The organism is Undibacterium sp. GrIS 1.2, from assembly GCF_040544435.1.
Lineage (GTDB): Bacteria > Pseudomonadota > Gammaproteobacteria > Burkholderiales > Burkholderiaceae_D > Undibacterium.
In genome coordinates, this window is the sequence record NZ_JBEONP010000042.1 from 1 (window position 1) to 45728 (window position 45728).

The following is a 45728-nucleotide window of genomic DNA, read 5'->3' on the forward strand; positions in this document are numbered from 1 at the left end:
CCTACCTGTAAAAATAATCGTATTGATGAATTGCTTCCGCTGCGGGCAAAATCGGTTATTTGCTGATCGTCTAGGTGGGTCTGTCGGACGCATACCAAAGAGTATAGCGTTGAGATGCTCAAGGCTGTGTTCGATGCATGCGACCGAGATCGTCTGCTTGAACTCAAGCCAGTAGGCAATTTGGGCGCTGTGGCGGCAGGTGGTCGGGTGACCCTGTTTCGCGGCTGCGCCGGTTCTGTCCATAGCATGGGAATGTCGTGGACCACATCGCTCGACAAGGCGATCTGGTATGCGGCCCATCACGCGGAGTTCTACGATCTGACGGATCTTGCGGTCTACGTGACAACGCTGCCAGTGGCGGAGATATATTGCCGGCTCGACCACTACGATCATGATTTCATCGCCTATCCGCGTCAGGCGTGGCGCGTCGATGTTCCGGTCGAGGAATACCGATTGGACCGTCCTCGCTGAATGGATAACCGTTAGTTTGGCCGAGAAATCGCTGGTCATCAGCGTGTGTTCGTCGAATTTCGTATCCGATGCTCGATGGATATCAATTGAATTTCATTGTGGTGGTTGTTTTGTATTGGCCCTTTGCTGGATCGCTTGGCATCGCTCCATCAGAGATTCAAATGGCTCCGCGTCATCGAGGAATAAGCCGTCATCGACCATGTGTTGATAGTCGGTTGCCAATTTGGCCAACGCGCCGTCATCCGGTACAAGCTGGAGCCCACCTGCGACCGCTGCGTGATAGTTGATGGCGTCGCCGTGCTCGTTCTTTTCTGCAAAGAACACGCTCTTGTGATCGGCAACCGCGCGGGCGAGAGCTTTGTCCGCGATAGCTGCGGCGGCGAAGCCGGCAGCGTCCAGCCTCGTCACGTCGTGCCAGTGACGCGCGAAGCGGTCACCACCGCTAAACTCGCCCTGCGCGCAAAAAACGTGTATCGCCGTGGCCTTCTCCCAAAAGGTGCGCTCGGCGCGCATAACCTGTGGTGTCGCGCTGGGAAACTCCACCCCTTGCAAATATGCGGCCGCATCGCATCGGATAGCGCGTGCTTCGCTGGGCTCACCGGTTGAGCGGGCACCGAACTCCAACATGACGGCGGGCGCGACATAGCCGGTGCCGGTGGCCAGCGGCGCGTAGTCAATGAACACTTTGTCGTCCTCGGCCCGCACGGTTGCCGGTAGGTCATCTTGTTCAAGATCGCGCTTGAGACGTGGCACGATCTCGGCGCCGATCCAGTCCGACAGACGCGCACGAATCTCCTTGCTCCATTTCTTCTCCTGGCTCTTGCTGGTTGGCAGTGGCGCATCCGCGTCACCCACCAGATCGGCGGCGATGGCGCGGATGTCGTAAGTCAGATCCACGTCTTCGGAGAAGCGCCGGATGACGCCATAGGCCTTCGACAAGGACGTGCCACCCTTGAATACCAAGTGGTCAGCGTAAGGGCCGGCAAAGAGGTGCCGCAGCGACCAGACTACCCAGATGTCTTTTTCCAGCAGATGGGGCAGCAGGCCCGATGTGTTCGCTGCGAGGTCGAGCGCCTCCAGGCGTTCGGCGGTGGATAGCTGGAAGAATTCAGCCATTGGCCACCAGGGCGCTGATTTCTTGGGCCATCCATGTCGGCAGGCGCGACCGCGCCGAAGCGACTTCTTTTAGTTCGGACGGTGGCAGTTTGGCGCGCAGCTTCTGGATCGCTTCCCCAGCTTTTTCCGGGCCTAGCCAAGCCAGTGCCCGCACCACCTCGCCCGCAGCTCGCCCAGGAAAAATCAGTTGCCAAATTGGCGCGTGTCGGAACTCAATCATCTGAGCGCCCAATTTCAGGCGGCGGCTGGGGCCGGACGTGAGATAGACCGCTCGCATCGGGACCTGCGTGGTCAAACCTAGCGCGTTGGCGGCGGCGGCACCGTGCGACACGATGGTTTCCCCACGCTGGTTTGCCAAGCCTTCGACCATCTTGACGGCCGACGGCGCGCGGGTGCCGAAGCGGCTTTCGACGGGCAGGACATAGATGCCGCGACCGGCGCGCAATAGGGTGCCGCGCTGCACCAAACGGGACAATACTTGATCCACGGCTGCGCGACTACCCAGGTGCAATAGTTCTTTGGCGACCAAAGGCGTACCCTCCGGCGCTCCGGTGGCGTGTTCCAAGATTTGTTTGGCGAGGGTCTGCATGGCGATATCTCCTGACTGGAAGAAGTATGAGGCTATTTCTGACACTTTTCAAGTCCCAAAGCTCGGGAAGGTAAAGTCGGACGAAGGATTGCGCCACCTTCCAGTGCTCACCGCTTGTTCGAAATCAGGGAAATGTTGTATTTTGGAATCATTAGCCCAGCCTCACGGCATCGAGCTCTTCGGGAGTCACATTAAGCTGGAGCCGCCAACGTGAGAAAAATGCCCCCTCGGTGGGGAGCAGTGGATCAAGGCGCTGGTACGTTGCTGTCAGCATGCCGCGCAATGATTCCAGCGTCGACGCATCGGCCAGGCCATAGTGTTCCAGCAGATAGCCGAGGCGGCGCACGACGGCGCCGATGCCGAGGCGTCGCGCGTAATCCACCAGCCGCTCGACTTGCAGTACGTCCCGCTTCATCCACAAGCCCTTGGCGACTTCGGTAATGCCGCCGACAAATGCCGGGTGTCGGAGCCCGTCAACGATCGTGCGCTCCATGTCGCTGATCATCACGAAGCGTTCCTTGTCGATCCAGTGCTTAATGACCCCGAATTCTTGTTCCTCAGTGATGTGGATAAACCGAAAGTCATAGCCGCCGACCGTCTGCGGACGCACGCGACGCGTACATGACACGTACACAGTGAAATTCGGCTGCGTCACCATGCGGTGCAGTTCAAGCGCTGTGCCGTGCGACAGGAAGTAGGGCGCGGCACCGGCGAGTTCACGCGCGATCAGGTACGGGCTGTCGATGTGCTCAGTGGCCCGGCCGAGTTCGAAGGGGACGAGGTTGTACAAACCGGGCTTCAGTCGCGTCACCAAGCCTCGCTGTTTAGCCTTGTGCACGAGATTTCGGGCCGCCGCAGCCGACAGGCCGGTGATCGAACCCACATCCGCCAAAGTGAACGTAGACCGGCGCAGTTCATTCAGCTCAATGAGGAGTTGCGCTGCCCGTGGGCCTAGCGTCTTTGTTTGCAAGTGATATTTTGTGCTCAATTTGCGCCTCTAAAAGAAACGGAATGCGCATTGAATATAACATTTACGATATCTGGCGGCAAGCTTGTCTCCCCACGGGAAACGAATTCAGCGTAAAATGTAACGATAAAAATTCAATGGCGAAAGTCGCCATGGGACGCACCAAGAGTGAGTTGTTGGTGCAGGCGTGCCGTTGACCTTGGATTTCATGGTTTGGAACACTCTCGATGTGTAGCGTTTGGTCATGAGAAATCGTTGCTTTATACTTGTTCCTTGAGAGGAAAAACGTAGGACGCAGTGGCTTCGATGGGCTTCCAGACCCCCTCGATAGTTGATGATTGATGTGGAAGAGTAGTCGCCGCACAAACCGAGTGCATCTCCCGCGCCAGTCAAAGCGTTTGTTTTTTGACGGTAAATATGACGGCAAATTAGATGTCCCATACAGAGAAAGCCTGTATTCATGCGGGTTTGCAGGCCTTGGAAACAATTGAGTGGGAGTGACGGGTGATGGAAATATCTATATAAATCAATTGCTTACGTTTTATTGAAGATGATCCTAAATGCGGCATCAATAGCAGCATAAGTTATTGAAAAATAACAAAAATTTTATTTTGACGGACGGAATTTTTGGAGAAACAGAGGGCGTTTTTTGACGGTAAATCTGCCGGTGAAATTTGGCGTTGTTCGTTGATGCGATTTTTTACCGTCAGGCGGCAAGTGAAAACGATCCCTCGCCGGCCTCAATTAGCCTGCGGTTCGTTTGTGTCCATCATCGTAAAGCGAGCCGCGCATGTCAAAGACCGAAGCCGAACTCATCCAGTTACGTGCTGAGAATAATGCGCTGAAGGCCCTGCTTGCACAGCACGGCATCGCGGTGCCGCAACCATCAAATTCCGACATTGGCTCCGTTGGCGATTCCGCGCTGCAACCCAATGCCAATGAGTTGTCACCCAATGCGAAGGTCAAGATCTTCCGACGACTCTTTCGCGGGAGGGAGGATATCTATCCAGTTCGCTGGATAAGCAAGACGACGGGAAAGTCTGGGTATTCGCCCCTCTGCGCCAACAAATGGCGAGCCGGCATTTGCAAATTGCCGACCATAAAATGTAGTGAGTGCAGTCATAGCCTATATGCGCCCGTCACCGACACCATCATTCGCCAGCATCTCAGAGGCGAGATCACCGCCGGCGTGTATCCACTGCTGGTCGATAACCGATGCTATTTTCTCGCCATTGATTTTGATGAAGCGGATTGGCGCGAAGATGCCCGTGCGGTACTGCAAACCTGCCTTGAAAATGATCTCCCGGCTGCATTGGAAATCTCGCGCTCTGGCTCGGGAGCGCATCTTTGGCTTTTCTTTGCAAACGCGACGCCGGCAAGGGATGTGCGGCGCTTGGGTGCGGCGCTGATCAGCGCAACCTGCGCCCGCACTCGTCAATTGGCCCTTAAATCATATGACCGTCTGTTCCCGAATCAGGACACCATGCCGAAAGGCGGATTTGGCAACCTGATCGCCTTGCCGTTACAAAAGGAACCCCGTGACCTTGGACGCAGCGTCTTTGTCGACGCGAACTTGCAGCAGCTCCCCGACCAGTGGGCGTTCCTAGAAAACATCAAGCCCCTTCCGCAAAGCCGTATCGAAACGGCGTTGTCCAAACTGGTCGGGGACCGCCATCCGCTCGACATCGCTTATGCCGACGTGCCGGAAGAGAACGCTGAGGCCCCATGGGTACGACCAGCCAAGTCTGATGTCAAACTCAACGGCATCATGCCAAACGCGGTAAAGGCGACAATCGCCGCCCAATTGTTCATCGAGAAGGCAGGCCTGCCGCAACCCTTGATGAATCGTCTAATCCGGATTGCGGCGTTCCAAAATCCGGACTTCTACAAACTTCAGGCCACGCTCAGGTCCACATGGAATACCCCCCGGATCATCAGCCGCGCAGAAAACCACGAAAAATTTTTGTCGTTGCCGCGAGGTTGCCTGAGCGATGTCGAGGCATTGCTTGCCGCAAATAAAATTGCGCTCCGTCTGGACGACGCACGTTCGATGGGGCAACGCATGAACGCGACGTTCAACGGTGTGCTGCGCCCGGATCAGCAGGAAGCGCTCGACGCTGTCACAAAACATGATTTCGGCATGCTGATCGCACCCACCGCATTTGGAAAGACGGTCACCGCAGCTGCTGTTATCGCCAAGAGAAAGGTCAGTACCTTGGTGATTGTTCACCGCGCCGACCTGATGCGGCAATGGCAGGAGCGGCTTGGCAGTTTCGTCGGACTGGACGAGCAAAAAATTGGCCTGATCGGCGCCGGGAAAAAGAAACCCACCGGCATGCTTGACATTGCGGTCATTCAAAGCCTGGCGCGCCGAGACGATCTTCCCGAACTGTTCAGCCAATACGGACAGGTCATCATTGACGAGGCACATCATTTAACCGCAGAAACTTTCGAAGCGGTCTTGAAGCAAGCCAGCTCACGCTACGTCCTCGGGCTCAGCGCCACCCCTGTTCGCAGTAACGGACACCACCCGATCATCTTCATGCAGTCCGGTCCTGTCAGGCATATCGCCAAGCGCCCGGCACACGTCCCGGATCAGCTAATGGTTCGGATCCGACATCTTCCGACTCCGTCCATTCCGCCGCACGCCAGCATTCAAGAGATCATCCGACTGCTGGCCGAGGACAGCGATAGAAACGTACGCATCGTCACCGACGCGATCAACGCATTGAACAACGGGCGGAAGGTGTTGTTGCTGACCAAGCGGACAGAACACCTTGACCTGTTGTACGCGCATTTGGCGAATGTCGAATACCCTTGCTTCATGCTGCACGGCCGTATGAAGGTAAAGGAACGTCAGGCGATCATCAAGGCCCTGGCGGAGTTGCCGGAGGATGCCCCGCACATACTGTTGGCCAGCGCCCAACTGGTCGGTGAGGGTTTCGATCATGCGCCGTTGGACACGCTTATCCTGACGCTGCCAATTTCATGGACAGGGACGCTGCAGCAATACGCCGGCCGTCTACATCGTGACCATGCAAACAAGAGCGACATCTTGATTTACGACTACGTCGAGCTGGATCATCCGCAACTCTACAGAATGTGGGAAAAGCGACAGCGGGGTTACAGGGCGATGGGTTATCAAGTGGATTCCGATCAACAGCAATTTCGCCTCGGATCCCTATGACTGTTGGACTACGCCGCTGCGCGTCGGGTGGCCGTTCGGAGATTGGCGCTAGGAAATAGTGCACCGGTTCATATGCTGAAGTAGAGGGATGTCCCTGGCTTTGGCGGAGGAAACAGCCATGAACACCTTGCACAGTCAAATGTGTGCCGATATGGTTTTGCGCGGCATGTCGCCGCGAACACCGCAGCACTATAGGGGGCGGCAAAGAGGTGCCGCAGCGACCAGACCACCCAAATGTCTTTTTCCAGCAGATGGGCAGGGAGGCCCGACGTGTTGGCTGCCAAGTCGAGCGCCTCCAGGCATTTGGCGGCGGGAGAGCTGGAAGAACTCAGCCAAGGGTCACCAGGGTGCTGATCTCTTGGGCCATCCATGTCGGCAGTCGCGACCGCGCCGACGCGACTTCTTTCAGTTCGGACGGTGGCAGCTTGGCGCGCAGCTTCTGGATCGCTTCCCCTGCTTTTTCCGGGCCTAGCCAAGCCAGTGCCCGCACTACCTCGCCAGCAGCCCGCCCAGGAAAGATCAGTTGCCACATTGGTGCGTGTCGGAACTCGACCATCTGCGCGCCCAATTTCAAGCGGCGGCTGGGACCGGACGTGAGATAGACCGCTCGCATCGGCACCTGCGTAGTCAGGCCTAGCGCGTTGGCGGCGGCGGCACCGTACGACACGATGGTTTCCCCACGCTGGTTTGCCAAGCCTTCGACCATCTTGACGGCCGACGGTGCGCGGGTGCCGAAGCGGCTTTCGACGGGCAAGACATAGATGCCGCGACCGGCGCGCAATAGGGCGCCGCGCTGCACCAGACGGGACAATACTTGATCCACGGCTGCACGATTGCCTAGGTGCAACAGTTCTTTGGCGACCAAAGGCGTGCCCTCCGGCGCTCCGGCAGCGTGTTCCAAGACTTGTTTGGCGAGGGTCTGCATGGCGATATCTCCTGATTGGAAGAAGTATGAGGTAACTCCTGACACTTTTCAAGTCCTAAAGCTTGGGAGACAAAGTCGGCCAAGGTTGGCTCGGATGTAAACGGGAGTCTACGGTCGCGCGAGGCGGCATCCGCAAGCCGCAGGTGCGGCGATAGACGCGGAAGCTTGCTTGCCTACTTATTTAGCTGCTGATAGGCTTTGTGCCTATTATTTTAATCAAATAGGCCTTATGAGCCTTGCAGGATAGCCATAACTTGCCTATTATGATGGTCGTTAAGTGTATGTAAGCCCAAAATCATGAGCAATTTCGCCATTCCGTTGCATGTTTCCGAGCGTGTCGCCCAGCTAGGCCAGCGCATCCGCGTCGCGCGGATTCGTCGCGGCTGGTCAGTGGTGGACCTTGCCAGTAAAGCAGGGATCAACCGCAATACGCTCACGGCCCTGGAACTTGGCAAGCCCGGCACAGCCATCGGCGTCTGTTTCACCGTGCTGTGGGCGCTCGACCTGGAAAAATCTCTGGACGCTGTGGCCGATCCCGACACCGATGTTCACGGCAAGGCGCTCGAAGCTTCCCGTCGTCCCACCCGCGTGGGCAAGTCACGCAAGAGCGGCAACGACTATGACTTCTGAGCGCGAAGCCTACGTCTACGTCCAGCTCCCCGGCACCCTGAACGCAGTGCCGGCGGCGCTGCTGAAAGTACAGACCTTGCCCGACGGCACGCAGATTGGGCGCTTTCGCTATGGCGATCGTTATCTCCAGCGTGCCGAAGCGGTTGCACTTGACCCGTACCGCCTGCCGCTGGATAAAACCGTCCATGAGTTCACCCAACTCAAGGGTATCCCCGGTGCTTTGCGTGATGCGAGCCCAGACGCTTGGGGACGGCGGGTCATCGAGCACAAGCTCGAACGTGCTGCGCGTGATCTACATGAAATCGACTATCTGCTGCATGGCCCGCAGGATGGCGCTGGCTATCTGAGCTTCGGCCTCAAGGCCGAACCACCCGCTCCCAAGCGGCAGTACAACCGCACCCATCAGCTCGCCGAACTGGTTGCTGCTGCGCAGGCTATCGAGGAAGGCAGGCCGGTACCGGCGCACCTGCTGGAACGGCTCGATCCCGGCACCAGCATGGGCGGTGCCCGACCCAAAGCCACCATCGAGGACGCGCAGTGTCTGTGGCTCGGCAAGTTTCCCGCCAAAGATGATCGCTGCAACTTGCAGCGCATCGAGTACGCCACTCTCGACCTCGCACGCCGCTGCGGCCTGAACGTCACGCAGGCACGCCTGCAGGCGGTCGGCGACAGCGATGTGTTGATGCTGCAGCGCTTCGATCGTGAACACACGGACAAGGGCTATCTGCGCTTTGGACTGGTCAGTGGACTCACGGTGCTCGACTGCGACGATAGCTATCTGAACCGTGAACGCTGGTCCTATCCGCTGCTGGCCGACAACCTGCGTCGCTGGTCCGACAAGCCCGAAGCCGATTGCGCTGAACTGTTCCGGCGCATGGTCTTCAACGCCGCAGTGACCAACAACGATGATCACCCGCGCAACCATGCGTTGCTGCGCCGCCCAAAGGGATGGCGCCTATCGCCCGCCTACGACTTGGTGCCCGCACCTGTGGTGAGCCTGGAGCGGCGCGACCTCGCACTGACCGTGGGCAATTACGGTCGCACGGCCAGTATCTACAATTTGCTATCGCAGTCAGGTCGCTTCGGGTTGTCAGCCGAAGAGGCCCGCAGGGAAATCGACCAGATCGTGGCAGTCGTGCGGCAATGGCGCGAGAGCTACTTCGCTTGTGGCGTGACTGTCCAAGATGTGGACTACATCGCTCCGGCCATCTTGCCTGAATGCTTCTTCTTTGAAGCAACGCCGGATCGTTGAAGCGCTGGTATGAGCGCCAAGTTCTCCGTAAATGACACTGAGCGGCAATTTCGTGTCCTTGTGGGAGACGAATTGAGCGTAAAACATAACAATGAAAATTCGATCGCGAAATTTGCCATAATCTGCACCAAAGTAGGGAATTGTTCGCGTTTGACTTACTTTTGACCCAGGATGCCTGAAATTATTGAACAACCGGTTTACTCGGCAAACTATTGCCCGCTGTTGGATTTTAAAGATTGGAACACGCTCGCTATATAACGGTTGGTAACGAGAAGTCGTTGCTTTATACTTGTTCTTAGAAGGAATAACGTAAGATCCAGTGGCTTCGATGGCTTCCAGCTCCCGTCGATAGTTGACGATTGATGTGGGAAAGTAGTCGCCGAGCAAACTGAGTGCATCTCCCGCGCCAGTCAAAGCGCTTGTTTTTTGACGGTAAATATGACGGTAAAGTTAGATGGTCAACACAAACAAAGCTAGTATCCATAAGGGTTTTCAGGCATTGGAAACAATTGAGTGGGAATAACTGAATAAAAGTGAGCGAGTAGTTTTGTGACTTACAGCATCAAAGAAATTTTTTACACGCTACAGGGCGAAGGCAATCATGCTGGTCGCCCTGCGGTTTTTTGTCGTTTTGCCGGTTGTAATTTGTGGACGGGCAGAGAAGAAGACCGGGCAACGGCGATTTGCCAGTTTTGCGATACCGATTTTGTCGGAACCGATGGCGAGCGCGGCGGCAAGTTTAAACAGGCGGCAGAGTTAGCCGCGACCATCAATAACTTATGGCCGCATGACTATGCCGCAAGCAAATATGTCGTTTTCACAGGCGGCGAGCCTTTATTGCAGTTAGATACTGAATTAATCACCGCCATGCATGCAGTTGGTTTTGAAATCGCGATTGAAACCAATGGCACACTGCCAGTTCCAGAAGGCGTCGATTGGATTTGTGTCAGCCCTAAAATGGGTGCTGAACTGCTGGTACGCAAAGGCAATGAGCTCAAAGTCGTGATCCCGCAACTGGGACAAAATATGCAGGCATATGCAGCATTAGATTTTCAGCATTACTTTGTGCAAGCGATGGACGGCCCGCAACAAGCCAAGAATTTGAAAATCGCTGTCGAATTCTGCAAGCAACATCCGCATTGGAAGCTCAGTTTACAAACCCACAAACTTCTTCAAATACCGTAATTTTTGTCATCTTCAGTTATCTTAGTTTAGGCCTTACATGCTCACCATCACAAGAAAAGTCGAATTCGATACCGGACATCGGATTCCTGATCACAATAGTCAATGCCGTAATTTACATGGGCATCGTTACACTTTGCTCATCACATTGACCGGTGAAGTCGTGGAAAAAGATGGTGAGTCCGACAATGGCATGATTATGGATTTTAGCGACATTAAAGCGCTGGCAAATCAATACTTGGTCGATCTCTGGGATCACGCATTTATCGTGTACGAAAAAGATACCGTTGTCAGACAGTTTTTGGAAAGTATGCCCAATCACAAAACTGTGGTCATTGATCGCGTCCCGACCGTAGAGAATCTGGCGAAAATCGCTTTTGACATCCTCAAAGATGTCTATCATGATCGTTACGGGCGTACTTTATCGCTCACCAAAGTAACGCTCTACGAAACACCCAATTGCTGGGCCGAGATTGACGGCTAAGCCAAATTCACACACTGCTCATTTCTCGTGACCTCGATCCTAACTGCCAGCGCGCAAGCAAGCAGTGACGCTGATTTTATGCAACTCGCATTAATTCAGGCGCAAGTTGCCTGGGATTTGGGCGAAGTGCCAGTTGGTGCCGTATTGGTCAAAGACGGTGAAGTCATCTCTGTCGGTTACAACCATCCAATCGGCAAACACGATCCGACCGCACATGCAGAAATCATGGCTTTACGCGCTGGTGCCCAGATTTTGGGTAATTATCGGCTGCCAGGTTGCGAGCTCTATGTCACCTTAGAGCCCTGCGTCATGTGCGCTGGTGCCATGATGCATGCACGCCTGGCGCGAGTCATTTTTGGTGCTAGCGATCTAAAAACCGGTGCTTGCGGCTCGGTACTGAATTTGTTCGAGCAAGAAAAACTCAATCACCATACCAGCGTTACTGGCGGGGTAATGGCAGACAATTGCAGTAACTTACTTAAAGATTTTTTTGCCAGCCGAAGAGCCGCTCAGAAGAAAACGCCTGTGATTGATGCTTAAGATCGAGGACTAAGATTAGTTCAGTGAATTGCTTCGGTGAAATGTGATGTGAATAGATATACTCGTGGTAAGTATATATCGATTGTCCATATAATCATTGGGCATTAGGGCATATTTTCTATAAAAGAAGGGGAGTATAGAATATTTGTTGTGATGTTTATTGCCCGAAAATAGATCGGTAGATCGCCTCTCAAACTGCTTGAAACTCTAATGTTTGCTCTGCTTCCGATCAGAACTTTATGCTATATCCCAACCAGAATTTTGATTAGAATTCCAACGTCGACTCTAATTCCCATCAACTGATTCCTATCAACTGATCGTCAGACAGGTAGATTTATCGCATATGACTATTTTTACTCGCAAAAACAATTCGGACTCCAAGCAAGATTCACGCAAACCAGGCATTGCTATTGTCGCTGCCAGTGGTTGCGCTATTGATGAGCCAGGCGTAGAGCGTGGCTTGCAAGTCTTGCGAGATCGCGGATTTGAGGTTTATAACTACTACCAGCCGGATAAAAAATTCCAGCGTTTTGGTGGTACTGATCCTCAACGCGCAGCGCAATTGCATGACGCGGCTGACAATCCTGATGTCGATATCATCATGGCCTTGCGTGGTAGTTACGGCTTATCGCGTCTGCTGCCACATCTGGATTATAAAAAATTAGTCGCCAGTAGAAAATGCTTTGTTGGCTATAGCGATTTTAATGCGCTGCATCTGGCTTTGCTATCGCAATGTCATCAAGCGAGTATTTCTGGCCCGATGTTGTGTGATGATTTTAGTCGTGAAGATCTGAGTGAATTTACTCTGCAGAGCTTTTTTAATTGCATCAAAAATACGCATCATCATGTTGAGTTTGATACCAGTGCTTCGCCAGAATGTGATGTGGCAGGGACGCTGTGGGGTGGAAATTTAGCAATGCTGACGCATCTGGTCGCTACGCCGTATTTCCCCAAAATCGACAATGGTATTTTATTCGTAGAAGATATCGCAGAGCACCCTTATCGGGTAGAACGCATGATGTTGCAACTGCATTTTGCTGGTGTATTGGAACAGCAATCTGCGATTGTATTTGGCGATTTTTCTGGATACAAATTAGCCGCGCATGACAATGGCTACAACTTTAAACAAATGATTCAATTTCTGCGCGAAACCGTAAAGGTGCCCATCATCACGGGATTGCCGTTTGGTCATATCAAAGACAAAGCGTCGTTAGTGATTGGCAGCCAGGCCAGTCTATTGTGCCAGCGGGGCAAGGTCAGACTTGAGATGCACTATGAGTTTTAGCATTGACTTTCGCTTTGATCGTAAATACTGCTGGTAAGTATATTTTAATCGTCTAGGTGAATTATGAGCCGGTGACGATATTTGGAGAAAATATAGGGGAGTATATTGATTCCTTTGATTTTCTCAGTCGTGGAAATTTAAAAATACACCAGATAAAGAGAAAGAGAAGTCTGAGAACTCCAAAGCAATAAAAAAGCCGTCAAATGTTTGACGGCTTTTTCTTTAAGCAAAAGGCTTTTTAATCCCCTGCGTAAATATCGTTATCTTTTGTTTCTTTCACAAACAAGACGCCGATTACGAATGTGATTAAAGCGAAGATGATCGGGTACCACAGACCGTAGTAAATATCACCTTTATAAGCTACCAGAGCAAATGCGGTGGTCGGCAATAAACCGCCAAACCAGCCGTTACCAATGTGGTAAGGCAATGACATCGATGTGTAACGAATACGGGTTGGGAACATCTCTACCAGCATCGCTGCAATCGGACCGTATACCATCGTCACATACAGCACCAAAATAGTCAGCAGCAACAAGACCATTGGATAGTTGATCTGGCTTGAATCTGCTTTTGGTGGATAGCCGGCTGCTTTGATTGCATCTGCAAATTCTTTAGAAAACGCTTTGTCTTTCGCAGCGGCTTCTTCTTTTGGCAGACCAGTGGAGCTATATGATTGGATGACTTTTTCACCTACTTTGACCGTGGCTGGCGTGCCTGGTGCTACTGCTTCGTTAGAGTAGTTAACCGATGCAGCAGCCAGTTTTGCTTTCACGATATCGCAAGAGGACGTGAATTTTTTCGTACCAGTAGGATTAAACTGGAATTGGCAATCAGCAGGATCAGCACTCACGACGACTGGTGCATTTTTCAATGCTGCTTCTAAAGCAGGATTCGCATAATGCGTGATACCGCTAAAGATAGGGAAGTAAGTCAACGCAGCAATCAGGCAACCCGCGAGGATAATCGGCTTACGACCAATTTTGTCTGACAAAGTACCAAACACCAGGAAGAACGGTGTGCCGATCAACAGCGCCGCAGCAATCAAAATATTTGCCGTAGGACCATCTACTTTTAAGGTTTGTTGCAAAAAGAACAGAGCATAGAATTGGCCTGTGTACCAAACTACGGCTTGACCCATGGTTAAACCCAGCAAGGCCAGAATCACAATTTTCATGTTTTTCCATTGACCGAATGCTTCTGTCAGAGGTGCTTTTGAAGTTTTGCCTTCTGCTTTCATTTTGGCAAAAGCAGGAGACTCGTTCATGGATAAGCGTATCCAGACTGAAACACCCAGCAGGACTACTGACACCAGGAATGGAATACGCCAGCCCCAGGCAGCAAATGCTTCTTCACCGATGGCTGTGCGTGTACCCAAGATCACCAGTAAAGACAGGAATAAACCCAGCGTCGCTGTTGTTTGGATCCAGGCAGTAAATGCACCGCGCTTACCGTGTGGCGCATGCTCTGCTACATAAGTCGCCGCACCGCCGTATTCGCCGCCAAGTGCCAGACCTTGCAGAATCCGCAAAGTAATCAGGATTACCGGTGCTGCCAGTCCTATTGTTTCGTAATTAGGTAGCAAACCGACGAAGAAGGTCGAGCCACCCATGATCAGGATCGTGACCAAGAAGGTATATTTACGACCAATCATATCGCCAAGACGGCCAAACACTAATGCGCCAAAAGGTCGAACGATAAAGCCCGCTGCAAAAGCCAGCAAAGCAAAAATAAATGCGGTATTTGGATCGGTGCCTGCAAAGAACTGTTTTGCAATGATGGCTGCGAGTGAGCCATACAGATAAAAGTCATACCATTCAAATACAGTACCGAGGGAAGACGCGAAAATTACTTTACGCTCTTCAGCCGTCATACTGCCTGACGCTACTGGTGCTGTCGCCATGCTTGTCTCCTGTTTTATTTTAAAGTTGTAAGCAAAAACCAGCTTTATGGAATAGAAAATTTATAAAGCTTACTTTTAGCGTGGTTGAGTGTGCAGTCTGAAACTTACGGCATGCTTTCTTGAAACTTACAGAACCTTACGAAGAAGGGGATGAGGACGACAAGGATGAATTTGTATTCACCAGTTTATAAGGTGAATTTGTGTGTTTTTACCTGCTCAAAATAAGTTAAAATTTTTGCGAACGGTCGTACTAAAAATATGCTATTCTCGTATTCAGTTATTTTTACGAGACGCTTTTGTACCTGGCTTGGTACCGAATTTGGCTAACAATCGGGCGCATAATGATGTCCCGTTATCGATTGTAAAATCGCTTTTAAAGTCAGTTTTAAAATCCGTTTTAAAGTTAGCAGAAACGTCCAGAATATTAAGTATGTCCAGTTTGTAGCAATGATCGATTTACCCAAATTAAAAAAATTACCTAATTAGGAGACTCACATGACTGATGCAGTTATCGTATCCACCGCACGTACCGGCCTGGCAAAATCCTGGAAAGGTGCTTTCAATATGACGCATGGCGCCACGATGGGTGGTCATGTCCTCAGTGCCGCGATTGAACGCGCTAAGATTGAAGCTGGCGAGGTAGAAGACGTCATCATGGGATGCGCCACACCGGAAGGCGCAACTGGCAGCAATATAGCCCGCCAGATCGCATTGCGCGGCGGTTGCCCGGTCACGACTGCCGGTATGACAGTCAATCGTTTTTGTTCCTCTGGCTTGCAAACCATCGCTCTGGCAGCGCAGCGTATTATTGCCGGTGAGGGCGATGTTTATGCTGCTGGCGGCGTTGAGTCTATCTCTTGCGTACAGAACGAAGCTAATAAACACATGATCGTTGAGACCTGGTTGAAAGAGCACAAGCCAGAAGTTTACTGGCCAATGCTGCAGACGGCAGAAACCGTCGCCAAGCGTTACAACATCGGCCGCGATCGCCAGGATGAATACGGCGTGCAAAGTCAATTGCGTGCCGCCGCTGCACAAGCCGCTGGTTTATTTAATGCAGAAATCGTTCCGATGACGACCATCATGGGTGTGGCTGACAAAGCCACTGGTATGTTGGTCAGCAAAGAAGTCACGATCTCTTCTGATGAGGGTATTCGCGCAGATACGACGCTGGAAGCGGTATCTAAAATCCGCTCCGCAGTGCCAGGCGGCGTCATCTCCGCTGGTAACGCAAGTCAATTTTCTGACGGTGCCTCCGTCGCGATTTTGATGAACAGCAAATTAGCAGAAGCCAAAGGCCTGCAACCATTGGGAATTTTCCGTGGTTTTGCAATCGCAGGTTGCGAGCCAGATGAAATGGGTATCGGTCCAGTCTACGCGATTCCAAAATTATTGAAAAAAGCAGGTCTCAAAGTAGAAGACATCGGCCTGTGGGAATTGAACGAAGCCTTTGCCGTGCAAGTCTTGTATTGCGCAGACAAGCTTGGTATCCCAATGGATAAACTCAATGTCAATGGTGGTGCGATCGCGGTAGGTCACCCTTATGGCGTATCCGGTGCACGTTTGACTGGACATGCTTTGATCGAAGGCAAACGCCGTGGCGCAAAATTTGTTGTGGTAACCATGTGTATCGGTGGCGGTCAAGGCGCGGCTGGCTTGTTTGAAGTGGTGTAATTGCTAAGCGACTGATTAGCTTTACTATTCTTCAAGGTATAAAAATAGGACCTGCGCAAAATTGTCCCGGCAAGGCGTAGCGACGAAGATAGTACTTTAGTACAGCTAGGAGCTACAACGCAGCCGGGGCGGTTTTGTGTAAGTCCTAAAAAATAAAGACGAGCAAGACCGGCGTAACCTGTCTTGCTTTTTTTAAAAGGACGATCCGTCGTCCTGCCAACGTCCAATATCTGATATCCGATCCGCTATGCAATCAAAAATCATCCCCCGCCGCGACCTCGATTTTTTGCTGTATGAATGGCTGAATGTCGAATCCTTAAATCAGCGCGAACGTTTTGCTGACCACACCCGTGAAACCTTCAATGCTGCGCTCGATACCTGCGAGCAAATTGCCACTGAGTTATTCGCCCCGCATAATAAAAAGAACGATCAGAACGAGCCGCATTTTGATGGTGAAGTCGTACACATCATCCCTGAGGTAAAAACGGCGCTCAATGCATTTTGCGAAGCGGGTTTGATGGCCGCCGGACAAGATTTTGAACTGGGTGGCATGCAATTGCCCTGCGTAGTCGAGAAAGCAGGTTTTGCCTACTTTAAAGGTGCCAACGTTGGTACTTCTTCATATCCATTTCTGACGATTGGCAATGCCAATACCTTGATGAAATGCGGTACGCCAGAGCAAATTGAACTTTTCGCCAAGCCGATGTTGGAAGGCCGCTTCTTTGGCACGATGTGTTTGTCAGAGCCGCAGGCAGGGTCCAGTTTGTCCGATATTGTCACTCGCGCAGAACCTCAGGCCGATGGTAGTTATCGCCTGACTGGTAATAAGATGTGGATATCTGCTGGCGAGCATGAATTATCAGAAAATATTATCCATTTGGTACTCGCCAAAGTGCCGGACGAGAACGGCAAACTGATTCCAGGTGTTAAAGGGATTTCTCTTTTTATCGTCCCTAAAAAACTCGTCAATGCAGACGGTTCATTAGGTGAGCGCAATGACGTTGTGCTGGCTGGCTTAAACCATAAAATGGGCTATCGCGGCACCACCAATTGCCTGCTCAATTTTGGCGAAGGTAAGTTTAAGCCGGAAGGCAAAGCAGGCGCAATCGGCTATCTGGTCGGTACCGTGCACAAAGGTCTCGCTAATATGTTCCACATGATGAATGAGGCGCGCATTGGTGTTGGTCTAGGTGCCGTCATGCTGGGTTATACCGGTTATCTGCATTCACTGGATTATGCGCGAAACCGTCCGCAAGGGCGTAATCCGCAAGCCAAAGATCCTGCTACGGCGCAACTGCCTATCATTCAACATACCGATGTCAAACGGATGTTGCTGGCGCAAAAAGCGTATGTCGAAGGTGGGCTGGCACTGAATTTATATTGCGCTCGTTTAGTAGATGAAGAACGCAGCGCGACAAATCCTGCCGCCCGTGCCAATGCTTTATTGTTGCTGGATATTTTGACGCCAATCGCTAAGTCCTGGCCTTCACAATGGTGTCTGGAAGCGAACAATCTGGCGATTCAAATCCACGGCGGATATGGTTATACGCGTGAATACAACGTGGAGCAGTTCTATCGCGACAACCGCTTAAATCCTATCCATGAGGGAACGCACGGCATACAAGGTCTGGATTTGTTGGGGCGTAAAGTTGTTATGCAAGACGGCGCTGCATTGCAAGCGCTAGGTGTAGAGATGCAGGCGACGATTACACGCGCTGCCAGCCACCCGGAATTATCTGACTATGCCCAAGCCTTGTCGCTGGCTTTACGTCGCATTGCGATGGTCACACAGCAGTTATATGCTGCCGGTGATTTGAATAAAACACTGGCAAATGCGTCCCTTTATTTAGAGGTATTTGGCCACACCGTTGTCTCCTGGATTTGGCTGGAGCAAGCACTGTTGTCGGTTGGAAAAGAAACCCATCACGACGCCAATTTCTACGCAGGAAAACTGCAAGCCTGTAAATACTTTTATCAGTGGGAACTGCCAAAAGTCCATCAGCAATTAGATTTACTGGCGAGTCTGGATACGACGACTTTAGATATGCAAGACGCCTGGTTTTAAAAAAATTAGCTCAAAAACAGATTAAAAATAATCGGAGACAAAAATGAAAACAGTACGTACATCACAACAATTATTCGACCTCAAAGGTAAAACTGCTTTAATCACTGGCGGCTCTCGTGGTTTAGGTTTGCAAATGGCCGAGGCACTGGGTGAGCAGGGCGCCAAGTTGGTGCTGTCTTCACGCAAACAATCGGATCTGGACGAGGCGGTCGCGCATCTGAAAAGCAAAGGCATTGACGCTAGCGCGATTGCCGCTGATTTGGGTAAAGACGGTACGGTAAAGCCGCTGGTCGATGAAGCATTGGCGCGACTCGGCCATATCGATATCCTCATCAATAATGCTGGTGCAACCTGGGGTGCCCCGGCCGAAGATTATCCGGTTGAGGCATGGGACAAGGTGATGAACCTCAACATCCGTAGCATTTTTCTGTTGTCGCAAGAAGTCGGCAAGCGCTCGATGATTCCTCGCAAATACGGTCGCATTATCAATGTCGCCTCGATTGCTGGTTTGGCGGGCAACGGACCCGGCACCATGCAGACGATTGCCTACAATACGTCCAAAGCGGCAGTCATCAATTTCACTCGCACTCTGGCCGGTGAATGGGGCGTACATGGCATTACTGTGAATGCCGTCGCACCGGGATTTTTCCCGTCCAAAATGACGAAAGGAATTCTGGAAAATCTAGGCGAGGAAAAACTCTCCAAAGACGCTCCGCTGCAACGCATCGGTGATGACGAAGATCTGAAAGGCGTTGCCTTATTGTTTGCCTCCGATGCAGGTAAACATATCACTGGTCAAACCTTGGCAGTCGATGGTGGAGTCTCCGCGGTTTAATGCGCGCAATTTGAAAACTGAGTCTGAAAACTGAATCTGAAAAGCGACTATTGAATGCAGTTCACAATCCAAACACAGTGACTCCATTTATTGCTGTGTTTTGTATTCTGCATTCCGATAATTCATTTTTAGAAATGCTCAGAGGGCTGCACTGTGACTGTGCTAAGTCCCGACAATATAACCGGAGATCAGCATGAGCTTGTCTACTACTGAGTCGAAAAAAATTGCAGAAGATCATTCACATGCCGGGACACAGGTTCAGGATGAATCTGCCAGCAATGGTGTTCCGATCCCGCAGCCTACTTCTGCACTCAATCCATTTCTGCATGATCTCGGAGTTGAATTTTTAGAGATGGACGGCGGTAACGCCAAACTCACTTTAGATTTAACCGAACGCCATATGAACAGCTGGCAAATCGTCCACGGCGGTGTGCTGATGACCATGCTGGATGTGGTGATGGCAATGGCCGGACGATCCTTGTGCGAAGATTTAAAAGGTGTAGTCACGGTAGAAATGAAAACGACTTTTCTGCAACCCGGCGGGATTACTGGCGGCCATATCGAAGCACGTGGTCATGCTTTCCATCGGTCAACGACCATGTGCTTCTGCGAAGGCGAAATCTGGAACGGTGACAAACTGGTGGCGAAGGCGATGGGCACGTTTAAATATTTACGCCGCTTGAAATCGGGTGAGAATATGAAGAAGCTCTATGGCAGCGATTGAGTGAATGAGTGAATGAGTGAGTGATTTAGTTTTTCAAAATATCTGGTTAGCGAGTCAATCTGCATTGGTAAAACCCCTCTCCCGCCAGCGGGAGAGGGCGAGCTAATCGCTGATTTGACGCGCAATAGTTATTCGGATGCTGATGTTTAAATCGGTGAATTATAAATATACTGAGATGGGGTATTTTTAGTTGTCCATAGAATCATTGGACAATAAGCTATATTTTAATAAAATCGGGGGGAGTATGTGAATTTCCCCTTTATATTGATCTTATATTTTCTCGATTAACTTTACCAAAGTTCAACCAAAGTCAGACCAAAGGTATAAGCAAATAAAGTGTCAGCAGGTCCTAATAAATCCAACAGTAAAAACACAGAATGGAAACAGGAGACAGCATGCCCACAACAAAAAGAATACAAAGAACGCGTCAGAAATCATCAATCGCATCGGGTTTTACACTCGCGACGAAGTTACTTATCGGCGGACTCATGACTACAGCAATCAACACCGCAATCGCACAAACGGCTTTACCTGATCCAGCGAGCACCGATCCAAAAACGCTGGGCTGGATGCAAGGTTTTCCACCCGCGCCAGACAAAGTCGTTAAATTTAGTAACGGTAGTAACTACCAGTTTCCTCGCACCCGATGGTCGTTTTCGCATGGGCGTGAGTTAGGTCCAACAGCAAACGTCTGGCATGGCACGCTGGCTGCGTCCCCCTTGCCGCAAGCATTGGCGGATCTGGATAAAGTCTCTTTTGTTGATGACAAGGGCGCCAATGCGACCTGGGCCGATATGCTCAACAATACCTATACCGACAGCGTTTTGGTTATGCACAAAGGTCGTATCGTGTATGAGAAATACTTTGGTATCAGCAAACCGCAGTTGCCGCATATCGCTATGTCCGTGACTAAGTCTTTTGTCGGTACTTTGGCGGCAGCAATGGCGGTTGAAGGTAGCCTGGATTCTACTGCGCTGGTGACCAAATATCTGCCTGAATTAAAAGAGTCCGCTTATGGCGATGCTACAGTGCGTCAAGTCATGGATATGACGATTGGTGTGCAATATTCTGAGAATTATGCTGATCCTAAAGCCGAGATTTGGGATTACGCCAGAGCCGGTGGTTTGTTGCCGACAGCACCAACGTATGATGGTCCTAGAACCTTTTACGATTTTCTGGTTAAGCTGAAAAAAGAAGGTCAACACGACGATGCATTCGCCTATAAAACAGTAAATGCAGAAGTGCTGGCCTGGATCATCAAGCGTGCCAGTGGCAAATCGCTGGCGGATTTATTGTCTGAACGTATCTGGCAAAAATTAGGGGTCGAAAATGACGCCTATTTTGCGGTTGATAGCATCGGTACCGAGCAGGGCGGTGGTGGTCTCAATCTTGGCTTACGTGATATGGCTCGGTTTGGCGAGATGATGCGTTTGGACGGCAAGTTTAACGGACAGCAAATTATTCCTAAAGCTGCCATCGATGATATTCGCAAAGGTGGTGATCAGGCCAAATTTGCTAAAGCCGGTTACGCCACTATCCCCGGTTATTCGTATCGCAATATGTGGTGGATAGGACATAACAGCCACAAAACTTTTGAAGCACGCGGTATCCATGGTCAACGTATTTACATTGATCCAGTGGCCGAAATGGTCATCGTTAAATTTTCTTCTCACCCCATCGCTGCCAATGGCGCAAGTGACCCTATCACTTATCGCGCTTTTCAGGCAGTCGCTAACCAATTAATGAAATGAGATCAACATGAGCACAACAACTTACCAACGTATTGTCCTTGCATCCCGCCCAAAAGGGGAAGTTCAGTCAGATAACTTTCGTCTGGAGACAGTCCCTGTTCCAGAGATCAAAGACGGAGAAGTCTTAATCCGCAATCACTTTATGTCACTCGATCCGTATATGCGTGGCCGTATGGAAGAGTCGAAAAGCTACGCGGTTCCACAAGCCATTGGCGAGACCATGATCGGTGGCACCGTGGGCGAGATCGTCGCGAGTAAAAATCCTCAGTTTGCTGTCGGCGATAAAGTCGTTGGCATGTTGGGCTGGGCAGAGATGGGCGTATCCGACGGCATCATGTTGCGCAAAGTCGATACGACGCATATTCCGTTGTCGGCGTATCTCGGCTCTGTCGGTATGCCAGGGATGACCGCCTGGTACGGTCTAACACAAATCATTCATCCTAAAAAAGGTGAGACGGTCGTAGTCTCCGCAGCCAGTGGTGCAGTCGGTAGTGTGGTCGGCCAGTTAGCCAAACAAATGGGCTGTCGAGTTGTTGGTATCGCCGGTGGTGCAGAGAAGTGCGCTTATGTTGTGAACGAATTAGGCTTTGACGCCTGCGTCGATTACAAAGCCGGTAACTTAGAGGCCGACCTCGCAGCAGCGACGCCAGATGGTATTGACGGCGTGTTCGAAAACGTTGGCGGTGAAGTATTCGACGCTAGTCTGGCACGCATGAATCAATTTGGTCGTGTTGCCCTGTGTGGCATGATTGCCGGGTACAACGGTGAAGCAATTTCTATCCGTAACGCGCGTGTATTCTTGACCATGCGTGTGACTTTACGAGGCTTCATCGTATCGGAACATATCGAAATGTGGCCACAAGGCTTGAAAGAACTGGGCACTCTGGTTGCTACCGGCAAACTCAAATTCCGTGAATCGATTGCACCAGATTTGGCTGCCGCACCAGAGGCATTTATTGGTTTGCTGAAGGGTAAAAACTTTGGTAAGCAGTTGGTGAAGTTGGTGTAACTGGCCTAACGGATTTAATCAATTTTTCTGCCTCTCACATAAGCAGAGAGGCAGAAAACACAGCAGATTAGTAGAGTTACTGTTGTGCGTTGTGATTTGAAAAGTCAATTCCAATAGCCGCAAAAAGAGGTGTTCATGTCCGATATTATTTTCCATCACTATCCAGTTTCACCGTTTTCAGAAAAAATACGTCTGATCTTCGGGTTTAAAAATCTGAGTTGGAAGTCTGTGATGATTCCGTCCATCATGCCAAAACCAGATGTGGTCGCGTTGACTGGCGGTTATCGCCGTACGCCGATCATGCAAATCGGCGCAGATATTTATTGTGATACCGCCTTGATTGCTGACGTGCTGGAAACTCTCGCACCAACGCCGTCACTCTATCCAGAACCGATTGCTGGCTTGTCTAAAACACTGGCACATTGGGCAGATACCACCTTGTTCTGGACTGCGATTGCCTACACGTTTCAGCCCGCTGCGATGAGTGGCATTCTGGGCGATATCACGCCAGAACAGATGAAGGCGTTTGGTGCTGACCGTGCAGCGATGCGGGCCAATGCACCGCGTATGTCTCTGCCAGAGGCGACCGGACAATTGCAAGAGTATCTGCGTCGCTTGGATGCTATGTTGGCGGGTGGTCAAGCGTATTTACTCGGTGATCAGGCGAGCATCGCTGATTTTTCTGTGTATCACGCTTTGTGGTTTATCCGGCGTGTTCCCGCAGTGGCAGGGATTCTGGATGCGCATCCGCTTCTGCTTACATGGATGGATAAGATCGCTGCCTTTGGTCATGGGCAGTTTGAAAAAATGCGTAGTGCTGAGGCGATTGAACTCGCCAGTACATCTACGCCTGCTGCTGTCACGTCCAGTTTTGTTGATACTCACGGCATTGCGTTGGGTGAGCAAGTCACCATCATGCCTAACGATTACGCACTGGACCCGGTGCAGGGTGAGTTGGTGATATGCAGCGCCAATCAGTTAGCGGTACGACGTCACGATGATCGTGCTGGTAACGTGACTGTGCATTTTCCACGTGTAGGTTTCCAAATGAAACGCGTAACACCGGCTTGAGCTTTGAGCAAACTAAGTCTTAATTGATCCTTTTGCATTAATCGTTTTTCCCATAAAAATAGCTGGAGACACCCATGAAAAATTTTCAAAATAAAGTAGCCGTTATCACTGGTGGTGGTAGCGGATTTGGTCGTGAATTTGCGCTGATCGGTGCCAAGCTCGGTATGAAGCTGGTATTGGCCGATGTGCAGCAAGATGCATTGGATAAAGTCAAAGCAGAGCTGGAGGCAATCGGTGCACAAGTATTGACTATGCACTGTGATGTGCGGCATGCGGCAGAAGTGCAGGCTTTGGCCGACGCCACGATGGCACAATTTGGCGCTGTGCATTTAGTCTTCAATAATGCCGGTGTCGGTTCTGGTGGGCTGATCTGGGAAAACACCCAAGCCGACTGGGAATGGGTATTGGGCGTCAATTTATGGGGCGTGATCCATGGCGTGCGTATCTTCACACCGCTGATGCTGGAATGCGCAAAGACCGACCCAGATTATGAAGGTCATATCGTCAACACCGCCTCTATGGCAGGTTTGCTCAACGCACCGACCATGGGTGTGTACAACGTTTCCAAGCATGCTGTCGTATCTTTATCCGAAACCTTGTTCCAGGATTTAAGCCTGGTCGAAGCACCGATAGGCGCATCGGTCTTATGTCCTTATTTTGTTCCAACCGGTATCAGCCAGTCGCAACGTAATCGTCCCGACGACGTACAAGCGTCAGCGCCGACAGCCAGCCAAAAAGCCTCGCAAGCGATGTCGGATAAAGCAGTCTCTTCAGGTAAAGTCACTGCGGCAGAAGTTGCGGAAAAAACCTTCAAAGCGATTAGCGACGGCCAGTTCTACATCTACTCACATCCGGCCGCGCTGGGCAATGTGCAAGAGCGTATGGAAGATATCATTATGCAACGTAATCCAGGCGACCCATACAAAGCAGCACCACACATCCGCGATATGCTGCGCGCTAAGTTGAAATCAGCCTGATAGAAGTTCCCGATAGTTGACCTGAAGTCTGGCTTTGCAATCAAGCTCATTGCCAGACGGATGAGATATTAGAAGTGCAGAATAAGGCAAAGTAAACACCTGATAAACGCAATAGACATTCAATATACTCCTAGTCAGTAATATTAGATTGTCCATAGATTATATGGATAATAAGCCAATTTTCATTAAATTTATGGGGAGTATATGAAATATTTTGCTTTCTTGCCCAAATCTCCAATCAATTTTATGGTGGTGAAATTATGAGTGCAGTCATACAATCAAATCAATTCGCATCGCTGTCCAACGGTACTCGTTTGCATTACGCCAGCGCCGGCCAGGCGGGCAAGCCTTTGCTGCTTTTTGTGCACGGATTCCCTGAGTTTTGGTACGAGTGGTCGGCGCAGTTAGGCGAGTTTGGTCAGGACTATTTTGCCGTCGCACCGGACCTGCGAGGTTTTAATTTGTCGGATATGCCTGCTGATTTGTCTGCGTACAAGGCGCGTCATATTGTCGACGATTTGCGCTTATTGGTTGCGCATCTGGGCTACGAAAAAGTTGTCATCATCGCGCATGATTGGGGCGGTGCGATCTGCTGGAATCTGGCGATTGCCTTCCCTCAGTTGTTGCATAAGCTGATCATCATTAACTCACCGCATCCGTATTTGTTTATGCAGGCGCTAAGCACTGATCCCTCCCAAAAATCGGCTAGCGAATACATGAACTGGTTGCGGGCAGAAGGTTCAGAGAAAGCGCTAGCTAAAGATGATTTCGCGCTGATCGAAGGATTCTTTAACGGAATGGGACAAGCCAATACGGGCTGGTTTGATGCAGAGACTCGCGCCAAATATCACGAGTGCTGGTCACGTGGCTTGACTGGCGGCGTCAATTATTACCGCGCCTCGCCTTTGCACCCACCGACAGACAGCAATAAAGGACCATTACAACTGCAACTCAATCCTGACGACTTCAAAATCAAAGTGCCGACCCGCGTGATCTGGGGCGAGACCGATAAGGCCTTACCAAAGACTCTGCTCGATGGGCTAGAGAACTTTATCGACGATTTAGAAGTCGTGCGCATCCCAGAAGGTAGTCATTGGGTCATCCATGAACAGCCTGCGCGTATTAATCAATTGATCCGTGGATTTTTAGAGCAATAAAATGGCACGTACTGATTTTGCTTTTTTTCATTCGTTACGGGTACGCTGGTCAGAAGTCGATATGCAAGGCATCGTCTTCAACGGCCACTACCTGACGTATTTTGATGTCGCTTTTACTGAATACTGGCGCGCAACCAACTTGCCCAATGTCACCTTGCAAGCGGAACAGGGCAAAGAACTATTTGCCCGTAAAGCCACGGTCGAGTATATGGCGCCCGCCAGATTTGATGATGTGCTGGAGATTGGCGTACGCTGCGCGGCAATCGGCAATTCATCCCTGCGTTTTGTGCTGGAGATTTATATCGGTGATCAGCATCTGATTTCTGGCGAATTATTCTATGTCTATGCTGACACCGCTGTGCGCAAAGGGGTTGCCGTACCTGAGCAATGGCGTGCGATCATTTCTGAATTAGAAACTTGTAAACCTGAGGCTAATCAGGGTAAAGTTTGAATTTTTTGATCCGCTGATCATGGTGGTGAGAGTCCATCTTTAGTTGAACAATCAAGGCCACTAGAATCTATACCGAAACAATATTATGACTACAACAGCAAACACTGACGCAGTGCGCGTCACCTTAGGTTCTTGGGCAGAACTACAAAAAGAAGCACAGGCAATTCGCTATGATGTCTTCGTCATTGAGCAGAATATTCCTGTCGAATTGGAGTGGGACGAGATGGATGCGCAATGCTTGCATGCCGTCGCCTACGACGCACAAGGTGCAGCGGTAGGTACAGGACGCTTGCTACCCGACGGCCACATCGGACGCATGGCAGTCAGAAGCGCTGCGAGGGGACTAGGTGTCGGTGCTGCCATCTTACAAAGCCTGATGCAGCAAGCACGCAACCGTGGCGACAAAGCAGTCAAGCTCAATGCACAAACCTCAGCAGAACCGTTTTATGCCCGTAATGGCTACAGCCGTGATGGTGATGTGTTTGAAGAGGCGGGGATTCCGCATATCAGTATGTCGCATGAGTTTTGATGGTAGCCTTTTCTGGTTCCGCGATGACAAGCTTAGTTGCCTAAATCCCGTTTGGCAAACATTAACCCAAGAGAGTGGTTAGATGTATTTGGATGATTTAATTATTCGGTCGATGGAAGAGCGTGACGCGGCATCTATCTCTTTACTGATGCCAGAGTTGGACTATGAGGCGTCAGAGCAAACTATATTACGAAGATTTGAAGACGTTTTTGCTCGTTCGTGTGAATGCGTTTTTGTCGCAGAATTGAATAGTCAGGTAGTCGGATTTTGCCATGCTACGGGCGTCAGGCGCATTGATAGTGATGGCTATGGCGAAATATTGACACTCGTTGTAAGGAACGAATTTCACAGGCAAGGAATTGGTGGGCATATGGTGCGTTACGCGTCAGATTGGATATACGCTAACGGCTTCTCACGGGTGCGGCTTGGATCAGGAGTTCATAGAGTTGAGGCTCATATCTTTTATGAGTCTTTAGGTTTTACTAAGTCTCGACCAGGATGCGTATTTGAACTTAGAAAGACAATGTGATCTCATAGCAGTCTTAAATTAGTCGTTTTGAATTTATTGAGTATTTACTTCGGCGCGCTTCAGACGACTAAAATTTTCCTTGATCGATTAGTCAACCTGTCTGAAACCCAATCTTCCCAGTCCATAACTGCCAATACATCATCCAATCGCCCATCAAGGAATACAGCGGTTGTTTGAATGAGGCAGGTCTGTTTTTCTCAAAACCAAAATGACCAACCCATGCAAAGCCGTAACCGCTTAGCGGTGCGGCGATTAGCCATGCGCCGGCACCGGTGCCAATAAACATTGCCAGACAGAGCAACACCAGGGTTGATCCGATAAAGTGAAGTTGGCGGCAGCGGCGATTGCGATGCTCACTTAAATAGAAGGGATAAAATTCGGCGAAGCTACTGTATTTTTGATTCATGCTGGTCTCCTTAGATTATTCTTATGCGCGCTTCTTTATTCTGGGTCTTTGTCAGTTTTGGCTCGTGTTGTCGTCTGTGTTGTTGATTTCACTTTACCAGCAACATGCGTCAAAATTTTAGGATGATGCAAGACCCATCCGCCGGCAACGCCGATCAGACTACCTAAAATAATATCGAATAAGCGTGTCAGTACCAGCGAATCGGGAGGGATTCTGACAGACGCCCCTTCTGCAAATAACATGGTCAGTGGCGTAATAAAAATAACAGCGACGCCGTAATTCCTGACGATGAGGATTTCAACGATAAATTGTAATACCGTGATGGCTAGGGCATAAGTCCAGACGTTTAATGGCAATGAGAAAATTATTGAGGTCAGCCCCATACCCAATGCGGTACCGATAATACGATGGACTTTTTTATGCCAGATCAAGCGGAAGGTAGCACCTTGCATAATCGCTGCACAGGATACCGGTACCCAATAGGGATTATTTAAATGCAGCAGCCGTGAGAGTAAAAACGATCCGCCGACAAAGCTGGCAATGACTAAAGATTCCAGCACGATCGCAAAGATGTCGCGGTCTACCGGCGGCACTGGTGTGAGTTTGATCGGTTTGTTGGCGATCGCTAAAGAATAAATAAAGGCGATTAAGCAAGCCAGCATGCCGCCGATCGAAATCAGTCCTACCCGCATCGGTATACCTGCAAGGTTAAACGGCATGGTGCTTCCGACTGCGATCATCAGAATAAAAAAGAAGCTGGCGGGTGGTGGTAAAGAATAATAACGGCAGATGACGTCGATCAACAGAACAGTGAGTGTCATCACAGCGACTGATACATAGGGATCAAAGCTGGCGCATAAACCTAAGGTAAAACAGACCGAAAAACCGAATGAACATGCCACCAATGTCAACATGCGGTGAGCAATAGATGTTTTAGGTAGATACAAAATGACCAGGGTACCCATGCCAACCAGAATGCCGTAATCTTGCTTTCCAAAATAGGCTCCGGCAAATACGGGAATCCCCATGCACAACGAGACGATGAAGGCAATATGCCAAGATCTGCTCGGCGTATTCCACACCAGCAATTGTCTGATCTCGGTCAGAATCGCCTGCCATATCCGATTGATTGCGTTATCGTTTTGCATTATTTTTAAAGCGGATTCATTGAAGATCGCTTTCCCTTTGGCTTAGTGTTTTATTGCTTAAAAACTTCCTGGTTGACGTCGCCAGTGAATTTCTTATTAGCCGCCTATTACCCGACTATCAAGCGCCTACCAACCGCCTATCAGCAATCTATTTTAAATCAGCTAACTTAGATCAAATAAAAATATCACCTTAAAATAAAAAAGCGAACACAGCAAATGTTTGCCATGTTCGCCCTGAGTATTGCGATCCGCTTATCTGGACATCTGGATGCGTTATTTCTTTGCTTTATTTATCTTACTTACTTTGCCGCCATTTCCACCTTAATCAAGTTGTCTTCGGGTTTGCGGTCGATATACATATTGTCTGGATCAATCCCGGCCTTAGCTGGTTCACCTTTGACTAACATCGTAAATGTCATCTCTTTACGATCAATGAATTTACGCTCACGCAGCAAGGGTTTGCCATCTTTGTCGTCGACGCCGATATCTATCCATTCGTGCAGCGGGACTTCTTTTTCTGCGCCGAGCTCATCTGCTTTGAGTTTGTTCATACTAGCCTTGAGCGTCACTTCATACTGACCGTTGCCAACTGCTTTGGCGCTGGCGGACAAGGCGCGATTCTCAAATAGGATAATGGACTCAAACAGGTCAGTGATCAGTGCTTGTTTGTCCTCTGGCGTGACCTTGCGCAGTGCATCGACTAGCACTTTACTACTAGGGTAGGGCGCGCCTTTGTTGGCATATTGCGCCAGCACATCGCGTAAAGCAGCATTGACTTTGTCCTGACCAATCTGGCTTTGTAGCAAGTACATCACCAGACTACCTTTTGAGTAATGGATATAACCTTGATTTTCGTTAAAGGCAATTGGCAGTTCCTTCTTACGCTCTTGTCCGCGACCGAATAAATACTGATCCAGTTCGTATTTGAGGAACTTACGCATTTTGTCTTTACCGTAGGTTTTTTCCATGACCATCAGGGCAGAATACTGCGCTAAGGTTTCTACCAGTATCGTCGCACCTTTGGTATTGCCCGATACCACCTGATGCGCCCACCACTGATGTGCTACTTCATGTGCCGTAACATAAAACGGATAGTCCAGATCTTTGGGATCTTTGTCATCTACTTTGGCAATAAAACCAATACTTTCCGAAAATGGAATCGTATTCGGGAAGGCTTGCGCGAAGCTGGCGAAACGGGGGAACTCGACAATGCGAACCATTTTATGTTGATAAGGGCCGAAGTTCTGGGTGTAATACGTCAGCGACTCTTGTACACCTTTGATCATGCGATCCAGATTGTATTCATGACCTTTTTGGTAGTCGATTTCAATCGCGACATCATTCCATTGTGCTTTCTTAACGTTATAACGTGCTGATAAGAACGCGAAGAAATTCAGAATAGGTTTGTCCGGCGCGTAGTGGAAATAATGCCTGCCGTTTTCCGTCCACTCGTTATCGAGTCGCCCAGGCGCAATGCCGATCTGATCTGCGCTGGTAGACACCGTTGCATCAAAGCGTATCCAGTCCGCATCGTTAGAAATATAGCTATTCGCCAGACCTTTGGGGTCGTCGCGTTCGCGCATTCTTTCTTTTTCCGTTAAGCCATGTTTTTTGCGCTGTTTATCATCACTGAGTTCTGTTACAGATTGGTACCCGATATGTGGAAATGCGCTACTGTTAAAGAAGCTACCGTTGTTCAGGATTTGGCTTTCGCTACCCATGCCTGCCACACCTTTTGGAGCAAACTCCAGTTCAAAATCAAGATTGAGTTTGTCGCCAGCTTCTAAGGAGGGCGTGAGTTTATAGCTATAGAAACCTGTCTTGTCTTGGATCGCTAATACAGCGTTACGATCAAAATGGACTTTATCCATTCGAATATCTTTATTTTGTGTAATAAAGATTTCGCTGATTGATGTCGTCCCTTTATTGACGAGTTGATAGCTGGCTTTGGCATGGGCAGTGCGTGTCTCGGGGAAGATATCTACTGCCACTTTGATATCGGTAATCCGGGGCTGCGGCATGGCTTCGTATTGTTTATAGTGCTTTTCATACTCAGCTCGGTCTTCTTCCCGGTCAAAACTGTTCTCGTAATGATTGACGATATTGGTGTAGTAGAACAACAGGCCGCCGACACTAACAAACATTAGACATCCGACGATCAGGGTAGACCTGATCGCAGGCGTCATACTCAATCGCGCCTGACCCAGGCGATGACGCCATTCGCCAGCCGTACCGCGTACCGACATCAACATCGACAAACCCAATAGCAGCAGCGCGGCACCAGTCCAATACAGTTGATACCAGAACACTTGCGGCAAGTTATGTCCGTAGCCATTCATGTCGGAATAACGTGGTGTCGGCCCACCGGCGTACATGATCATAGGATGCTCAAGACCCAGCGCAGGTACCGCGATCGTGGCGATGTAATACGCGATCATGACGAAATAACCGACGTATTTGTTATTCAATATCACTTGGATAGAGATTGCCAGAACGGCGATTAAGGCGTAACCGGGCCATTGCATTAGAAACAGATGTTGCAGATATTGACCAAGCTCGTAATGGGTGTATCCCTTAAAGGTTTGAATCACAATCCCGCACAACATTAAGACGAATAACAAGATGCCTTGCAGGCTGATTAAGGCAACTAGCTTCGCCATCAATGGTACCCAATTCGGTATTGGTAACGCATCCAGCAATTGCGCAATTCTGGCATCACGTTCGCGCCATACCAGCTCGCCCGCGTAGAAGGTAGTAATGATCAGCATGAATAGACTAAAACTGCCACCGAGCAAATCCAGTACTGCATAGGCGACAGGATAGGTGGTTGTGCCATACATTTTGCTCAGCGCGCTGGAGAGCGAAAACATGAACATCACACCGGTTAACGCAATGACGATGAAATAAACGTTTTTAACGGTTTCGCGCAGGTTAAGCCAGCATTGGCTGATAAACAAAGAGAAGATATTTGAACTGCTGTAGTTGGGCGTTACTAGTGGAATGTTAACTACTGCTGGGGCTGCTTTTTTAGTCGCTTCTTTCTTTTGTTTGCCTCCTGCGGTGATTGCCGCAAAATCAAAACGCCAATAACAAAGCACCAGTGCTAATAAGCCGATGGCACCCCAGATTAGGCGGTTATATAACAACAGGCCTTGCATAGGCACAATACGGGTGTTCTTATCCGTAATGCTCCAGTATTCAGTCACGCGACTGATTGCACGTGAGCCAAACGGATCGAGCAGGGCGGCTAATGTTCTGTCATCAACGTCGCGTGCTAAAGTGCCAGCAACCAGATAACCGATGAGTAAAACTACGCTACAAACATACACAGGCAACATGCGACGATACAGTGCACCCAGCGTAAAAAACAAGGCGCCGAAGATCATCAGATTCGGGATTAACGAAGTCAGATATGGCGCAACATAGGCCGCGGGAATCATCGGACCAAGGAAGTTTCTACTCAGGCCCGGTAAATAACAACCTAACCATGCGCCCAGACTGATACTAGAAAAAATCAGAATCAGAGTGAGCAGGGCACCAACATAGCGTCCCCCCAAATACTGAAATTTGCTGATTGGTGAGCTATAGAAAAAATGCCAGATATTGTGTTCAGTATCTTGTTGTACCGCCCGGCCCATCATGGCAGCAACAATCACAACACCAAAATAACCGAGGAAAGTGACTGTCTGCGAAATCGCCACAGGCGAGTTGAAGGATAATAGGAAGCATATTTTTCCCTTAAGCGGCTTGCACAGCAGGTGCTGAATGTTGTTGCAGCCCCAGTGGCAACTGCTGCGGCAAGAGATTCGCCATCGCAGAGAAATAGACGTCCTCTAAATTGCCTTGCGCTTGGGTAAAGCCGTCGCCAGGATTGCTATCTGCATACACATGCACAAGCGTACGGCCGGATGTCAGGCGACTAGAGATCACCTGATATTGTTGTTGGAAGTGTGCCAGCTCACTCTTCTCGATAAAACGTTTCCAAATTTTGCCTTGAATCTGATCAATCAATTCCAATGGCTGACCCGTCAAAATCACAGCACCTTTGTTGATGACAGCCATGTGATTGCATAAATCTGCTACGTCTTCCACGATATGGGTAGAGAGAATGACGATTTTGTCACTGCCAATGTCAGACAACAGATTGTGAAAACGCACGCGTTCTTCTGGATCAAGGCCAGCCGTTGGCTCATCGACGATAATCAATTTTGGATTACCAAGTAGCGCTTGCGCAATCCCGAAACGTTGGCGCATACCGCCGGAAAACCCCCCGACATGTTTGTTTTTTACGTCGAATAAATTAGTTTGATGTAGCAAACCTTCTACGACTTCTTTGCGTTGCTTACCGTTAGAAAGCCCTTTCAGTACCGCAAAGTGATCCAATAAATCATAGGCGCTGACTTTAGGATACAAGCCAAAGTCTTGTGGCAAATAGCCGAGTACGCGACGCACGTCATCTTTATGTGTCTTGATGTCCATAGTGTCTAGCTGCGCAGTACCAGAATCAGCATCCTGCAAGGTTGCCAATGTACGCATCAAAGTAGATTTGCCCGCACCGTTGGGGCCGAGTAAGCCAAACATGCCAGCCGGAATCGTCAAAGAAATATGATTAAGTGCCTGTACACCATTGCTATATTGCTTGGATAAATTCTGTATGCGTAGTTCCATGACCATTCCCTAAAAAGTGTTTTAAAGTGCTGATGTTTTATACGGTGCAGTGCAAAAAAAGCAAGCTGTTGGATTGTGATCAGTAATTTTCAAAATTACAATATGTTTTGCATCGATCAAGTTTTTATTGATGCCTTTATTAATGTCGTCACTGAGCTATATTTTTTGCAGTTTGCACAATAAAAGACTTAGTCATTGCATTCCATCAAAAAGCGACGAAATAGCTCTGAGTGAAGATGAAAACAGAATTTATGGGGATGGAATAAGCAGGTGTTTGATGAAGAGCATGCTAAAACTCAGGATGGGTGAGTGGGTCACGAATTGATTAATGCTGAACCCATACAGCACTAACGCCCAATCCAAACCTGAATAGAGTAGGCTTAGATCAGGTATAGATTAGTTTTGGCAGGATTAATTTTTCAGATAAAAATGCCAGCACGAGCCAGTGGTCATACGCTATAATATGCGCTGGCGGGCCCCTGCGCATTGCGGCGTGGCCAATCTGGTCAGGTCGGGAACGAAGCAGCCACAGTCATTTCCCGTAAGTGCCGCAGATCAGGCTCGCCTCCTTCCTAAGATCTTCTCCATTCAAGTTTTATCGCCTCATCATTAGATGTATTTGAGTTATCTTCAAATGCGTCAATGAACAAATCCATCCTCAAATTATTCACGCTTTATCTGCTTGCGTTAGCACAGGTTTGTATTTATTCTAGGTAACAGCATGTTGAAAACGGATTTAAAAAATCTGCTTAGCTTTGCGTGCAGTGTTTAAATCAAATATCGACAGGCTTTAAAAATTGCATTCCAAGAGTTGTTGATTCATCCCAATCGATCTATTGAGGAGATAAATAATGAGCGTCTTTAGTAAATTTCTAATGTCCTGCGTGTTGAGTCTTAGCTTTCTGCCCGCAGCGTTTGCTGCCGATGACCGTGGTACCAAAGATCAGGCTATCGCGATGGTAAAAAAAGGGATTGCGGCGATTAAGGCTCAGGGGAAAGAGAAAGCATTTGCAGAGTTTGCCAATACCGCCAATGCGGATTATCACGATCGCGATCTTTATCTGATTGTGTACGACCTGAACGGGATTAATTTATCGCACGGTAATAACCCAAAAATGATGGGTAAAAATCTAATCGAGTTGAAGGCTGGCGATAAATTTGTTGTGAAAGAAATGATTGCTGTGATCAAAACAAAAGGAAGTGGCTGGGTAGATTATCAATGGCCAAATCCAGTCACTAAAGTATTGGAAAACAAATCGACCTATGTTGAGAAAGTGGACGATTATTTTGTTGGTTGCGGTATTTATAAATAACATCGAGATCTACAAGCCACTCTGATTTGGGTGGCTTTTTTGTTTTTATCTGCGTTGTAAAAATAGAGGGGACTTCCATGAACTACCTTAGCAAAATTTTAATGTCATGCATATTGAGTTTTAGCTTATTACCTGTTGCTTTCGCTGCTGATGATCACGGCACAGCAGACCAGGCCATTGCGATGGTAAAAAAAGGCATTGCGGCAATTAAAGCGCAAGGTAAAGAAAAAGCATTTGCCGATTTCAGTAATCCGGCAAACAAAGAGTTCCATGACCGGGATCTGTATTTAATCGCTTATGACATGAATGCGGTCAATTTGGCGCATGGCAATAACCCAAGAATGGTCGGTAAAAATTTAATGGAACTCAAAGCCGGTAACGTTTATGTCGGCAAAGAAATGGTTGCCATCATCAAGAGCAAAGGTAGCGGCTGGGTTGATTATCAGTGGCCAAATCCAGTCACCAAGGCATTGGAAAATAAATCGACCTACGTTGAAAAAGTGGATGATTTTTTTATTGGTTGCGGAATCTATAAATAAGCTGCGCTAATTGCTCAGGTTAATTCGATAGCTTGCGTTGCTAAAGCTGAGCGGTTTGCGCTGACAATCTAGTAATAAAGATTTGTTTTTTTTAATGGTTTTAATATACTCATTATTAGTATATATAAATCGTCCATGTAAACCTTGGTCAATATGCTGTTTTTTTGAAAAAAGTAGGGGAGTATATTGATTTTGGCTTACTTGCGTCCGTTGTAAGCAATGTAGCGCTTTATTTGCTCTAGCACTCTTTAGCGCTGATCGAAATATGAAAAAAGCCACTCTAGCCGAGTGGCTTTTTTATGGGCTTAGTTTGCGGTTGTAATACTTCATGCACAGCCATTCCATGCTGTGACGACAAAGCGTAGGTTGCCGCTCATGCCGGGTGTAGTGTCGCTGTCAAATGGAATGCTGACCTCGATCTTGCCTTCGCATAGTCCCTCGGTATCAATTTTTTGATCGGCGATGGCAGTGCCTTGGTTTTGCCATGCATAATGAATTGTCCAAGCTTCGTCCGTGCTTGCTGGCGGCACCATTTCTAACAAGATGGCGTTACGGAATAAGTAACCACCTTCGTAATGTTCATTAATCCATAATTTACGGTCGATTTCGTAGTCCGGCACCCTCACGCCCAGCGCTACGCTATACGCCAAGGAGCGGCGTTGTTTGTTGACGCGGGAGCGGTTGGCTAGGAAAACGGTGGACAAGTATTGAGGACCATTTTTGACTGGATCGGTATGCCATTCGTCTTGGCTCATACAGGCAACAGAATCTTCTTCACTGGTACGGCGCGTCAGATACCAGAGCTTGCCGCGAGGGGATGCCAGAATTTCAAATTGATATAAAGCGTTGACGGTGCGGCCATCGTCTACCGCTTTTTGTACTTCATCAGGTAAGCGGACTTCTTCTACATCGACCCAGATATCTACCCGCACATCGCCAAATAAAAATCGGGTTAAATTTTGATACGACTCTTCGCTATTAACGATGCCAAAATAACCGGAATGCGAACGGTAGGCAAAGCCTTTTGCACATGGCGTGCTGGCGCTGCCATCTTGATGGATGCCATGGAGTATTGCATTATCAATACGGACTAAGCCATCGCTGCCATGACCCGCAAAGGTGCGGGATAGGCCCATCGCTACTTCGTAATCGGTGCGGTTACTACCGACCATACAAAATACTTTTTCGGATGGAAAACGATCTTCCGGCAACCAATCGACGCGGCCAGTTGCGGCATAAGTGTCTTGCAAATCCAGATAGCCCGCCATTTTTTCACGGTTAAAATTATTCATGTCCGATGCACTTAGCCATGAGGGAATGTTCGCTCCCAATATGTCTATTCCGTTATGGGGTGTAGCATAAGTGAAGAATTTATCGACATATTGTTTGGCGTTATTCGGGTCATTTGCAGGGTTTTGTAACAGGCCGCGACAGACCAGCCCACCCATAGAGTGAGCAACTAAATAACAGCGGAAATCTTCTGGCGTGATTTGATTGTCTGGATTGGCGCAGGCCAAATCTCGCAGACGCAAAATGAGTTCCGCTAATTTTTGTGAGAATACTTCGATGCCAGGTGTCTCTCCGATGCCCAGCAAGCGGGATGCTTCGTCGTAATAACGATAGATGATGATGGAGCGGCTGCTTAGCTTATTGTCTGGATCGGCGACCCACTCAGGATCGAGGATGTCATAACCATCTTCGTACACATCGCGATAGTCAAAGTCGGAGGCGAGCCGGATCACGGGTGATTCAAAAATATATTTACGCGGTTGCCGCGTTTTGTCCGGCACTGCGCGATACACGGTGGAGCCAAGATTAAAGCCGCAAAACGGGTCGACGCTAGTTTCATCAATTTCCGCTGGCGTCATTGCATAGCCACGCACATAGATGATCGGGTAAAAAGGGGCGTTTGGATTGCTCATACCATCCTTAGTTTTTGGTAACGCCTCTGCGTAATTTGTGAGAACGTTGACGTATTTTTCTAGCTAACATCGGTGAACTCAGTCATGCATCATGACTGGCAGGCTTTCATTTGTTATCTATTTTGAAATGTTATCGTTATAGTACAATTATTAGGCTTAAGCAAATGTTTGTAAGACATATCTGAAAAGCTGCCGGATCGCCCTGAGTAGTCTAATCAGTGTTTTTAGATATTTCATCTTCTTGACGGCAGAGAATTAACCGTTTGCTATCTCCATTATTTTTAATCAATGATCTTTGTCTGCACTACGTCAAAACAGAGTCGGATAAGGTAAAATCCCGTCATGTCATATCAAGTTCTCGCCAGAAAATATCGTCCCAAAAGCTTTGAAACGCTGGTTGGGCAGGAGCACGTGGTTCGTGCCTTATCTCATGCGCTGGAGCAGCAAAGGCTGCATCACGCGTATTTATTCACAGGGACTCGTGGTGTCGGTAAAACGACGCTCTCACGCATACTGGCTAAATCCTTTAATTGCATCGGTACCGATGGTAACGGCGGCATCACCTCGCACCCTTGTGGTGTGTGCGAAGCCTGCGTGGCGATTGATGCCGGACGCTTTGTTGATTATATCGAGATGGATGCGGCCTCTAATCGCGGCGTGGATGAGATGGCAGCATTGCTGGAGCAGGCAGTCTACGCACCATCGAATGCACGCTTCAAGGTCTATATGATCGATGAGGTGCACATGCTGACTAACCATGCGTTTAACTCCATGTTAAAGACGCTGGAAGAGCCGCCTGAGCATGTCAAATTTATCCTCGCCACCACCGATCCACAAAAAATCCCAGTGACGGTATTGTCGCGCTGTCTGCAATTTAATTTGAAGCAGATGCCACCTGGTCATATTGTTTCGCACCTGGAAAATATTCTCGGCCAAGAGCAGATCGAATTTGAAGTCCCGGCACTTCGCTTGCTGGCACAAGGTGCACATGGTTCTATGCGCGATGCCTTATCGCTGACAGATCAATCAATTGCGTATGCAGCTGGCAAAGTGACCTTAGAGGCAGTGCAAGGTATGCTGGGTGCACTGGATCAGTCGTATCTGATCCGCTTACTCGATGCCTTGGCTGTGAAAGAGGGCAAAGCTTTGCTGGATGTCGCTGACGAAATGGCGGCACGCAGCTTGTCTTATAAATCAGCTTTGCAAGATTTAGGTAGTTTGCTGCACCAGATCGCCATCGCACAAATGGTGCCGGATGCTGTGCCTGAGGACATGCCAGAGCGCGACGATGTTATTCGCCTCGCTGCCTTGTTTGGTAAAGAGGAGATTCAATTGTTTTACCAGATCGCGGTACATGGTCGTAATGAGTTGCCGTTAGCACCGGATGAATACGCTGGTTTTAGTATGACGCTACTACGCTTACTAGCCTTCCGTCCGTCTGATAGTGGTGCGGCAATTTCTGGTAACACCGCTGGTGGCCCAGGTGGATCTGCGCCGTCTGGCCGCGTTCCTCAACGTCCAATTATGCCGAGTGTAGCAAGCCCAGTAAATTCAGTCAGATCAGTAAATTCAGCTAGTTTAATTAGTGGGCAACTAGCATCCAGTCCGCCTTTAAGCTCCGCTGCAATAGTCTCGCCAACAATGTCTGTAGCGATACCGCACGTTGTGCCAGTTATGGCCGTGCCGGTTGTTGAATCTTCTGCTCAAGATAATCAGGTAGCTCGTGTTACTGAACTTGTTTCGACTGCTCAGCAGGTGGGGGAAATACTTCCAGAAGTAATACGAGAAGCGCTTCCAATCGTAGCGCCGGTAGTTCTACCAGCAACCGTGGCAGTCCCTGTTTTATCGCCTCGTGATGCTGCGTTGGCTGCTGCTGGTTTACGTAAGCCTTCAGTTGCCAGTCGTGCAGCAGTTGCTGAAATATCTGCAACACGTCCGATAGCGGCACCTGTTACGGTGCTAGTCTTAAGTTCAGCACCAGCTAGGCCAACTGCCCCAGTTGCGTCATTTGCCAACGCTACGCAAGTTGTTTCTCCGACAAAAGAGCGACACCCATCACCCGTAAGCCAGACAAAAATAGCGGCGCCAGCCGGGATGGATGACATGCCGCCTTGGGACGAAGATATGATGGAAGCGAGCTCTTCTAATGAGTTGCCGTCACATTTTCAGTCCGCTGCTTTTGATGATCAGTTTGATCAGGCTGCGATTGTTGCCGTGCAAGTGAAGTCAGAAAACCCAGCACCTCCCGTTAACCTTCCTCAGCCGACCATATCAATTTCGGCGCAAACTACAAATACTAGCGAAGCGCCAACTGACTCTGCAGCATTTGGGGAGTCGCCACAAATAGCAGCGCGCGTTATAGAAATTAAACCAATACCAGAATTAAATTGGGATGGACATTGGCCTAATCTGGCAAGCAGTTTGCCGATGCGTGGCGTGGCACAGCAATTAGTGCAGCAAAGTGAGTTAATTGATTGCCAGATCAACGGTAATACATTCGTATTTAGTTTGCGCGTACCTTTGCAAACATTATTATCATCTGGCAGCGTTGAAAAATTAGAGCTCGCTTTGTCAGAGCGTTTTGCAAAGACAATTAAGGTCGAGACTAAAATCGGTGCCGTCGAGCAAACCGCTAACGCCCAGGCAGTTGCTGAGCGCGCAGAGCGTCAGCAGCTTGCAGAAAAATCGATACAAAGTGATTCCTTCATTCAGTCTTTAATGCGAGAATTCGGCGCGTCTATCGTGACTGGCAGTATTAAACCTGTTTGATTTCTTACAAAATGATTCGGCCAATAGCTACAAATTAATCAAGCATTTATCAACACCATTGAAAAAGTTTTAGGAGATTTTTATGATGAAAAACCAAATCGCAGGCTTGATGAAGCAAGCGCAAGCCATGCAAGACAACATGAAAAAAGCGCAAGACCAATTGGCGCTAGTTGAGGTAGAAGGGCAATCTGGTGCAGGTTTAGTCAAAGTAGTGATGACATGCAAAAATGACGTAAAACGCGTCACGATAGACCCGTCTTTGCTGGCCGACGATAAAGATATGTTGGAAGACTTGGTTGCAGCTGCTTTTAACGACGCAGTACGCAAGGCAGAAGCCACATCGGCTGAAAAAATGTCTGCGTTGACATCTGGCATGCCATTGCCACCAGGCTTTAAACTGCCGTTCTAAGTACGTTTTTGCAGAGGGTATAAAGCCCTTTGCAATGTTAAGTTTTGGTATCTTGCCTCCGTATTTTTGTTCGTCCTCATGCAGAAAATTCGTCTCTTCGCTTTTTCGCGCTATGCTTTTTATCTGTTCTTTATTTATTAACGGTCTATTCCCCCTAAGTGAAACCCCATACCAGTCTTGAATTTCTTGCAGAAGCTTTGCGTCGCTTGCCCGGAGTCGGCCCTAAGTCTGCACAACGTATGGCATATCACTTGCTGCAACACGACAGGGACGGTGCGTCGCAATTGGGCAGAGCATTGATGCAGGCTGTAGAGAAAATTAAACACTGCCAGCTTTGTAATACCTTTACCGAGAGTGATGTTTGTGAGACTTGTCTTGATCCTGAGCGCGATGCCTCTTTACTTTGCGTAGTAGAAACGCCGTCAGATCAAATGATGATTGAGCAGACCATGACATACAAAGGCATGTACTTTGTATTAATGGGGCGTTTGTCTCCGCTGGATGGTGTCGGGCCAAAAGATATTCATCTGGAAAAACTAGTCGTCCGTGCGACAGATGGCATTGTGGTTGAGGTCGTGTTAGCGACCAACTTCACCAATGAGGGCGAGGCAACTGCGCATTATATTGGCGAGACTTTAAAATCACGTGGATTAAAAGCTAGCCGTCTTGCCCGGGGAGTGCCAGTTGGTGGTGAGCTTGAATATGTAGATGCCGGGACGATTGCAAGGGCAATGTTGGATCGTCGCGCAACTTAATGTAGTACGGATTAGCTGGTATCAATTTAGGCATCAATACCCGATAGATGCCTAATTATTTTAGATACTAGATAACTAAGTAGGTAGTTAATTGAGTAGGTAAGGATGACAATATGAATCGACGATTTTTCAAACAGTTCGCTATCGCTTTGCTGCTGTTTTTGCTCGGTTACTTTACTTTTAATAATAAGTTATTTGCGCAAAATGTAGAGCAAGGTCTCGCGCAAAATGCAGAGTTGCAATTGCGCTATTCTGCACATAATTTAGCTCTGATACCTTCATCTGCTGAGTTTGTATTTTGAGTTGTCGGATTTTATTTTACGTTTAATTTCCACGCTCATCTCTGCCTTTAATCTTGACTTTGAATCTTGTGCGTCAAGATAAAGTTTTCAGATAATCGCGTATTCCTGCTAGCAGCATCTCTACTGACATTGCTGTCAATATCAATCCCATCAAACGTTCAAACGCTGTCATTACACGCTTGCCTAATACCCGTTGCATCTGTTCTGCACTGAGTAAAACAATGAGCCAGACTATGGCTACTGCGGTGAGTGCCGCTAGATGTACGGCGACGTCCATTTTGCTATCGGACGAAAATAATAATACGGTTGCTAGAGCAGAGGGACCTGCTAATGCAGGAATAGCCAACGGCACAATGAAGGGTTCGTGATCGTCTTCCACATCGCCAAAAATACCGCCTTCTTGCGGAAACACCATACGTAATGCGATCAAGAATAAAATTACGCCGCCACCGATACGCAGTGATACATCCGAGAGTTGCATCGCTGTTAAAAAATGCTTACCAAAAAACATAAATAGTAATAACAGGGCAAAGGCAATCGCACATTCTCTGACTACGACACGCCAGCGACGCTCTGGCGAAACATGTGACAGTGCGCTGACAAAAATTGGGACGTTACCGAACGGATCAGTGACCAGTATCAGTAAAATAAAAGATTGAAAAAAGTCTTTGGTCATAATTTTTTAGCGTGCTTTGATGGTGTTCTATGGACTGTAAGGCATCGTAAGTGAATTGACGAGGTGCCACAAGACAATTTTAGAAAGCGCGTTATTATTCGTCATAAATAACGAGTACCGAGTCTTTACATTACGCTCTGACTGTTGTGTCCTTGCTGGTAAATGACCAGTTGGATGATGCTTGTATATGTAGACGGACTAAAATCACTAAGTTTGACTTTGAATGGCAATAATTATGTTTGAAAATAAAGAACGACCTGATACCCCTTGCGTTGCAGTATGTTCCACTACATTTGACGATGTATGTCGCGGTTGTGGTCGCACAGTGGCAGAGGTTGCTGAGTGGGTTTTCATGTCACAAGAGCAAAAAGAAATTGTATGGAGCCGCATATTGTCTGAGGGGTATCCGCGGCGGAATAAATAAACGCTGTGTTTTATCTGTGCTAACTTTAATCAACAATAAAACTTACGAAAAACCGCCTCAGCAAGGAGTGGCGACGAGGGCTGTAATTTAGTTCTTAGTACTTCACTTGGGACTTCACTTAGTACTTCAACATAGGAACTGCAACGCAGCTTAGATAATTTTGCGTAAGTTCCAAAAAAACATAATCAAATTATGGAGACATAGCAATGACAAAGCCTGAGCTGGGATCAACATCCAAAGCAATAACTGCAGCAGCACCCAAAAACAAGTCGCGTCGTCGTTTTGTCTTGGGCGGCTTGGGCGTCACTGGTGCGCTTGTGGTTGGTTGGGGTGTGATGCCGACACGGCAACGTCAAAACGGTAGCAGCGCTTTGCCTGTGATGAATGACGAAGTAAGCTTGAATGGTTGGATCAAGATTGCTAAAGATGGTACGGTTACGGTTGCCTTGCATAAGAGTGAGATGGGGCAGGGTATTCATACCGCTTTGCAGATGTTAATTGCGGAAGAATTAGATATCGGCATGCCTAGCATCAAAACGATGTACGCTCCCATCGATAAAATTTATGGAAACGTTGTCGTCATGGCCGATGGTTTGCCATTTCATCCCGATGACACCGGCGTATTAAAGCGGACAGCGGTATGGATGACAGGTAAGTTTGCGCGCGAGTTGGGTTTGCAATTAACAGGCGGATCATCGAGTGTCAAAGATTCTTGGGGTCCATTGCGTGAAGCAGGTGCCACCGCACGCGCGATGCTTGTAGCTGCAGCAGCAAAAGAATGGGCCGTGCCACCAGAGCGATGTCACACCTCTGATGGCAAAGTAATCCATTCATCAGGCAAAAGCCTCACTTATGGCGATTTAGCGCAGAAGGCATCTCAAACTGAGCCTGGCGAAATACGCTTAAAAAATCCACAAGACTTTAAGGTAATTGGAACGCCACAAGCGCGTACCGATTCAGCGTCCAAGGTCAATGGTAGTGCGGTATTCGGTCTTGATGTAAGACCGCCGGGTTTGCTTTATGCCGCGCTAAAGATGAGTCCGACCATTGGCGGCAGTATTAAAAACTTCAATGCCGATGCGGTGAAATCTATGCCTGGAGTGATGCATGTTGTGGACTTCTCCAGTCCTGGTCAAGAGCATATTGTCGCTGGCATTGCTGTGGTGGCTAAAAATTACTGGTCGGCAAAAAAAGCCTTGCTGGCATTGCCGGTAGAGTGGCTTCCCGGTGCACATGCAGGTTTGTCTAGTGCTGGCATATTTAAAGAACTTAGTAATCAACTGGATACCGAATCTGGTTTTACTTATTATAAAGTTGGTGATCCCGCGTCTGGGTTTGCTGCTGCGACAGCCAAAGATCAGTTGATTAAGGCAGAGTATCGTGCACCGTTTTTAGCGCATGCCACGATGGAGCCGATGAATTGCACCGCCCAGTTTAAGGATGGAAAATTAACAATCTGGGCATCGACTCAGGTTCCAAGTATTGCCGTTGGCGTTGCAGCTAAGATCGCCAATATCTCTTCCGATAATGTGCATCTGCATATGACCTATTTGGGTGGCGGTTTTGGACGCCGGCTAGAAGTTGATATGGTGATCCAAGCCGTAAAAATCGCCTTAGAAACGAAAGGTGCGCCAGTTCAATTGATCTGGAGCCGCGAGGAAGATACTACCCACGATATGTATCGTCCGGCCGCAATTGCACGCTTTGCAGCGGTCGTTGATGGAAGTGGAAAAATTGCCGCCTATGACAATAAATCTGCTTCTGGTTCTGTCACACATCAAGTGATGCAACGCACATTTGGCTTGCCTGCAGGTGGTCCTGATAAAACAACGGCAGAAGGTGAGTTCGATATGCCGTATGAATTTCCGCACCAAAAGATCGCTCATGTGATTGTGCCGACGCCAGTACCATTAGGCTATTGGCGCTCGGTAGGACATTCTCACAATGCGTTCTTTAAAGAGAGTTTTATCGATGAGTTGGCGCACGCTGCCAATAAAACTCCAATAGATTTCCGACGTGAATTGTTGACGCAGCATCCCAGACATTTAGCCGTACTGGAGGCGGCAGTGAGTAAGGCTGGTGCTGCTCCAGAGGGACGGGCGCATGGCGTGGCATTGCATCAATCATTTGGTTCTATCGTTGCACAAGTCGCCGAAGTGTCGATTGAGAACAATCAGCTTCGCGTACACAAAGTCACTTGCGCCGTGGATTGCGGGATCGCTGTTAACCCAAATATCATTACGCAGCAGATGGAGTCGGCAATTATTTTTGGTTTGTCCGCAGCTTTGTACGGAGATATCACGATTAAAAACGGACAGGTGGAGCAAACCAATTTCCACGATTACCCCGTTTTACGGATGAATGAAACTCCAGACATCCACGTAATTATTATCAAAAGTGCCAATCCGCCAGAAGGTATTGGCGAGCCAGGAACACCACCGATTGCCCCGGCAGTCGCTAATGCCTTATTTGTACTGACAGGCAAGCGCCTTCGTAGCTTGCCTCTGCGTTTGGATGTAGCTTAAATATTTTCAGACTTGTTGTTGGCACGATCTAATTCAAGCTAATCAATCCGTATAGAAAAAACTGCTGGCGTAAATGAAGAACTATTTCTCTTCATTTATGCCAGTTTTCTGTTGAGTATTTCATATACTCCCCTTTAATTTTTATAAAAATAGCTGATTGTCCAAGTTTTATATGGAGGATTAAATATACTAGTCAGGAGTATTAATTATTACTTGCCATTAACGATGTGTACATATTCCGCTCTGATTGCAAATCTGGATCTCTGGTTGGAAAAAACAGTCTCCCTTATCTTGCTATTTCGCAAGATTCCCTTCTTTTTTCTACGCAATTACGGCCAGATTGTTGTCTCAACTGAACCAAAATCTGAAAAAACGGATTAAAAAATCTAAGTAGCCTGGATTTTTTAAAATTAGTTCATTTACTTTTATAAAAACTTAATTTACATAAAGTGAGGTAAATACATTTTTTTATTTTAATAGAGATCTTTGCACGATAAAAAGCCAAGCAGAGTGTTTACCTCAAATGAGACAATAGCAACAGGATAAATTTAAAGAGTGGCAATCATGGCGTG

The 45728-nt window shown here is 48.6% G+C and carries 39 protein-coding genes and 1 other RNA gene; 29 read left to right on the plus strand and 11 right to left on the minus strand.

Translation table 11 applies throughout. From position 1 onward, the window contains the following. The first annotated feature begins 114 nt into the window (after positions 1-114). The gene (locus AAKU61_RS16475; RefSeq protein WP_354334009.1) at positions 115-471 is read left to right on the plus strand and encodes a hypothetical protein; all 357 of its coding nucleotides are present in this window, start codon (positions 115-117) and stop codon (positions 469-471) included. A 93-nt stretch (positions 472-564) separates the two neighbouring features. Here AAKU61_RS16475 and AAKU61_RS16480 read toward each other — a convergent pair whose 3' ends face one another. The 3 genes from AAKU61_RS16480 to AAKU61_RS16490 form a co-directional block, all read right to left on the minus strand. Then, positions 565-1587 carry a nucleotidyl transferase AbiEii/AbiGii toxin family protein gene (locus AAKU61_RS16480; protein ID WP_354334011.1) on the minus strand — a complete coding sequence of 341 codons (1023 nt, stop codon included), beginning with the start codon at positions 1585-1587 and terminating at the stop codon, positions 565-567. Next, positions 1580-2176: a DUF6088 family protein gene (locus tag AAKU61_RS16485; RefSeq protein WP_354334013.1), complete on the minus strand. Its 597-nt coding sequence runs from the start codon at positions 2174-2176 to the stop codon at positions 1580-1582. The genes AAKU61_RS16480 and AAKU61_RS16485 overlap by 8 nt, the downstream gene beginning before the upstream one ends. 151 nt (positions 2177-2327) lie before the next feature. Then, positions 2328-3164, minus strand: coding sequence for a type IV toxin-antitoxin system AbiEi family antitoxin domain-containing protein (locus AAKU61_RS16490; protein ID WP_323492475.1), 837 nt, complete (start codon positions 3162-3164; stop codon positions 2328-2330). A 769-nt stretch (positions 3165-3933) separates the two neighbouring features. On the opposite strand from AAKU61_RS16490, the gene AAKU61_RS16495 reads away from it, so the two are divergent. After that, positions 3934-6330, plus strand: a complete 2397-nt coding sequence (locus AAKU61_RS16495; protein WP_354334015.1) for a TOTE conflict system archaeo-eukaryotic primase domain-containing protein — start codon at positions 3934-3936, stop codon at positions 6328-6330. A 328-nt stretch (positions 6331-6658) separates the two neighbouring features. Here AAKU61_RS16495 and AAKU61_RS16500 read toward each other — a convergent pair whose 3' ends face one another. After that, on the minus strand, positions 6659-7255 hold the full coding sequence (locus tag AAKU61_RS16500) for a DUF6088 family protein (protein ID WP_354334017.1): 597 nt from the start codon (positions 7253-7255) through the stop codon (positions 6659-6661). 297 nt (positions 7256-7552) lie between these two features. On the opposite strand from AAKU61_RS16500, the gene AAKU61_RS16505 reads away from it, so the two are divergent. The 6 genes from AAKU61_RS16505 to ldcA all read left to right on the plus strand — a co-directional run bounded on the left by AAKU61_RS16505 (position 7553) and on the right by ldcA (position 12628). Continuing rightward, the gene (locus AAKU61_RS16505) at positions 7553-7885 is read left to right on the plus strand and encodes a helix-turn-helix transcriptional regulator (protein ID WP_354334019.1); all 333 of its coding nucleotides are present in this window, start codon (positions 7553-7555) and stop codon (positions 7883-7885) included. Then, entirely contained in the window at positions 7875-9137 is a 1263-nt protein-coding gene (locus tag AAKU61_RS16510) for a type II toxin-antitoxin system HipA family toxin (protein WP_354334020.1), read from the plus strand. Before AAKU61_RS16505 ends, AAKU61_RS16510 begins: the two co-directional genes overlap by 11 nt. A 549-nt stretch (positions 9138-9686) precedes the next feature. After that, positions 9687-10322 (plus strand): 7-carboxy-7-deazaguanine synthase, encoded by a 636-nt coding sequence (gene queE / locus AAKU61_RS16515; RefSeq protein WP_354334022.1) that lies wholly within the window; start codon positions 9687-9689, stop codon positions 10320-10322. A gap of 37 nt (positions 10323-10359) precedes the next feature. Next, positions 10360-10803 carry a 6-carboxytetrahydropterin synthase QueD gene (gene queD / locus AAKU61_RS16520; RefSeq protein ID WP_322118379.1) on the plus strand — a complete coding sequence of 148 codons (444 nt, stop codon included), beginning with the start codon at positions 10360-10362 and terminating at the stop codon, positions 10801-10803. Between the two features lie 27 nt (positions 10804-10830). After that, complete coding sequence (tadA, locus tag AAKU61_RS16525) at positions 10831-11343, plus strand: tRNA adenosine(34) deaminase TadA (RefSeq protein ID WP_354334025.1); 513 nt, start codon at positions 10831-10833, stop codon at positions 11341-11343. A gap of 343 nt (positions 11344-11686) precedes the next feature. Next, positions 11687-12628 carry a muramoyltetrapeptide carboxypeptidase gene (ldcA, locus tag AAKU61_RS16530; RefSeq protein WP_354334027.1) on the plus strand — a complete coding sequence of 314 codons (942 nt, stop codon included), beginning with the start codon at positions 11687-11689 and terminating at the stop codon, positions 12626-12628. A 238-nt stretch (positions 12629-12866) separates the two neighbouring features. Here ldcA and AAKU61_RS16535 read toward each other — a convergent pair whose 3' ends face one another. Then, positions 12867-14528 carry an MFS transporter gene (locus tag AAKU61_RS16535; protein ID WP_354334028.1) on the minus strand — a complete coding sequence of 554 codons (1662 nt, stop codon included), beginning with the start codon at positions 14526-14528 and terminating at the stop codon, positions 12867-12869. A 495-nt stretch (positions 14529-15023) separates the two neighbouring features. Here AAKU61_RS16535 and AAKU61_RS16540 point away from each other — a divergent pair, with 495 nt between their 5' ends. The 12 genes from AAKU61_RS16540 to AAKU61_RS16595 all read left to right on the plus strand — a co-directional run bounded on the left by AAKU61_RS16540 (position 15024) and on the right by AAKU61_RS16595 (position 27300). After that, complete coding sequence (locus AAKU61_RS16540; RefSeq protein WP_354334030.1) at positions 15024-16202, plus strand: acetyl-CoA C-acyltransferase; 1179 nt, start codon at positions 15024-15026, stop codon at positions 16200-16202. 247 nt (positions 16203-16449) lie between these two features. Next, positions 16450-18267, plus strand: coding sequence for an acyl-CoA dehydrogenase (locus AAKU61_RS16545; RefSeq protein ID WP_354334032.1), 1818 nt, complete (start codon positions 16450-16452; stop codon positions 18265-18267). A 43-nt stretch (positions 18268-18310) separates the two neighbouring features. Continuing rightward, the gene (locus AAKU61_RS16550) at positions 18311-19102 is read left to right on the plus strand and encodes an SDR family oxidoreductase (protein WP_354334033.1); all 792 of its coding nucleotides are present in this window, start codon (positions 18311-18313) and stop codon (positions 19100-19102) included. A gap of 193 nt (positions 19103-19295) precedes the next feature. After that, on the plus strand, positions 19296-19826 hold the full coding sequence (locus AAKU61_RS16555; protein WP_354334035.1) for a PaaI family thioesterase: 531 nt from the start codon (positions 19296-19298) through the stop codon (positions 19824-19826). A 488-nt stretch (positions 19827-20314) separates the two neighbouring features. Beyond that, positions 20315-21577 carry a serine hydrolase domain-containing protein gene (locus AAKU61_RS16560; RefSeq protein WP_354334072.1) on the plus strand — a complete coding sequence of 421 codons (1263 nt, stop codon included), beginning with the start codon at positions 20315-20317 and terminating at the stop codon, positions 21575-21577. Between the two features lie 7 nt (positions 21578-21584). Then, entirely contained in the window at positions 21585-22586 is a 1002-nt protein-coding gene (locus tag AAKU61_RS16565; RefSeq protein ID WP_354334037.1) for an NADP-dependent oxidoreductase, read from the plus strand. Positions 22587-22721: 135 nt separating this feature from the next. Beyond that, positions 22722-23657: a glutathione S-transferase family protein gene (locus AAKU61_RS16570; protein ID WP_354334039.1), complete on the plus strand. Its 936-nt coding sequence runs from the start codon at positions 22722-22724 to the stop codon at positions 23655-23657. 74 nt (positions 23658-23731) lie between these two features. After that, a complete protein-coding gene (locus tag AAKU61_RS16575) occupies positions 23732-24634 on the plus strand; it encodes an SDR family oxidoreductase (RefSeq protein WP_354334041.1) in 903 nt (300 codons plus the stop codon). Between the two features lie 260 nt (positions 24635-24894). Further along, a complete protein-coding gene (locus AAKU61_RS16580; protein WP_354334043.1) occupies positions 24895-25791 on the plus strand; it encodes an alpha/beta fold hydrolase in 897 nt (298 codons plus the stop codon). A gap of 1 nt (position 25792) precedes the next feature. Continuing rightward, positions 25793-26242 carry an acyl-CoA thioesterase gene (locus AAKU61_RS16585; RefSeq protein ID WP_354334045.1) on the plus strand — a complete coding sequence of 150 codons (450 nt, stop codon included), beginning with the start codon at positions 25793-25795 and terminating at the stop codon, positions 26240-26242. Positions 26243-26327: 85 nt separating this feature from the next. After that, a complete protein-coding gene (locus tag AAKU61_RS16590; RefSeq protein WP_354334047.1) occupies positions 26328-26771 on the plus strand; it encodes a GNAT family N-acetyltransferase in 444 nt (147 codons plus the stop codon). Positions 26772-26853: 82 nt separating this feature from the next. Then, complete coding sequence (locus AAKU61_RS16595; RefSeq protein ID WP_354334048.1) at positions 26854-27300, plus strand: GNAT family N-acetyltransferase; 447 nt, start codon at positions 26854-26856, stop codon at positions 27298-27300. Between the two features lie 91 nt (positions 27301-27391). On the opposite strand, the gene AAKU61_RS16600 is transcribed toward AAKU61_RS16595, so the two are convergent. The 4 genes from AAKU61_RS16600 to AAKU61_RS16615 all read right to left on the minus strand — a co-directional run bounded on the left by AAKU61_RS16600 (position 27392) and on the right by AAKU61_RS16615 (position 33522). After that, positions 27392-27706 (minus strand): Mpo1-like protein, encoded by a 315-nt coding sequence (locus AAKU61_RS16600; RefSeq protein ID WP_354334050.1) that lies wholly within the window; start codon positions 27704-27706, stop codon positions 27392-27394. Positions 27707-27741: 35 nt separating this feature from the next. Further along, positions 27742-28854 carry an FUSC family protein gene (locus tag AAKU61_RS16605; protein ID WP_354334052.1) on the minus strand — a complete coding sequence of 371 codons (1113 nt, stop codon included), beginning with the start codon at positions 28852-28854 and terminating at the stop codon, positions 27742-27744. Positions 28855-29153: 299 nt separating this feature from the next. After that, positions 29154-32555: an ABC transporter permease/M1 family aminopeptidase gene (locus tag AAKU61_RS16610; RefSeq protein ID WP_354334054.1), complete on the minus strand. Its 3402-nt coding sequence runs from the start codon at positions 32553-32555 to the stop codon at positions 29154-29156. 37 nt (positions 32556-32592) lie between these two features. After that, positions 32593-33522 carry an ABC transporter ATP-binding protein gene (locus tag AAKU61_RS16615; RefSeq protein ID WP_354334056.1) on the minus strand — a complete coding sequence of 310 codons (930 nt, stop codon included), beginning with the start codon at positions 33520-33522 and terminating at the stop codon, positions 32593-32595. Between the two features lie 470 nt (positions 33523-33992). Between AAKU61_RS16615 and ffs the strand changes: the two genes are divergently transcribed. From ffs to AAKU61_RS16630, 3 genes are all read left to right on the plus strand, one after another. Further along, positions 33993-34091, plus strand: an RNA gene (gene ffs / locus AAKU61_RS16620) — signal recognition particle sRNA small type. A gap of 282 nt (positions 34092-34373) precedes the next feature. Then, positions 34374-34835 (plus strand): cache domain-containing protein, encoded by a 462-nt coding sequence (locus AAKU61_RS16625; protein ID WP_354334058.1) that lies wholly within the window; start codon positions 34374-34376, stop codon positions 34833-34835. Positions 34836-34912: 77 nt separating this feature from the next. Next, positions 34913-35374 (plus strand): cache domain-containing protein, encoded by a 462-nt coding sequence (locus AAKU61_RS16630; protein WP_354334060.1) that lies wholly within the window; start codon positions 34913-34915, stop codon positions 35372-35374. 326 nt (positions 35375-35700) lie between these two features. Here AAKU61_RS16630 and AAKU61_RS16635 read toward each other — a convergent pair whose 3' ends face one another. Further along, positions 35701-37296: an esterase/lipase family protein gene (locus AAKU61_RS16635; RefSeq protein ID WP_354334062.1), complete on the minus strand. Its 1596-nt coding sequence runs from the start codon at positions 37294-37296 to the stop codon at positions 35701-35703. A 342-nt stretch (positions 37297-37638) separates the two neighbouring features. Here AAKU61_RS16635 and AAKU61_RS16640 point away from each other — a divergent pair, with 342 nt between their 5' ends. From AAKU61_RS16640 to AAKU61_RS16655, 4 genes are all read left to right on the plus strand, one after another. Then, positions 37639-40065 carry a DNA polymerase III subunit gamma/tau gene (locus tag AAKU61_RS16640; RefSeq protein ID WP_354334064.1) on the plus strand — a complete coding sequence of 809 codons (2427 nt, stop codon included), beginning with the start codon at positions 37639-37641 and terminating at the stop codon, positions 40063-40065. 82 nt (positions 40066-40147) lie between these two features. Beyond that, a complete protein-coding gene (locus AAKU61_RS16645) occupies positions 40148-40474 on the plus strand; it encodes a YbaB/EbfC family nucleoid-associated protein (protein WP_322119116.1) in 327 nt (108 codons plus the stop codon). A 158-nt stretch (positions 40475-40632) separates the two neighbouring features. Next, positions 40633-41229, plus strand: coding sequence for a recombination mediator RecR (gene recR / locus AAKU61_RS16650; RefSeq protein ID WP_354334065.1), 597 nt, complete (start codon positions 40633-40635; stop codon positions 41227-41229). A gap of 113 nt (positions 41230-41342) precedes the next feature. After that, positions 41343-41531 carry a hypothetical protein gene (locus AAKU61_RS16655; RefSeq protein ID WP_322119114.1) on the plus strand — a complete coding sequence of 63 codons (189 nt, stop codon included), beginning with the start codon at positions 41343-41345 and terminating at the stop codon, positions 41529-41531. A gap of 73 nt (positions 41532-41604) precedes the next feature. Here the strand turns inward: AAKU61_RS16655 and AAKU61_RS16660 are convergent, their stop codons facing one another. Then, positions 41605-42207 (minus strand): MarC family protein, encoded by a 603-nt coding sequence (locus AAKU61_RS16660; protein ID WP_322119113.1) that lies wholly within the window; start codon positions 42205-42207, stop codon positions 41605-41607. A 235-nt stretch (positions 42208-42442) separates the two neighbouring features. Between AAKU61_RS16660 and AAKU61_RS16665 the strand changes: the two genes are divergently transcribed. Both AAKU61_RS16665 and AAKU61_RS16670 read left to right on the plus strand, forming a co-directional pair. Next, positions 42443-42631, plus strand: a complete 189-nt coding sequence (locus tag AAKU61_RS16665) for a DUF1289 domain-containing protein (RefSeq protein WP_354334068.1) — start codon at positions 42443-42445, stop codon at positions 42629-42631. A 206-nt stretch (positions 42632-42837) separates the two neighbouring features. Beyond that, complete coding sequence (locus tag AAKU61_RS16670) at positions 42838-45156, plus strand: xanthine dehydrogenase family protein molybdopterin-binding subunit (protein WP_354334070.1); 2319 nt, start codon at positions 42838-42840, stop codon at positions 45154-45156. Positions 45157-45728 lie beyond the last annotated feature (572 nt).

Bases quoted from the DNA above. Each gene is read 5' to 3' on its own strand.
- AAKU61_RS16575 (WP_354334041.1), top strand. From the start codon at position 23,732: ATGAAAAATTTTCAAAATAAAGTAGCCGTTATCACTGGTGGTGGTAGC.
- AAKU61_RS16665 (WP_354334068.1), top strand. From the start codon at position 42,443: ATGTTTGAAAATAAAGAACGACCTGATACCCCTTGCGTTGCAGTATGT.
- AAKU61_RS16510 (WP_354334020.1), top strand. From the start codon at position 7,875: ATGACTTCTGAGCGCGAAGCCTACGTCTACGTCCAGCTCCCCGGCACC.
- AAKU61_RS16640 (WP_354334064.1), top strand. From the start codon at position 37,639: ATGTCATATCAAGTTCTCGCCAGAAAATATCGTCCCAAAAGCTTTGAA.
- AAKU61_RS16550 (WP_354334033.1), top strand. From the start codon at position 18,311: ATGAAAACAGTACGTACATCACAACAATTATTCGACCTCAAAGGTAAA.
- AAKU61_RS16545 (WP_354334032.1), top strand. From the start codon at position 16,450: ATGCAATCAAAAATCATCCCCCGCCGCGACCTCGATTTTTTGCTGTAT.
- AAKU61_RS16630 (WP_354334060.1), top strand. From the start codon at position 34,913: ATGAACTACCTTAGCAAAATTTTAATGTCATGCATATTGAGTTTTAGC.
- AAKU61_RS16495 (WP_354334015.1), top strand. From the start codon at position 3,934: ATGTCAAAGACCGAAGCCGAACTCATCCAGTTACGTGCTGAGAATAAT.
- AAKU61_RS16585 (WP_354334045.1), top strand. From the start codon at position 25,793: ATGGCACGTACTGATTTTGCTTTTTTTCATTCGTTACGGGTACGCTGG.
- AAKU61_RS16615 (WP_354334056.1), bottom strand. From the start codon at position 33,522: ATGGAACTACGCATACAGAATTTATCCAAGCAATATAGCAATGGTGTA.
- AAKU61_RS16645 (WP_322119116.1), top strand. From the start codon at position 40,148: ATGATGAAAAACCAAATCGCAGGCTTGATGAAGCAAGCGCAAGCCATG.
- AAKU61_RS16560 (WP_354334072.1), top strand. From the start codon at position 20,315: ATGACTACAGCAATCAACACCGCAATCGCACAAACGGCTTTACCTGAT.
- AAKU61_RS16535 (WP_354334028.1), bottom strand. From the start codon at position 14,528: ATGGCGACAGCACCAGTAGCGTCAGGCAGTATGACGGCTGAAGAGCGT.
- AAKU61_RS16565 (WP_354334037.1), top strand. From the start codon at position 21,585: ATGAGCACAACAACTTACCAACGTATTGTCCTTGCATCCCGCCCAAAA.
- AAKU61_RS16475 (WP_354334009.1), top strand. From the start codon at position 115: ATGCTCAAGGCTGTGTTCGATGCATGCGACCGAGATCGTCTGCTTGAA.
- AAKU61_RS16540 (WP_354334030.1), top strand. From the start codon at position 15,024: ATGACTGATGCAGTTATCGTATCCACCGCACGTACCGGCCTGGCAAAA.
- queD (WP_322118379.1), top strand. From the start codon at position 10,360: ATGCTCACCATCACAAGAAAAGTCGAATTCGATACCGGACATCGGATT.
- AAKU61_RS16600 (WP_354334050.1), bottom strand. From the start codon at position 27,706: ATGAATCAAAAATACAGTAGCTTCGCCGAATTTTATCCCTTCTATTTA.
- AAKU61_RS16500 (WP_354334017.1), bottom strand. From the start codon at position 7,255: ATGCAGACCCTCGCCAAACAAGTCTTGGAACACGCTGCCGGAGCGCCG.
- AAKU61_RS16505 (WP_354334019.1), top strand. From the start codon at position 7,553: ATGAGCAATTTCGCCATTCCGTTGCATGTTTCCGAGCGTGTCGCCCAG.
- AAKU61_RS16485 (WP_354334013.1), bottom strand. From the start codon at position 2,176: ATGCAGACCCTCGCCAAACAAATCTTGGAACACGCCACCGGAGCGCCG.
- AAKU61_RS16590 (WP_354334047.1), top strand. From the start codon at position 26,328: ATGACTACAACAGCAAACACTGACGCAGTGCGCGTCACCTTAGGTTCT.
- AAKU61_RS16480 (WP_354334011.1), bottom strand. From the start codon at position 1,587: ATGGCTGAATTCTTCCAGCTATCCACCGCCGAACGCCTGGAGGCGCTC.
- AAKU61_RS16595 (WP_354334048.1), top strand. From the start codon at position 26,854: ATGTATTTGGATGATTTAATTATTCGGTCGATGGAAGAGCGTGACGCG.
- AAKU61_RS16635 (WP_354334062.1), bottom strand. From the start codon at position 37,296: ATGAGCAATCCAAACGCCCCTTTTTACCCGATCATCTATGTGCGTGGC.
- ldcA (WP_354334027.1), top strand. From the start codon at position 11,687: ATGACTATTTTTACTCGCAAAAACAATTCGGACTCCAAGCAAGATTCA.
- AAKU61_RS16670 (WP_354334070.1), top strand. From the start codon at position 42,838: ATGACAAAGCCTGAGCTGGGATCAACATCCAAAGCAATAACTGCAGCA.
- AAKU61_RS16655 (WP_322119114.1), top strand. From the start codon at position 41,343: ATGAATCGACGATTTTTCAAACAGTTCGCTATCGCTTTGCTGCTGTTT.
- AAKU61_RS16660 (WP_322119113.1), bottom strand. From the start codon at position 42,207: ATGACCAAAGACTTTTTTCAATCTTTTATTTTACTGATACTGGTCACT.
- AAKU61_RS16580 (WP_354334043.1), top strand. From the start codon at position 24,895: ATGAGTGCAGTCATACAATCAAATCAATTCGCATCGCTGTCCAACGGT.
- AAKU61_RS16605 (WP_354334052.1), bottom strand. From the start codon at position 28,854: ATGCAAAACGATAACGCAATCAATCGGATATGGCAGGCGATTCTGACC.
- AAKU61_RS16625 (WP_354334058.1), top strand. From the start codon at position 34,374: ATGAGCGTCTTTAGTAAATTTCTAATGTCCTGCGTGTTGAGTCTTAGC.
- AAKU61_RS16570 (WP_354334039.1), top strand. From the start codon at position 22,722: ATGTCCGATATTATTTTCCATCACTATCCAGTTTCACCGTTTTCAGAA.
- AAKU61_RS16555 (WP_354334035.1), top strand. From the start codon at position 19,296: ATGAGCTTGTCTACTACTGAGTCGAAAAAAATTGCAGAAGATCATTCA.